This window comes from Desulfuromonas sp. CSMB_57, assembly GCF_020194955.2.
In the GTDB taxonomy this organism is placed as follows: domain Bacteria; phylum Desulfobacterota; class Desulfuromonadia; order Desulfuromonadales; family Syntrophotaleaceae; genus JAFCIY02.
In genome coordinates, this window is record NZ_JAFCIY020000002.1 from 1 (window position 1) to 54,408 (window position 54,408).

51 protein-coding genes and 2 tRNA genes are annotated in these 54,408 nt (G+C 56.8%); 42 read left to right on the forward strand and 11 right to left on the reverse strand.

Annotation, left to right across the window (positions count from 1 at the left end):
* Window positions 1-275 precede the first annotated feature (275 nt).
* The 4 genes from JQN68_RS01405 to JQN68_RS01420 all read left to right on the forward strand — a co-directional run bounded on the left by JQN68_RS01405 (window position 276) and on the right by JQN68_RS01420 (window position 5,335).
* A complete protein-coding gene (locus JQN68_RS01405) occupies window positions 276-1,478 on the forward strand; it encodes an ABC-three component system protein (protein WP_225073713.1) in 1,203 nt (400 codons plus the stop codon).
* Window positions 1,475-1,963 (forward strand): three component ABC system middle component, encoded by a 489-nt coding sequence (locus JQN68_RS01410; RefSeq protein WP_225073712.1) that lies wholly within the window; start codon window positions 1,475-1,477, stop codon window positions 1,961-1,963. Before JQN68_RS01405 ends, JQN68_RS01410 begins: the two co-directional genes overlap by 4 nt.
* A complete protein-coding gene (locus JQN68_RS01415) occupies window positions 1,960-3,909 on the forward strand; it encodes a DUF3732 domain-containing protein (protein WP_225073711.1) in 1,950 nt (649 codons plus the stop codon). The genes JQN68_RS01410 and JQN68_RS01415 overlap by 4 nt, the downstream gene beginning before the upstream one ends.
* 172 nt (window positions 3,910-4,081) lie before the next feature.
* Window positions 4,082-5,335: an ISL3 family transposase gene (locus JQN68_RS01420; protein WP_225073710.1), complete on the forward strand. Its 1,254-nt coding sequence runs from the start codon at window positions 4,082-4,084 to the stop codon at window positions 5,333-5,335.
* 105 nt (window positions 5,336-5,440) lie between these two features.
* Here the strand turns inward: JQN68_RS01420 and JQN68_RS01425 are convergent, their stop codons facing one another.
* A complete protein-coding gene (locus tag JQN68_RS01425) occupies window positions 5,441-6,511 on the reverse strand; it encodes a glycosyltransferase family 9 protein (protein ID WP_349632290.1) in 1,071 nt (356 codons plus the stop codon).
* Here JQN68_RS01425 and JQN68_RS01430 point away from each other — a divergent pair.
* The 10 genes from JQN68_RS01430 to JQN68_RS01475 all read left to right on the forward strand — a co-directional run bounded on the left by JQN68_RS01430 (window position 6,459) and on the right by JQN68_RS01475 (window position 17,720).
* Window positions 6,459-7,214 (forward strand): 3-deoxy-D-manno-octulosonic acid kinase, encoded by a 756-nt coding sequence (locus JQN68_RS01430; RefSeq protein ID WP_249620970.1) that lies wholly within the window; start codon window positions 6,459-6,461, stop codon window positions 7,212-7,214. The genes JQN68_RS01425 and JQN68_RS01430 overlap by 53 nt on opposite strands.
* A 153-nt stretch (window positions 7,215-7,367) precedes the next feature.
* On the forward strand, window positions 7,368-8,462 hold the full coding sequence (locus JQN68_RS01435; protein ID WP_249620971.1) for a glycosyltransferase family 4 protein: 1,095 nt from the start codon (window positions 7,368-7,370) through the stop codon (window positions 8,460-8,462).
* A gap of 194 nt (window positions 8,463-8,656) precedes the next feature.
* Window positions 8,657-9,733 (forward strand): lipopolysaccharide heptosyltransferase I, encoded by a 1,077-nt coding sequence (waaC, locus tag JQN68_RS01440; protein WP_249620972.1) that lies wholly within the window; start codon window positions 8,657-8,659, stop codon window positions 9,731-9,733.
* Window positions 9,720-10,292: a D-sedoheptulose 7-phosphate isomerase gene (locus JQN68_RS01445; RefSeq protein ID WP_283775328.1), complete on the forward strand. Its 573-nt coding sequence runs from the start codon at window positions 9,720-9,722 to the stop codon at window positions 10,290-10,292. The genes waaC and JQN68_RS01445 overlap by 14 nt, the downstream gene beginning before the upstream one ends.
* A gap of 40 nt (window positions 10,293-10,332) precedes the next feature.
* Complete coding sequence (rfaP, locus tag JQN68_RS01450) at window positions 10,333-11,160, forward strand: lipopolysaccharide core heptose(I) kinase RfaP (protein WP_225072301.1); 828 nt, start codon at window positions 10,333-10,335, stop codon at window positions 11,158-11,160.
* 885 nt (window positions 11,161-12,045) lie between these two features.
* Window positions 12,046-13,143, forward strand: a complete 1,098-nt coding sequence (locus JQN68_RS01455) for a glycosyltransferase family 4 protein (protein ID WP_225072302.1) — start codon at window positions 12,046-12,048, stop codon at window positions 13,141-13,143.
* Window positions 13,144-13,212: 69 nt separating this feature from the next.
* Window positions 13,213-14,181 (forward strand): polysaccharide pyruvyl transferase family protein, encoded by a 969-nt coding sequence (locus tag JQN68_RS01460; protein ID WP_225072303.1) that lies wholly within the window; start codon window positions 13,213-13,215, stop codon window positions 14,179-14,181.
* A gap of 11 nt (window positions 14,182-14,192) precedes the next feature.
* Complete coding sequence (locus tag JQN68_RS01465) at window positions 14,193-15,191, forward strand: glycosyltransferase family 2 protein (protein WP_225072304.1); 999 nt, start codon at window positions 14,193-14,195, stop codon at window positions 15,189-15,191.
* Between the two features lie 105 nt (window positions 15,192-15,296).
* Window positions 15,297-16,514, forward strand: coding sequence for a Mur ligase family protein (locus JQN68_RS01470; RefSeq protein WP_225072305.1), 1,218 nt, complete (start codon window positions 15,297-15,299; stop codon window positions 16,512-16,514).
* 48 nt (window positions 16,515-16,562) lie between these two features.
* Window positions 16,563-17,720, forward strand: coding sequence for a hypothetical protein (locus JQN68_RS01475; RefSeq protein ID WP_225072306.1), 1,158 nt, complete (start codon window positions 16,563-16,565; stop codon window positions 17,718-17,720).
* A 50-nt stretch (window positions 17,721-17,770) separates the two neighbouring features.
* On the opposite strand, the gene JQN68_RS01480 is transcribed toward JQN68_RS01475, so the two are convergent.
* Together JQN68_RS01480 and JQN68_RS01485 are read right to left on the reverse strand one after the other, a co-directional pair.
* The gene (locus tag JQN68_RS01480) at window positions 17,771-18,739 is read right to left on the reverse strand and encodes a glycosyltransferase family 2 protein (protein WP_225072307.1); all 969 of its coding nucleotides are present in this window, start codon (window positions 18,737-18,739) and stop codon (window positions 17,771-17,773) included.
* 80 nt (window positions 18,740-18,819) lie between these two features.
* The gene (locus JQN68_RS01485; protein ID WP_225072308.1) at window positions 18,820-19,869 is read right to left on the reverse strand and encodes a glycosyltransferase family 9 protein; all 1,050 of its coding nucleotides are present in this window, start codon (window positions 19,867-19,869) and stop codon (window positions 18,820-18,822) included.
* Between the two features lie 321 nt (window positions 19,870-20,190).
* On the opposite strand from JQN68_RS01485, the gene rfaE1 reads away from it, so the two are divergent.
* The 7 genes from rfaE1 to JQN68_RS01520 all read left to right on the forward strand — a co-directional run bounded on the left by rfaE1 (window position 20,191) and on the right by JQN68_RS01520 (window position 27,311).
* On the forward strand, window positions 20,191-21,663 hold the full coding sequence (gene rfaE1, locus JQN68_RS01490) for a D-glycero-beta-D-manno-heptose-7-phosphate kinase (RefSeq protein WP_225072309.1): 1,473 nt from the start codon (window positions 20,191-20,193) through the stop codon (window positions 21,661-21,663).
* The gene (gene gmhB, locus JQN68_RS01495) at window positions 21,650-22,225 is read left to right on the forward strand and encodes a D-glycero-beta-D-manno-heptose 1,7-bisphosphate 7-phosphatase (RefSeq protein WP_225072310.1); all 576 of its coding nucleotides are present in this window, start codon (window positions 21,650-21,652) and stop codon (window positions 22,223-22,225) included. Before rfaE1 ends, gmhB begins: the two co-directional genes overlap by 14 nt.
* A gap of 253 nt (window positions 22,226-22,478) precedes the next feature.
* On the forward strand, window positions 22,479-23,357 hold the full coding sequence (locus tag JQN68_RS01500; RefSeq protein WP_225072311.1) for a YicC/YloC family endoribonuclease: 879 nt from the start codon (window positions 22,479-22,481) through the stop codon (window positions 23,355-23,357).
* 233 nt (window positions 23,358-23,590) lie between these two features.
* The gene (gmk, locus tag JQN68_RS01505) at window positions 23,591-24,241 is read left to right on the forward strand and encodes a guanylate kinase (RefSeq protein ID WP_225072312.1); all 651 of its coding nucleotides are present in this window, start codon (window positions 23,591-23,593) and stop codon (window positions 24,239-24,241) included.
* A 160-nt stretch (window positions 24,242-24,401) separates the two neighbouring features.
* Window positions 24,402-24,608 (forward strand): DNA-directed RNA polymerase subunit omega, encoded by a 207-nt coding sequence (gene rpoZ / locus JQN68_RS01510; RefSeq protein WP_225072313.1) that lies wholly within the window; start codon window positions 24,402-24,404, stop codon window positions 24,606-24,608.
* 137 nt (window positions 24,609-24,745) lie between these two features.
* A complete protein-coding gene (locus tag JQN68_RS01515; RefSeq protein ID WP_225072314.1) occupies window positions 24,746-26,902 on the forward strand; it encodes a RelA/SpoT family protein in 2,157 nt (718 codons plus the stop codon).
* Between the two features lie 25 nt (window positions 26,903-26,927).
* Window positions 26,928-27,311: a RidA family protein gene (locus JQN68_RS01520; protein WP_225072315.1), complete on the forward strand. Its 384-nt coding sequence runs from the start codon at window positions 26,928-26,930 to the stop codon at window positions 27,309-27,311.
* A gap of 75 nt (window positions 27,312-27,386) precedes the next feature.
* Here the strand turns inward: JQN68_RS01520 and rpmB are convergent, their stop codons facing one another.
* The 4 genes from rpmB to purM form a co-directional block, all read right to left on the reverse strand.
* Window positions 27,387-27,578, reverse strand: coding sequence for a 50S ribosomal protein L28 (gene rpmB, locus JQN68_RS01525; protein ID WP_225072316.1), 192 nt, complete (start codon window positions 27,576-27,578; stop codon window positions 27,387-27,389).
* A 117-nt stretch (window positions 27,579-27,695) separates the two neighbouring features.
* Window positions 27,696-28,148: a 2-thiouracil desulfurase family protein gene (locus tag JQN68_RS01530; protein ID WP_249620973.1), complete on the reverse strand. Its 453-nt coding sequence runs from the start codon at window positions 28,146-28,148 to the stop codon at window positions 27,696-27,698.
* A 15-nt stretch (window positions 28,149-28,163) separates the two neighbouring features.
* The gene (gene purN, locus JQN68_RS01535) at window positions 28,164-28,841 is read right to left on the reverse strand and encodes a phosphoribosylglycinamide formyltransferase (RefSeq protein WP_283775329.1); all 678 of its coding nucleotides are present in this window, start codon (window positions 28,839-28,841) and stop codon (window positions 28,164-28,166) included.
* 112 nt (window positions 28,842-28,953) lie between these two features.
* Entirely contained in the window at window positions 28,954-29,988 is a 1,035-nt protein-coding gene (purM, locus tag JQN68_RS01540) for a phosphoribosylformylglycinamidine cyclo-ligase (RefSeq protein ID WP_225072342.1), read from the reverse strand.
* Between the two features lie 245 nt (window positions 29,989-30,233).
* Between purM and rimI the strand changes: the two genes are divergently transcribed.
* The 14 genes from rimI (at window position 30,234) to JQN68_RS01610 (ending at window position 45,710) form a co-directional block, all read left to right on the forward strand.
* Window positions 30,234-30,710, forward strand: a complete 477-nt coding sequence (gene rimI / locus JQN68_RS01545) for a ribosomal protein S18-alanine N-acetyltransferase (protein WP_249620974.1) — start codon at window positions 30,234-30,236, stop codon at window positions 30,708-30,710.
* Between the two features lie 39 nt (window positions 30,711-30,749).
* Complete coding sequence (locus tag JQN68_RS01550) at window positions 30,750-31,610, forward strand: dihydroorotate dehydrogenase electron transfer subunit (RefSeq protein WP_225072319.1); 861 nt, start codon at window positions 30,750-30,752, stop codon at window positions 31,608-31,610.
* Window positions 31,607-32,554 (forward strand): dihydroorotate dehydrogenase, encoded by a 948-nt coding sequence (locus tag JQN68_RS01555; RefSeq protein WP_225072320.1) that lies wholly within the window; start codon window positions 31,607-31,609, stop codon window positions 32,552-32,554. Before JQN68_RS01550 ends, JQN68_RS01555 begins: the two co-directional genes overlap by 4 nt.
* A gap of 179 nt (window positions 32,555-32,733) precedes the next feature.
* Entirely contained in the window at window positions 32,734-35,379 is a 2,646-nt protein-coding gene (locus JQN68_RS01560) for a CBS domain-containing protein (protein WP_225072321.1), read from the forward strand.
* A gap of 81 nt (window positions 35,380-35,460) precedes the next feature.
* Complete coding sequence (locus tag JQN68_RS01565; protein WP_225072322.1) at window positions 35,461-36,144, forward strand: site-2 protease family protein; 684 nt, start codon at window positions 35,461-35,463, stop codon at window positions 36,142-36,144.
* A gap of 2 nt (window positions 36,145-36,146) precedes the next feature.
* A complete protein-coding gene (locus tag JQN68_RS01570; protein ID WP_249620975.1) occupies window positions 36,147-36,911 on the forward strand; it encodes a segregation and condensation protein A in 765 nt (254 codons plus the stop codon).
* A complete protein-coding gene (gene scpB / locus JQN68_RS01575) occupies window positions 36,898-37,506 on the forward strand; it encodes an SMC-Scp complex subunit ScpB (protein WP_225072324.1) in 609 nt (202 codons plus the stop codon). Before JQN68_RS01570 ends, scpB begins: the two co-directional genes overlap by 14 nt.
* Window positions 37,503-38,213, forward strand: coding sequence for a pseudouridine synthase (locus JQN68_RS01580; RefSeq protein ID WP_225072325.1), 711 nt, complete (start codon window positions 37,503-37,505; stop codon window positions 38,211-38,213). The genes scpB and JQN68_RS01580 overlap by 4 nt, the downstream gene beginning before the upstream one ends.
* Before the next feature lie 296 nt (window positions 38,214-38,509).
* Window positions 38,510-40,693 carry a tetratricopeptide repeat protein gene (locus JQN68_RS01585; protein WP_249620976.1) on the forward strand — a complete coding sequence of 728 codons (2,184 nt, stop codon included), beginning with the start codon at window positions 38,510-38,512 and terminating at the stop codon, window positions 40,691-40,693.
* A 27-nt stretch (window positions 40,694-40,720) separates the two neighbouring features.
* A complete protein-coding gene (locus JQN68_RS01590; protein ID WP_225072327.1) occupies window positions 40,721-41,626 on the forward strand; it encodes an ExeA family protein in 906 nt (301 codons plus the stop codon).
* A 57-nt stretch (window positions 41,627-41,683) separates the two neighbouring features.
* The gene (gene mutL / locus JQN68_RS01595) at window positions 41,684-43,510 is read left to right on the forward strand and encodes a DNA mismatch repair endonuclease MutL (protein WP_225072328.1); all 1,827 of its coding nucleotides are present in this window, start codon (window positions 41,684-41,686) and stop codon (window positions 43,508-43,510) included.
* Window positions 43,510-44,457 carry a tRNA (adenosine(37)-N6)-dimethylallyltransferase MiaA gene (gene miaA / locus JQN68_RS01600; RefSeq protein ID WP_225072329.1) on the forward strand — a complete coding sequence of 316 codons (948 nt, stop codon included), beginning with the start codon at window positions 43,510-43,512 and terminating at the stop codon, window positions 44,455-44,457. Before mutL ends, miaA begins: the two co-directional genes overlap by 1 nt.
* Window positions 44,458-44,469: 12 nt before the next feature.
* Window positions 44,470-44,703 carry an RNA chaperone Hfq gene (hfq, locus tag JQN68_RS01605; protein WP_225072330.1) on the forward strand — a complete coding sequence of 78 codons (234 nt, stop codon included), beginning with the start codon at window positions 44,470-44,472 and terminating at the stop codon, window positions 44,701-44,703.
* 215 nt (window positions 44,704-44,918) lie between these two features.
* Window positions 44,919-45,710, forward strand: coding sequence for a tetratricopeptide repeat protein (locus tag JQN68_RS01610; RefSeq protein WP_225072331.1), 792 nt, complete (start codon window positions 44,919-44,921; stop codon window positions 45,708-45,710).
* A 66-nt stretch (window positions 45,711-45,776) separates the two neighbouring features.
* Here JQN68_RS01610 and JQN68_RS01615 read toward each other — a convergent pair whose 3' ends face one another.
* Window positions 45,777-46,067, reverse strand: a complete 291-nt coding sequence (locus JQN68_RS01615; RefSeq protein WP_225072332.1) for a PxxKW family cysteine-rich protein — start codon at window positions 46,065-46,067, stop codon at window positions 45,777-45,779.
* 133 nt (window positions 46,068-46,200) lie between these two features.
* Between JQN68_RS01615 and JQN68_RS01620 the strand changes: the two genes are divergently transcribed.
* The 4 genes from JQN68_RS01620 to JQN68_RS01635 all read left to right on the forward strand — a co-directional run bounded on the left by JQN68_RS01620 (window position 46,201) and on the right by JQN68_RS01635 (window position 49,202).
* Window positions 46,201-46,515, forward strand: coding sequence for a CxxCxxCC domain-containing protein (locus JQN68_RS01620; protein WP_225072333.1), 315 nt, complete (start codon window positions 46,201-46,203; stop codon window positions 46,513-46,515).
* A gap of 174 nt (window positions 46,516-46,689) precedes the next feature.
* Entirely contained in the window at window positions 46,690-48,111 is a 1,422-nt protein-coding gene (locus tag JQN68_RS01625; RefSeq protein ID WP_225072334.1) for a phosphoglucomutase/phosphomannomutase family protein, read from the forward strand.
* Between the two features lie 18 nt (window positions 48,112-48,129).
* Window positions 48,130-48,633, forward strand: a complete 504-nt coding sequence (locus tag JQN68_RS01630; RefSeq protein ID WP_225072335.1) for an EVE domain-containing protein — start codon at window positions 48,130-48,132, stop codon at window positions 48,631-48,633.
* Window positions 48,633-49,202, forward strand: coding sequence for a ferritin-like domain-containing protein (locus JQN68_RS01635; RefSeq protein ID WP_225072336.1), 570 nt, complete (start codon window positions 48,633-48,635; stop codon window positions 49,200-49,202). Before JQN68_RS01630 ends, JQN68_RS01635 begins: the two co-directional genes overlap by 1 nt.
* A gap of 7 nt (window positions 49,203-49,209) precedes the next feature.
* Here JQN68_RS01635 and JQN68_RS01640 read toward each other — a convergent pair whose 3' ends face one another.
* The 3 genes from JQN68_RS01640 to JQN68_RS01650 all read right to left on the reverse strand — a co-directional run bounded on the left by JQN68_RS01640 (window position 49,210) and on the right by JQN68_RS01650 (window position 50,730).
* The gene (locus JQN68_RS01640) at window positions 49,210-50,388 is read right to left on the reverse strand and encodes an MFS transporter (protein ID WP_225072337.1); all 1,179 of its coding nucleotides are present in this window, start codon (window positions 50,386-50,388) and stop codon (window positions 49,210-49,212) included.
* Between the two features lie 164 nt (window positions 50,389-50,552).
* A tRNA-Arg gene (locus tag JQN68_RS01645) sits at window positions 50,553-50,629 on the reverse strand.
* Window positions 50,630-50,653: 24 nt separating this feature from the next.
* Window positions 50,654-50,730, reverse strand: a tRNA-Pro gene (locus JQN68_RS01650).
* 152 nt (window positions 50,731-50,882) lie between these two features.
* On the opposite strand from JQN68_RS01650, the gene ade reads away from it, so the two are divergent.
* From ade to JQN68_RS01665, 3 genes are all read left to right on the forward strand, one after another.
* A complete protein-coding gene (ade, locus tag JQN68_RS01655) occupies window positions 50,883-52,655 on the forward strand; it encodes an adenine deaminase (RefSeq protein WP_225072338.1) in 1,773 nt (590 codons plus the stop codon).
* Entirely contained in the window at window positions 52,655-53,197 is a 543-nt protein-coding gene (gene hpt, locus JQN68_RS01660) for a hypoxanthine phosphoribosyltransferase (protein ID WP_225072339.1), read from the forward strand. Before ade ends, hpt begins: the two co-directional genes overlap by 1 nt.
* 633 nt (window positions 53,198-53,830) lie before the next feature.
* The gene (locus JQN68_RS01665; RefSeq protein ID WP_225072340.1) at window positions 53,831-54,346 is read left to right on the forward strand and encodes an NADH-quinone oxidoreductase subunit NuoE family protein; all 516 of its coding nucleotides are present in this window, start codon (window positions 53,831-53,833) and stop codon (window positions 54,344-54,346) included.
* Window positions 54,347-54,408: the final 62 nt, after the last annotated feature.

Sequence of the window (54,408 nt, forward strand, 5' to 3'; positions counted from 1 at the left end):
TGCCCTCGGGCTTCCTTCGGACCCCTCCTCACGGAGACGCCCTTGCCGTCGGCTAGTACTTTCGTGACCCCGTCTCCAGACGGGTTTGGATTCACCGTACAGGGGACTTGCACCCCATAAGTTCACGCCCATGCCGGGCGTACACCAGTCAATCCAGCGGACGGGGGAACTGCCATGGTTCACGAAAAATATCTACTAGACTCACGGTCGCTACGCCGCCGCTGATTTTTTCGTTGGGGGAGGAAAAATGAGAAGAACATTTCTGGTGATATTACATGTCTGCCATAACTGACAACTTTTCCGCTTGCGAACAGGCTCTCGGCTATCTCTACCAAGTCCGATATGCTCTATTGCAGATGATAAGGCTACCGGAAGAGACCGCTTGTTTCATTGAACGAGATGATGACCTTGACTTTACCGACCCTGAGGAAGGCCAGATTCTCGCCTCTCTCAAGCATAAGGCCCCTGGCGACCGCCTGACAGACCTGAGCCCGGACTTCTGGAAATCGGTGCGGATCTGGCTCACCCGGTTCAAAGCCGAAAAGCAAGCCGCCGATACACTCACCTTTTTCCTGTTCACTACCGGAACCGTCGCTGAAGGCTCGTTTCTAGAAAACTTCCTCCCCGGCAAAAGTAAACCCGACGACCTTGCCGCCACGGCAGATGCCATCTTGGGGATGACGACATCCAAGACCATCCTGAAGACCAAAGACCTGTTCAGTACACTCGACGCTGATGAAAAGGATGACTTCCTGGCGCGCATAACCATTTTTGATAACCAGGTCCGTATCGAAAACATTCCCGCTGCCGTCATGGACCGCATGCGTACGGTCCCCTCTGCATTCCGCCCCCCTGTCTACGAGCGCCTCGAAGGCTGGTGGGTAAACGTCGCCATCGAACTCATGACCGGCGGGCGAAGCGAACCAGCCCAAGGGCGGGAAGTTTCGGAGATGCTTGCGGCCATTGCGGATCAATTCAAGTCGGATAATCTTCCCATCGACTTTTTCGGCAAAGAGCCCCTGGAAGAGGTGAACCCCGACGCGGACGACCGTATGTTCGTTACCCAGTTACGAGCCCTCGGCCTGAAAACGGATCGGATTCGCCGGGCCATCCTCGACTATTACCGGGCCTTCGAGCAACGCGCTTCCTGGGCCAGGGAGCAGTTGACCCTTAACGGAGAAGTTGAGCAATATGACGACCGGCTCGTGGATGAATGGGACCGTTACCGGGCGATCCTCTGCGAAAGCCTCGACGATGACTGTTCCGAAGAAGCCTTGACCGCCACAGGACGCAATCTGCTGCACTGGGTGGAAACGAACGACAGCCCACGGTTTCGCATCAGGCGGGAGGTCACCGAGGCCTACGTGCTGATCGGTAGCTACCACATGCTGGCCAACGAAGCGCCGACACCACGTGTGCATTGGCACCCCCGGTTCATGCAGCGGCTGCAGGAAATCGTTGGAGCGGGGCAGTCATGAAGGCATGGGCAGAGAGACCGCGAGAGATCAGAAACCTGTTTAACCCAGCATTCTGCGGGGTCGTGCTGCTGCGCAGCCTGATGAGTTTTGAGGTCGCCCAACAGGAGGGAATGCCATTTTCCCTCTCCTTGCTGGTACTGCCGCTCAGTCTCCACAAGGTCAGCCGTGAGGCGATTATCAGCGGGACTCGCAGCTACCTTACCAGAGTTGTGGACGAGAACCCGGAAATTCTGGTCGGTCTGCCGGAGCGGGCCAGGAGCCTGCTGCCATATACCTTCGAAGCATGCGGGCTACTCATGCAACAGGGAGCAATCAGTATCAGCGCCGATGGCAGGATAACTGCGACGCGCGGTTGCCTTCGCAAGCAACTCTTCGGCACTGCCGAATCACAAGCGTGCCAGCAGGCAGCGCAGATTCTCGGCAGGAAGTTCGCCGCCATCGGCGACCGCGTGACAATCTACACTACGTTTGGAGTCCGTCCATGAAAATAGTCGCCATCATTGTCTACAGCCACTCCGGCAGCAAGCGAGTCCTTCTCTTCAATCCCGACGGCCTGAACATCATCACCGGCCGGTCATCAACCGGGAAATCGGCCCTGTCGGAGATCGTGGAATACTGCATGGGGCGGAGCACTTTCAATGTGCCGGAAGGGGTCATTCGGGACAAAGTCTCCTGGTACGGTGTGATTTACCAGTTTGCCGGCGAGCAAGTGCTTGTTGCCAAGCCATCGCCCGGCTCGGGTCACTCCAGTTGTTCCAAGGCCATGATCAGACGGGGGGCTGCATTGGCAGCGCCGGAGTTTTCCGAACTTGCCGCAAACTCTGACGACGATACGGTCGTCTCCCTGCTCAGCAATCTCCTCGGCATTCCTGAAAATCAGACCGATGTCCCCTTGCACCAAAGCAGAGCCAGTTACAGCGCCACCATCAAGCATACCTATTTTTACCTCTTCCAGAAGATCGGCATCATCTCCAGCAAGGAACAGCTCTTTTACCGGCAGAACGAAGATCATATGCAGCAGACGATCAAGGACACGCTCCCGATCCTGCTGGGTGTCGCTCCACAGGACCGGCTCGAAATCGAGTCGAAATTACGGGAGGCCCGCCGGGAACTGCGCATTCTGGAGAAAGCGATTGTCGAGGCCATGCAGTCCCGCCGGCAACTGAATACAAATGGGGTTGGCCTGCTGTCCGAAGCCAGACAGTTGGGCATAGTCAAACCGGACCGCGCCCCGGAAACCACGGAGGAGATACTCGATCTTCTAAGTGATGCCGTTAAGTGGAAACCGGCCACCGTGCCGGATGAGGATAGCGGCAGAATATCTGCTCTCGAAAACGAACTGTTTACACTCCGGGCTGAACGGAAGACCCTCAAGCAGCGGCTGGAGGCGGCACGGCTCTTTGCGGACAAGGGGGACGGTTTCAGCCGTGAGGCCGGCGAACAACAAGACCGCCTGGCATCCATCAACGCCCTGCCGCGTAATCCCCAAACCGGAGCATGGCAGTGGCCGTTTGCCGAAGAAAACCTGGGGATGGATTCGCCCATTGCAGCGGCGCTCCTGGCCGAGCTCCACTCACTCAACACCGAAATGGCACGAGTGACGGGAGAGCGGCCCCAGTTGCAGTCCTTCATAGCCGAACTTGACGGGGAGATTGCCGAGACCAACCGATTGATCAGGGACAAGGAACAGGAGCTTGCGTCGGCCATTGCCACCAATGAGGCCATTGCGCGACTAGGCAGCCTGAATAACGCCGCCGCGAAAGTCGTCGGCAGGATCAGCTATTTTCTCGATACCTTCAGCCCGGAAGCTGATGTTGCTGAATCGGAGAAGAGAAAGAGAGCGCTGCAACGCCGCATCGAAGAGTTGGAAAAGCAGTCGGGCGCCGATGACAGCAAGGAACGGCTTGCCTCAATTCTGAACATTATCTCCAGCAAAATCAGCAGCTATGCGAAGGAATTGCGGGCCGAGTTTTCCGAGTATAACTTCCGTCTCGACCTGGCCAATCTTACCGTGGTGGTGGATCGTCCGGACCGGCCCATCCCCATGCACCGGACCGGCGGCGGGGCCAATCATCTGGCCTATCACCTCGGGACACTGCTTTCCCTCCACCAGTTTGCCGCCGCTAATGGGCGGCCCATACCCCAATTCTTATTCCTGGATCAGCCGACACAGGTCTATTTCCCCTCGGAAACTGCCTACAAAGAAGCAGATGGTTCCTTTGAGCGAACAGAAGCCGACTCGGATGTTGAACGGGTTCGGACTTTGTTTGCGCTATTACACCGCTTTGTGACAGAGCTCTGTCCGGGGTTCCAGATCATCGTCACTGAGCATGCGAACCTTCGCGAGGAGTGGTTCCAGCAGGCGTTGGCAGAACAGCCATGGACAAAACCACCGGCCTTGATTCCGGAGGGTTGGCCGACTAGTCTTTAATCCATGAGAATCGAAATATTTTATGGCTCTTCAGCAGAATCTGTGGGTAGATCTCACCCCCCCCTTGTGAGCTGAGGGGTCATCGCGGTACCGAAAAAAAGAGCATCCCGTCTTCATGTCTGGCATTATGGGTTCCGACCAAGAAATCCATAACCGGACAGAGGAGAACGGGATGCTGCTTAAGTCTATCCTCAATCGGGTCCAGTTGCACAGAGGTTTTGTCTACGGGGCGGTCCGTTGGAGCGAAAGTCGGGGCCGCCGGGTCCTTGAGATTGAAATCCGGGCTCGGAAAGGAAGTCGGCCCACCTGTTCTGGTTGCGGCCGACGTGCTTCCGGGTATGACGTTCTTTCCAAGCGCCGCTTCGAGTTCGTTCCCCTGTGGGGCATCGCCGTATTCTTCCTCTACGCCATGCGCCGGGTTGCTTGCCCGCGCTGCGGCGTGAAGGTGGAAAGGGTGCCGTGGGCCGAGGGGAAGAACCATCTTACAACCACCTATGCGTGGTTCCTGGCCCGCTGGGCCAAGCGACTGTCTTGGAAGGAGGTCGGCGCCGTTTTCCAAACCTCTTGGGATAACGTCTTTCGCTCGGTGAAGATGGCGGTCGCCTGGGGACTGTCCCACCGCAACTTGGAGAACGTGACCGCCATCGGCATCGACGAGATCGCATGGAAGCGAGGACACAAGTATCTGACGCTGGTTTACCAGATCGATGCCGGTTGCCGGCGGCTGCTGTGGGTCGGCCAAGAGCGCACCCAGAAAACCTTGCGGCAGTTCTTCAAGGACTTCGGGCAAGAGCGTACCGCCCGGCTCACGTTTATCTGCAGCGACATGTGGAAGCCATACCTGCGCATTGTCGCTGAGGTGGCCGGTCAGGCGTTGCATGTGCTGGATCGCTTCCATATCATGACTCACGTTTCCAAGGCCATTGACCAGGTGCGGGCGAAAGAAGCCAAGGAACTCAAAGCCCATGGGCAACAGCCCGTCCTGACTGGTAGTCGCTGGTGTTTGCTCAAGCGTCCCGAGAATCTGAGCGAGACGCAGACGGTCAAGCTCAAGGAACTGCTGAAGCTGAACCTCAAGACCGTGCGGGCCTATCTGCTCAAAGAGGATCTCGGACGCTTCTGGCACTATAAGACTCCCGGGTGGGCCGGTCGGTTCCTGGATGATTGGTGCAAACGGACCATGCGTTCCCGACTGACTCCGATGAAGAAGGTTGCCCGCATGCTGCGCTCTCACCGGGGGTTGTTGCTCAACTGGTTTCGGGCCAAAGGCCGGGTTGCCTTGGGCGCCGTGGAGGGATTGAACAACAAGGCGAAAGTGACATCGAGAAAAGCATACGGTTATCGCAGCTTCGATGTTCTGAAAGTCGCCCTATATCATACACTTGGTGATCTTCCAGAACCGAAGGTCACCCACAGATTCTGCTGAAGAGCCACTTTTTGATTCCTTTATAGGTTCGGGCCGGTTCAAACCGACTGTTATTGGAGAAAGCGGACCGTTTCCCCCCCTTCTCAAGGATGAGCCTTAGGGAACTTATTTTTCCAGTATTTCGGCAAGCCTCTTTTCCACATCCGCAACGCGAATCAGGTTCATCGCATCCGGGTTTCGGACCCGTTTTCCCCAGCGAACCGCATCGCTTTCCTTCGCGAATTCCATCCTGACCGCTTCGGGGTATTTATTGACAGTGAACTGCCGGAAAAGGTAAGGTCCGGTACGTTCGGGATTTGAACTGGCATACAGCCCGATGACCGGAGTGCCGACGGCATTGGCCATGTGCGCCGGGCCCGTATCCGGGGCGACCACCACCTCGGCACGTTCCAGCACGGCCAGCAATTCCTTCAGGGTCGTACGGCCCACGGTATTGATGGGCTTGTTGGCCGCCTTGGCGGCAATGGCTTCGGCATATTCCCTTTCCGCCGCCGAAGGACCCCCGGTCAGAACGGTCAGCAGGCCGTATTGTCGTGCCGCATGATCGATGATTTGGGCATAGGACTGGATGTCCCAATTGCGCCAATTCCGGGATCGAACACTGGAGCATGGATTGATGGCCAGTACGCGACGGTCTTCCGGAATGTTTTTTGCCACGAAGTCTCTTGCCTGTTGTGGAATGGGGATGTTCCATGCCATAACAGTCTCTTGAAGACCCAGGGCGCGCGGAAATTCCAGAAAGCTGTCAAGCACATGTTGCCGTGTCCGGGCTGCAATCGAGCAATTGGTAAATAGCCATTGCAGGTTTTTGGCGCGGGCCCGATCAAAACCCAGGCGAACCGGCGCCTTGACGGCAAGGCTGGCCAGGCTGGCGCGCAGAGAAACCTGCATGTGCAACAGAACGTCGAATTGCCTGTTTCTCAATGAGGCAAAAAGGCTTCTGTAAGCAGACCAGCCAAGCTTTTTATCGAAAACAATGAATTCAACTCCCGGCAGATCGCCGATCAGACCCACTTCAGCCTTGCCGATTATCCAGGTGATGGCGGCCTGCGGCCAGTGATGCTGGAGGGTTCGTACCGTCGGCAGAACGTGGGTGACGTCCCCTATGGCAGAAAGTCGCAATATGCAGATGCTCTTGGGTGGAGCAGATAACGGTAGCAATATCGTTCCTCGCATCGAAAGATTGGACGGCGGCTACATCCTATATGATTCCAGCTTGCTTGCAAAGCCTTTCAGCGGACTCTTCAACGCGGCAACCCTGGCGGAGCGGGCCCTGTTGATGGAACCCACGGTGGGACGGGGCGGGGGGTATTTCCTCCGTTTCGGCAGCCAGGAATGGGTGTGGCGTCATTATCGGCGCGGCGGCGTCATGGCCAGGGTTTTTGAGGATGAATTCGCAGGCTGGCGTCTGGAGCATACCCGTTCATGGAAGGAGTGGCGCCTCCTGGCGGATTTATATGGTCGGAGCTTCCCGGTACCGCGCCCGGTCGCCGCGTTCGTCTCCAGAAAATTCGGATATTATCGGTGCGATCTCATCACCCAACGCATTGCCCCGGCCCAGAACCTTTCCGCACTGCTGGAAAAGAGCCCGCTTTCGACCGAGGTCTGGGCGGCTATAGGTGCCTGCGTGCGGCGCTTCCATGATGCCGGCATCTATCACGCGGATTTAAATGCCAACAATGTCCTGTTGGATGATGAGATGCGAGTTTACTTGATTGATTTTGACCGTAGCGGCCCGCGTAGGGGTGGTATATGGCAGAGAAAAAATATCGATCGGTTTCAGCGCTCCCTGCGGAAAATCGCCAAATTTACTCCTTCGTTCTATTTTGATGATGATGCCTTTCACTATTTCCTTGCTGGGTATGGAGCTGATTTTTAGAGAGGCCATAGTATTGATATCATTCGTTTTTTCTTTGATAGCTATTTAAAATCCATCCTTCGATGATAAAAGATTCCCGGTGGATTTCTGCAGGTCATATGTTTTAGAAATAAGCTTTTCGGTTGTGAACTCATCCGTTAAGGAGGATTTTGATTGAATATCTCATGTCTTGCTGTAGCCAGTTATAGTGATTTGCCCGAGACCAACCTTTTTATTGGCTTGCATCGCGCGGGCATTCGCTTGGTGGTAATGTGTCCGGCTGATGCGCCCAATCGCCATCTGCTGTTGGAGGCGGGAGTCCCGGTAGTGGATCTTTCCTTGAAGGGACGTTATGATCGCGCAGGCGTCGCTGCTATTGCCAAGCAAATTCATCAGCACAAACCGGATATCCTGCATGCATTCAACAATAAGACGGTTTCCAATAGCTTGCTGGCAAGTAAAGGGGTTCCGCTTAAGTTCATCGCCTATCGTGGCATAGTGGGGAATGTAAGTTACTGGGATCCGGCCTCGTGGACCACTTATTTACACCCCCGGGTAAATGTCATCGTGTGTGTCGCCGATGCCATTCGCCGTTATTTTCATGCCATGCGCTTTCTCGGATTGCCTTTTCCCGTGCGCAAGGCCCGCACCATCTACAAAGGGCATGATCCTTCCTGGTATACTGCCCAGGCTTCGGAGTTAGGCCAATTCGGCGTCCCGGAGAAGGCGTTTGTCATCGGTTGTACGGTCAACGACCGTCCCCGTAAGGGCTTGGAATATCTGGTTAAGGCCACTTATTTCCTGCCTTTGGACGCGCCCATTTATTGGTTGTTGATCGGAAAAATCGGCAACCCGAAGCTATCGAAAGTGATTGCCGGAAGCCCCAATGCAGACAAGATAAAGTTGCTGGGTTTCAGACGGGATGCGCCGGCTTTGATTAAGTCTTGCGATATTTGTATTCTTCCCTCGATAAAACGGGAAGGTTTGCCTAGAGCTATCATCGAGGGTATGATCCAAGGCGTCCCGGCCGTGGTTACCAATTCCGGGGGGAGTCCCGAATTGGTAGAGCAAGGCGTTTCCGGTCTGATAATACCGCCGAAATCTCCTGAAGCTATTGCCGAAGCGGTGATGACATTATATGAGAACCCTCACAAGGTCGCTGAAATGAAGTGCGCAGCCAAACAGCGCATCGTGCAGCATTTTAACGTGACTGATACAATCAGCCAGCATTTGGCCTTATATCAGGAACTGGTTGCAGGAAAGGGCTGATAATCCTTTTGCCGGATTTGAAATTCAATCATCCGATCGAAGAATGCCCTCCAAAGTGAAACCGATTACCGCAGGGCGGTATAAAAAAACAATGGAAATTTGGAAAGTTCACGACTTGGCCAGGTTATGCTGCTCTTTCGCAACGGCCCATTCAAGGAGTTCTTGGCGGCATTCATGCAACCGCCGGAGTTTTTATGCGAATTCTAATCGTCAAAATCAGCGCCTTGGGAGATGTCGTCCATTCTCTGCCGGTCTTGGCCTATATCAAGAAACTCCATCCGGAAGCTGAAATTGATTGGTTGGTAGAGGAGGGCCTGGCACCACTCCTCGAAGGGCATCCTTTATTGCATCGGGTGCATCGTCTGGGCTTCAAACGCTGGCGCCGTCAGGGGTTTATTGTTTTGCTGCGTGGTCTGCTGGAGATGGCACGTACCCTGCGGCGACAGCCCTACGATGTGGTACTCGACCTGCAGGGTAACTGCAAAAGTGGCTTGTTCACCCTGCTGTCCAAGGCACGGTTGCGGTACGGTTTTGCTCGCCACGGGGTGCGGGAGTGGCCCAATCTTCTGGCCACCAACCGGAAGGTGGTTTTGGGCGAAGCCGATCACCATATCAGCGACCGCTCCCTGGCCGTGGCGCGGGAAGCATTTCCCAGCGGTGGCAAAGCTCCTTTGGCCGGGCCGCTCCATGTCGATGAGGGTGCTGCCGCCCAAGTAGATCGGCAGCTGCATCAGGCCGGTTTTGATGGACAGCCGTTGCTTGTGTTACAGTACGGAACTACCTGGCGAACCAAGTTGTGGTCGCTGGACTACTGGCGGGAGTTGGTGCGCCGCCTGACTCTGGAAAACGGTTTTCGGCCGGTCCTCATCTGGGGCAACGATGAGGAACGGCAGGCGGCGGAATTGATTGCCGCGGCAAGCAACGGCCGTGCCGTCATCTGGCCGCGGGCTTCTCTTCAGGAGCTGGTGGCCCTGTTGCAGCGGGCCGCCCTGGTTGTGGGCGGCGATACCGGCCCAATCCATATTGCCGCGGCTCTGCAAAGACCCACCGTTTCCATTTTTCGCGCTACCGATGCCACGCGCAACGGACCGCGAGGCAAGGAACATATACGTCTGCAGGCGCCCATGCCTTGTGGACCCTGCCTGAAAAAGACTTGTCCGCAGGATGCGGAATGTGCCAGAAGCATCAGTGTAAGCCAAGTTCATGAAGCAGTATCGAAACTTTTGGCCTTTGGGTCCGGTTGCGGGAGAACGACAGATGAAGATAGATGATATACGTGCCAATTTTTTCGAACTGCAGGAAGCCTTTGCACAGTTGGCGGACCAGGTTGGCGACCAAATGCTCCAATGTGGGCAAGAAATTGTTCGGTCATTGCGGCAAGGAAAAAAGGTATTGGTTTTTGGCAATGGCGGGTCCGCCGCCGACGCCCAACATTTTGCTGCCGAGTTGGTGGGGCGTTTTTTAAAGGAACGACGGGGGTTGCCGGCAATTGCGTTGACTACTGACTCATCTATCCTTACCGCAGTGGGAAACGATTACGGATTCGACGAAATATTCAGCCGGCAGGTTGAGGCACTAGGCTGCCCTGGTGATGTGGTTATCGGTATCTCTACCAGTGGCAATTCAAAAAATGTCTATAATGCCTTGCGCGTCGGAAAAGAAAGAGGTTGTCTGGCCATCGGACTGTTAGGCAGAAATGGTGGCATGATTGCAGATATTGCGGATATTAATCTCATTGTTCCTGCATCGGCAACCCCGGTCATCCAAACGGCACATGGCGCCATCATTCATTTTTTATGTGGCTTGATTGAAAACGAGCTATTTGAATAACTACATGTTCCATTGAGTAGGCGGATGATCCGAGGCCCTGATGCATGAATTACATCTCGAGCCGCCTTTCGAGGCACTCTGGAAAGAGAGGGATCCCTTTATTGAGGTTGAAAAACTCCAGGGCGTCGTGTTTCGCGAGTTGGAGGCGCGTCGCACTTTGCGCACCGAAATTGAGGGTCGCGGCTATTTTGTAAAAATTCACCGTGGCGTAGGGTGGAGGGAGATTTGGAAAAATCTTGTCTACTTGCGCCTTCCAGTAATCAGCGCCCGGAATGAGTGGGAGGTCATTCAAAGGTTGCACAAACTTGGGATACCAACCATGCGGCCGGTCGCCTACGGTATTCAAGGTCGGAATCCGGCTAGCGTGCGATCCTTCATTATTACGGAGGACCTCGGTCACACAATCAGCCTGGAGGATTTTACCCGCAACTGGGTTGCCGAGCCCCCCCCGGTTTCTCTGAAACGGGCGTTGCTCGAGAGAGTTGCCGACATCGCCGGCAAAATGCACCAGGGCGGGATTAATCATCGTGATTTTTATCTCTGTCACCTTCTATTGCATACCGACCAACCCTTTCAGAATGACCAACTGAAAATTTCCCTGATCGATCTGCACCGAGCCCAATTGCGTTCACGAGTGCCACGGCGCTGGCGGAATAAAGACTTGGCCGGGCTGTATTTTTCTGCTCTGGATGCCGGATTGACCAAACGCGATCGCTTACGCTTTCTGAAGTGGTATTTTGGCGTCCCCCTACGGATGATCATGGCACAAGAGGCCGGGACTCTCTTGGCGCTTGAGAAAAAAGCAGCTCGTCTTAGGTCGCGTTTTCAGCGTAAATATGCTCCTTCTCTTAAGGATAACGACCTTTGATGATGATGCAGTTTTCGCCTTGGACCCCTCATGAAAAACTGTGATCCGTCATGGATTTGATTGTTGACAGCTCTTGGCGCCGCGTTTTAGGGGTGACTCCGACAGCCGGGCCATGGCTCTCCGATTTCCTGAAGGATCCGGAACTGGCCATTTCCCGAGGAGGGCCGCTAAAGCCATGCGACACCACCACAGCGGTAAAATTGGACCCTCATGGCCTTCAGGTGGTGAACAAGCGATATAATATTCAAAATCGGAGTAACCGCTTGAGCCGTTGTTGGAGGCCCCGTCGGGCCTGGAGGTGTTGGAAAGCGGCAAAGCACCTCAAAGAACTTGGCATAGCAACTCCGATGCCATTGGCTATGGGTGAAGAGCGTTGCGCCCCCTTGCGGAGTGGGGCATGACTGATGACGGAATATGTGGGTGGTGGACATCTTCACAAGCATTTTCCCCCATGGGGCCCACCGCACACGGTTCAGCGAGCGTTTCGCAATCAAAAACCTTTTTCGACGATTGGTTCAGGGCAAAATCAGTCACGGCGATATGAAAGGCACCAATCTGATTTGGTCCAACGAATCGGATCCGGCTAATAGATCTCGATGCCATGACGAAACACAGTGTGGATAGCGAAATTTCGGCTCTTCTGGAATAAAGATCGAAAACGGTTCCTGCGTAATTGGCTAAAGAAATCCGAACTTTACAAGTGGTTAGATGAATCCTTGCAGCACTGAATGAGTTTTCCAAGTAAAATCTTGTCTAGCGAACATTTAGAGTAACTATTTCAAAATGATTTTCATGGAGAGTTGGCAGTATAGCGACATCTAATCAATGAGATACGTATTTTGTATATTCAAATATTTTCCCTATGGGGGACTGCAACGTGATTTCTTGAAAATTGCACTGGAGTGTCAGCGACGTGGGCATCAAATAGCTGTATATACCCTGCAATGGCAGGCGGAAGTTCCGCAAGGTTTTGAAATAGAGATTATTCCTTCTCATGCCTTAACCAATGCCGGACGTTGCTTGCAGTTCGCAATGGCTGTAAAAAAGCGGTTGCAAGAATCACCGGCGGATTGTGTGATTGGTTTCAATAAAATCCCTGGCTTGGATATTTATTTTTGCGGAGATTCCTGCTTCGTAGCCCGGGAAAAATATAAAAAAAATTTCCTTTCTCGATTTGGATTTAGATATCTCATCTATTCTGCCTTGGAAAGGGCGGTTTTTGAAAAAGCCTCAAAAACTAAAATATTGACTCTGACCGCGTCGGAAAAGAAAAAATACCAATATTATTATCAAACTTCGGAAGAGCGGTTTCATCAGGTGCCCCCCGGAATCACCTGTGATCCAATGGACATGGAGAGAGTTCAAAAATCACGGGATGCCTTTCGTCACGAAATGAACATTCCGGAAGGAACATGTTTACTTTTAATGGTTGGGTCGGGATTTCAGACCAAAGGCCTTGACCGCAGTTTGTTGGCGTTCGCTTCGCTGCCTAATGAGTTGCGTAAGAAGTGTTTGCTATGGGTGGTTGGTGAGGGGACCGAAAAACCATTCGTACGGATGGCGCAGGAACTCGGTGTTGATGGCCAGGTGATGTTTTGGGGGCCGAGATCTGATGTGTTCAGGTTCATGTCGGGGGCCGATATTCTATTGCATCCTTCCTACCATGAATTGGCAGGAATGGTATTGCTGGAAGCCATGGCGGTTGGATTGCCGATTCTGGTATCCGATGTATGCGGATATGCGTTTCATGTTGCCAAGGCAAAGGCCGGCCTATTAATTTCGTCACCGTTTAAACAAAAAGAAATGAATGAAATATTAGAAAACATGTTGCGGATGTATAAAAATTCCAGTTGGAAGGTAAATGGAATGTCATATGTCGGCGAAAATGATTTTACCTCCCTGCCCGAAAAGGCGGCGGATATCATAGATTCATTTTCCAAGTATCATCGTAGATACGCTGATTGTAAAAAATTCTCTCACTAAATTAGAAAAAACTCAGTCTATGGTAAAATTAAAAGAGAATTGCTTTCTATTTAAATAAGAACAAGACTCATGGACAATTCAGGCAGGCTACTAAATATAAAAAATATAATAAAAAATAGTCTAAGTTCAGTGATATGCAATGATTATGTATTTCTTGACTTGCCTTATTATTCAAATATTGGTGACTCGCTAATTTGGAAGGGGACTGAATCGTTCTTGGCAACCCTTCCATATACATGCATATATAGAGCATCTATTGAAACGTATATACCACCTGATATCGATAAAGATGTGATTATTTTATTGCATGGTGGTGGCAATTTTGGAGATCTATGGCGTAGGCACACCGAATTTGTTTTAAAGATTGTTGAAAGATTTTATGATAATAGAATAGTTATCCTTCCTCAAACAGTTCACTATCAAGATCAAACTGTAATGATGGAAGACGCCTTGAAGTTAAGCATGCATCCCAGATTGAGCATTTGTGCAAGGGATTCCGTGACTAAAAAGCTTCTGGAAAAATACTTTAGTAATCAAATTTTACTTGTTCCAGACATGGCATTTTTTATTTTTCCGAAAAAAAATTCAGTTTGTAAAAACAAAAATTTCGATAAGACCTTATTATTGTTCAGGAGAGATAAGGAACTGCGGATTTTTAATGCTTTTGAAACGTTAAGAAAGCAAAACAATAATGACGAAAAAGATTGGCCTGGAATGGAAAAAAAGCTTTTTTGTACAAAAATTCTTTCCAGGCTAATTAAAATTAGAAATAAGATTAAAAATAAAGTAGTCGTATTATATTTATCAAAGTTTATTGACTGGTATGCTCTAAAAATTCATATGCCGAGACTTTATAAAATTGGATTGAAGTTTATAAATAGCTACGAAAAAATATATTCAACACGACTCCATGGCGCAATCATGGGAATTTTATTGAAAAAACATGTTGTAATTTTTGACAATTCATATGGAAAAAATAAATCTTTTTATAATACTTGGCTTAATGGTTTTGAGTCTACCTATTTGGTAGAAAAATGAGATGTTAAAGCATGAAAGTTTCCGTTGTTGTTCCTGTTTATAGGGTTGAACCGTATATAAGGCGCTGTTTTGCATCGATATTAGTGCAAACATATACAAAATTGGAGTGCATTTTTATCGATGATGGGTCTCCGGATAATTGTTACTCAATTCTGAAAAATTTAATTGCAGATTATTGTGGTCCCATAGAATTAAAGTTGATAAAACATGAAAAGAATATGGGGTTGTCGGTTGCGCGAAATACAGGGACGTTAGCCGCATCCGGAGATTATATTTTTTACCTAGATAGCGATGATGAAATTTCCGTAAATTGCATCCATGATTTAGTCGAATTGGCGCTTAAATATCCCGGTGTTGAAATTGTACAGGGAAATACCAAAACGGTTCCGTTGCAAAGCAATGATTGGCGGAATATAAGGCTTAAACAATTTCCTGAATATGTAGATGATTTAAAATGGATAGAAAAACATTGTTTTTCAAACCCAAAAATTCCAGTAAATTCATGGAACAAATTGATTTGTAAGAGATTTATTCTGAATAACAATCTATATTTTTATGAAAATATCGTGCATGAAGATGAACTTTGGATGTTTTATGTATCAAGAAATCTTACCCGTATCTGTTTTACTGGAAAGGTTACATATATACATTATATAAATGCACATTCGATAATGCAAAGTTCGAATAATTATAAAAAAATTTATTCATTTTTCAAGATTATCGAACACTTGATGGGTGCAGGAACGGAGCAATTATCGGGCCTGGAACGGCAGTATATCCTAAAGTCGTTAAGAAGTAATATGATTAAGGTGAATGTTGCAAACAATGAAAAAGAACTTTTATCACTCTATAGAAATTTAGCTAAAAAAATTTTAGTTTTTTCATTGAGGAACTTCTTGATATTTGATTCTCTAGCAGTAGGTATTTTTCTTCTGCCAAGGTTCTTTTATTGTAGCTATTTTGGAAAAAAATTATCAAAAAATATCATTAAGGTCGTGCCTTTTTTTTAGTTATGAACTTATTTTTAAAGTTCACGGCATTTTTCTAAACCTTTTTTGTGTATCCGGTTTTTGGTATGTTTTTCAAAATTAATTGGCAAATAAGGGATTTTTTTGATGGGACTGAAAAAAATCATCAGGTTTTGTCTTAAGTTATGGAAGAGTCTATGGACCGCATTTCGTCGTTTTTGGTTTCTTTTTGGTGCGGATATTATTTCTGTTACAGGTAGTTGTGGCAAGACGAGTACGACCTTTTTTTTATCAAAGATTCTCTGTGACCAGGCGCCTTGCTATGTGGGTATAAGAGAGAACAGTGCAAAGACTATTAAGAATAAACTTCGTAAAATTCGCACTCCCTATCGTTTCTATCTTCAAGAGTCCGGCATAGCCTATCCTGGTGATATGAAAAAGATTGTTTCTAATTTGCGTCCAAATGTTGGTGTCGTTACGACAATTGGAAGAGATCATCACACAAGCTTTAGAACGCTGGAAGGTACCGCGGCTGAAAAGGGTATTTTGATTGAATCTTTGCCGAGGTCTGGGGTCGCTGTGCTGAATGCGGACGATCCTTATGTGATGGGAATGAGGGGAAACACCAGGGCAAAGGTGCTGACCTATGGTTTGTCTGATGGCGCTGATGTTCAGGGAAGTGAAATTCATTCTGCATGGCCGAACCGTCTTTCTCTCTCTGTAAGGTATAAAGGAGAAATCGTTCGAATCGAAACGGGTCTGTTTGGTGATCTACTGGTCATTTCACTTTTGGCGGCGATTGCGGGAGGCCTGGCTCTCGGCGTTTCTCTTGAGCAATGTGCCATTTCTCTGCAGGGCGTTGAGTCATTTCCGGCGCGCCTTTCCATACATCGCAGTATGCAGGGGGGCTGGATTATTAAGGATACGGTCAAGGCGCCTTTTTGGAGCGTGGAACAGGTACTTCTTTTATTCAAGGACGCCGTCGCACCACGAAAAACGATCTTTTTGGGTTCATTTTCCGATACGCCGGGTTCGGATTCCAATAAGTATCGTCGGATGGCCAGGGTGGCCTTGGACGTCGCGGATCGAGTTGTCTTTGTGGGCGGAAAAGCTGGTTATGTCAAAAAAATGCAGGATCCTTCGCTGGATGGGCGACTTTTTGTTTTTGAATCTCATCGGGAGGCCTGTTGGTTTTTAGCTTCCGACATGATTGAAAATGAACTTGTTTTATTAAAATCTAATGTTAATTCTCATCTCGAAAGGCTAGTTTGCGGACAATATTCAGGGTTCAATTGCTGGAAGGATTCCTGTGAAAAACAAATTGACTGCGAAGAGTGCTCTGAAAGTGGGTTGACACATGGTTAATACTTATTTTTTATTTTCCTATTCAACTTATTATACGTATTGAATATTATGAAAAAAAAATCCTTTCTATTTGGTAGGATCGTTAAAAATATTCGCCTAGCTAAAATTAGGTTGCTTAAAACTCCAATTTTCATTGAATCTGGAAAAATCACAGAAAATTCGGTTTCTTTTTTAATTGAAAGGGATGGACTAAAAGAAAAATTATATTTGAAATCAAATCATGTGCGTTTTCAAAATAGCCCTGATGTACCATTATTGATAGTATTGCTTCAGGCAATGAAGAGGAAAAGGAACATTTTTATCAGGGAAACCATCTCTAATGGTTTGATTGTTAATTTAATCCGTTATATGGATATATTCTGCACTTGGCATTCTTCTTATCGACCCATTAAAATCCATGTCAATAACCCCCCTGGTCAATTTGAAAAAAACTCTTTCGAAAAATCACGGCGAGTAGGGGCGTTTTTTAGCGGCGGGGTCGATTCCTTTTATACCTTTTTTAAGCACAAAGATGAAATCACCGATTTGATTTTTGTGCATGGCTTTGATGTCCCATTGAGTTCGGTGGAACTGCGTCAGCAAATTCGCGAAATGGGTTCAAAAGTGGCCGCCGAATGGGGAAAAAGGTTTGTTGAAATTGAAACCAATGCCCGTGATATTCTTAAAGGGTGGGGACATTGGGGTTTTCATGCGCATGGCCTTGCGTTGGGCACGGTTGCCAGATCCCTTTCCGGTAGTTTTCAAAAAATTTTTATTGCCAGCAGTACTTCCATAGATCAATTAAGGCCGTGGGGCTCACATCCGGAATTGGATAATCTGTTGGGGGATAGGACAATAGAGATCATCCATGATGGAGTGCAAAAACACAGAAACGAAAAAATTGAATATAGTGTCTCTTATCCTTTTTTCCTGGAAAATCTGCGGGTTTGCTATATAAATCCGGGTGAAGCCTATAATTGTTGCGAATGTGAAAAATGCTTGAGGACCATGACTACTCTTTATGCGTTGGGGTGTCTCGGTAAAGCCATACGTTTTCCCAAGCCGTTAAATGCCCGGATGATAAGTAGGTTGGAATTGTCCGATGCTGGTCAAATTTCCTTTGTTAACTATGCAATAGCTAATTTACAACTTTTGAGGGAACATGGGATGGAAAATTCCGAAGTCTACAACGCTTGGCATGACCTTCTGGCTAGATACGGACATTAAGAATTCCGGTAAAAATAGATATAATATTGATTATCTTCTTTTTTTCATTTTCAACTTTTCCTTGGTACGCCTTTTTTTCTAGAAAGTCGCTTATTTTTGTTAAGGTCATATTCTTTATAAAGGAAATGTTTTCCAAATATCCCAGTTAGTTGTCCAAATTTGGAATATATTTTATATTTTAATAGAAAGTATGCATCAATTGACCAAGCTCTGACAAAAAGCATGGATGCCAGGCACCAAAATATTTGAATTGACTTTGAAAATCCCCAAAATAATTTCCGCGCTACTGAATATTTTCGGACGAAAATTCGACTATAGCCTTGTCCCTTGCGAAAGGACCGTAGGAGAATCCATTTTTCTGTAAGGCGGTTTTGTGGGATTTTTTCATAGACTATGGCCTCATCGCATGCGATGAGTTTTTTGCCGGAACAATATAGGCGGTAAAAAAATTCGGTATCGCTGCCCCCTGTCAAAGCAAATGTCGGATCGAATTCTTCCCGAGGTTCATCTAAAGCTCGCGTGCGAATCATCACATTGTTTGTGGCCCCGGTTTTGAGCAATGTTCCTGTGCCGAACCTCTTCGTTTTAAAGCAAGGATTGGTTCTAGCCCAAGTTGGCGCATTGTCAGGCAAAAGACTGACAACAGGACCGAAAACCACGTCCGCCTGGTGTTCTATCATTGCCTTATACATTGTTGCCAGCCAATTTTCAGCCACTGTCTCGTCGTCGTCAATGAAGGCAAAATAGTTCGCGCTGACCTTCCGGATAGCCCTGTTGCGGACAAATGAAATGCCCTTTTCCGGCTCCATGTCATAATCAATCTGAAAAGACGACAATCTTTGGTGGGCCTCCACTATGGGGTACGCGCTTTTGTCGGTGTCGTTATCGACAATTATTATGCGAATTATAAAATTTTCAATGGAAACTTGATTTTCCAGAGATTGAAGAAGCTCTTTGAGCATTTCCGGTCTTTGACACGTGCCAATGCAGATGTCGATGGGTGTTTTTTCTAGTGACATTTAAAACCTGTAAATTCCCGTTTCAGGGTTCTTGTTTCATTAAATGGATGGTGCCAATGTCGTGGCGGACCAGATATGTGTCAGGCGAGCATATCGTGCATTTTCTTGATGACCATATCCGGGGTGATAAGGTCCATGCACTCAAGGTTGCGGACACAAAACCCTTTGGCGCAATCCGAACACCGGTCTTTACCCCGCAAAACCACCGCCTTTTCTGACAGAGGCCCCCATATGGTCACATCCGTCGGCCCATAAAGGGCCAGAACCGGAATGCCTGTAATGGCCGCGAGATGCATGGGGCCGCTATCGTTTCCGACGAATAGTGTCGCTCGCTGAAATAGTTCCACCAGCTCCTGGAGCGAAAGCTGTTCTGTGAGATCGAGGGCTTGCAATTTCATGCAGGAGCGGATTTCGTCAACTTTCTTGCGTTCTTTTTTAGTGCCCAACAGCACCGCCTGGTAGCCGTTGGCAATCACCCAGTCCGCAACTTCGGCGAAGCCCCTTGAAGACCAGATTTTGTACTCCTTGCTGCCACCGGGATGGATGCACACCACCGGCCTGCCGTTCAGTCCCTTGTCGGTCCAGAATTGGTGTGCCTCTTGAGTTGAGCGCGGCGGACAAGCTAAAGGCACGATTCGAGGCGAAACAGCCATTCCCAATTTTTTCGCGATGTCCGATACCACGCTAAAGTAGGCATGCAATTGATGACGCTGTCGGGAAGCGGGAGTTTTCCAATTGTAGGCGAAGGGCCGCTTGGCGGCTTCGCTCCCGATTCGGGTTCTTGCACCGGAGAGCATGGTCATGACCCCGGAAACACGGCCATTTTTCAAATCGACCACCCATTCCGGTTTGGTAGCCCTGATATTCCGGATGAATTGTGCGAACAGCAGCAGTTTTCGATCCAACCGGGCGTTGATGAGGTCTTTGCGCGGATAGGTGATTACTTGGTCGGGAGGAACGACCGTTTCTGCAATGGATCGATAGGGAGCGTCGACGGCCAGGTAGTGGCGGCTCTCTGGAAAAAGTTCCTGTAATGCCCGGATCGCGGGAATTGAGATGAGCAAATTGCCGAGATGTTCTTCCGGGTGAAGGATCAGGATCGAAGAGGCCGAGGGCCATGCTTGAACCATTACTATACCCTTTTGCGAGTTGCAGACTTTTTGGGTCAACTGTCAGGCCTTTTGTCCAGATAGCCGAGCCAGGCAATACCATAATGGCCGCCTTGCTCCCCAAGGCACGGATAGGATGGCAGCAGGATCTCCGAATTGCTTCTTCAAATTGGTCCTGTCATTGCGGTCGCCTTGGTAAGATATTGCATATCTTTGGCGGATATGGTATGCGCAGTGGCGCAGCGATTCTTGTTGGTTTCGGCGCGAGCCAAAAATCACCAACCTAAAAAGACGGCTTCTTATTAAGCCGATTGATTTTAGCTTTTGAAAGTGAAGATGTCCATGGATCAGATACAGATGGAAAATTTTCTCGACCGCCTGCCGGAACTTCGGGTGCTGGTAATCGGCGACCTGATGCTGGATGAATATGTCTGGGGGCGCACCGAGCGCATTTCTCCCGAGGCCCCGGTACAGGTGGTGGACGTGGTGCGCGAGGATATCCGCCTCGGCGGGGCCGGCAACGTCATCAACAACCTGGTGACCCTGGGTTGCGAGGTGCATGTCGCCAGCGTCCTGGGGGATGGTCAGGACGGCCTCTGGCTGCGGCAGTGTCTGGAGGAGAAGGGGGTGGGGACGGCCGGTCTGCTGTTCGATGCCCTGCGCACCACCAGTCGTAAGACCCGCATTCTGGCGGCGCACCAGCAGATGCTGCGCATCGACCGGGAAAGCCGAGAGCCCATCAGCGCCGCGCAGGAAGAGCAGTTGGCCGACTTTGTGCGGCGCCATGCCGGGGAGTTTCAGGCCATCCTGGTATCCGACTATCTCAAGGGCGTGCTCACCGAAGGTCTGCTGCAGGCGGTCATCGCCATCGGCAAGGAGCGCGGCCTGCCGGTGGTCATCGATCCCAAGGGGCGGGATTACCGCAAGTACCGCGGCGCGACCCTGCTGACACCCAATCGCAAGGAAACGGAAACCGCTTCGGGGGTATCCATCGTCGATGAGGAATCCCTGCATCGGGCCGCGCGGACCCTCATGGAGCAGGTCGAGTTGGAAACCCTGATGGTGACGCGCAGCGAGGAGGGGATTTCCATTTTTTCCCGGGACGGCGGCGACGTGCATCTGCCTACGGAGGCGCGGGAGGTCTTCGACGTGACCGGCGCCGGCGATACGGTCCTGTCCCTCATCGGTGCCGGTCTGGGCGCCGGCCTGGCCATCGAGGACGCGGCCCGATTGGCCAATCTGGCGGCGGGCATCGTGGTCGGCAAGGTCGGCACTTCGACGGTGACCGTCGAGGAGTTGCGCCAAGCCATCGCCCTGCGCGGCCAGGAGGTGGACGCCAAAATCAAGGGGCGCGAAGAACTGAAACACCTGCTGGAGGTGGAACGCCGGCGCGGCAAGACCATCGTCTTCACCAACGGCTGTTTCGATTTGCTGCACGTCGGGCATGTCAAATATCTGCAGCAGGCCCGACGCCTGGGGGATATGCTGGTGCTGGGGCTCAATTCCGATGCCTCCATCCGGCGTCTGAAAGGTCCCAACCGGCCGCTGATCAGCGAGCATGAGCGGGCCCATATTCTGGCCGCCCTGAGTTGCATCGATTACCTGGTGGTCTTTGACGAGGATACGCCCCTCGAACTCCTCGGTCTGCTCAGGCCCGACATTCTCGCCAAGGGCGCCGATTACACCCCGGATACGGTGGTCGGTCGCGATCTGGTGGAAAGCTACGGCGGGCGCGTCGAGTTGGTGCCCCTGGTGGACGGGCGTTCCACCACAAACATCATCGAGCGCATCCTGGACCGCTATGAAAAGGGCTGAGGGGCTCCGCCGGGCGGTGTTCCTCGATCGGGACGGCACCATCAACGTCGAGCGCGACTACCTGCACCGCATCGAGGATTTCGCTTTCATTCCGGGGGTGCCCGACGCCATCCGGCGTCTCAACGAGGCCGGCTTCCTGGTGCTGGTGGTGACCAATCAGTCCGGCGTGGCACGCGGATTTTTCACCATGGCGGATGTCGACGCACTGCATCGGCACATGGCAGCCGGGCTCAACGCAGCCGGCGCGCACATCGACGGCTATTATGTCTGCCCCCATCACCCCACAGTCGGCCAAGACCCATTGCAAAATGAGTGTTCCTGTCGCAAAGGCGAGCCCGGCCTGCTCCTGCAAGGGGCGGCCGAGCATTGCATCGATCTGTCTCGTTCCTTCATGGTGGGGGACAAGGCCGCCGATCTGACGGCGGGACAGCGGGCCGGATGCACCCCGTTGCTGGTGCTGACCGGCTACGGCCGGGAAACGGCCGCCAATCCGGAGTTTCTGAACGTGCCCCGCTTCCCCAGCCTGGTCGAGGCGGTGGAGTTTATTCTAGAATCAGGCTGAAGACTGAAGACTGAAGGCTTGAAAAGCAGGCTGAAGACTGAAGGCTTGAAAAGCAGACTGAAGCCTGAAAGATTGAAAAGCAAACTGAAGACTGAAGACTGAAGTCTGAAGGTAAGGCATGATCGCGATTTACTGTAATGAAAGGTGACTGAAACCGGATTGCTGGACGGATGCTTTCGGCCAATGATTTTGCTTCAGCCTTCAGCCTTCAGCCTTCAGCCTTCAGCCTGAATACCCCCGAAAGGCATAAACCATGATTAAAAGCATGACCGGCTATGGCAAAGGCCAAGCCCGGGTTGACGATGTGACCCTGACCATCGAGATCAAATCGGTCAATCATCGCTATGGCGATATCGGCGTGAAAACGCCGCGCTGCCTGCTGGCGCAGGAAACGGAGATCCGCCGGCGGATCGGCGAGCGGTTGAAGCGCGGCAAGATCGACCTGTACATCAATCTGGAATTGGCTTCCGGATCGGCGCGGATGCCGGTGCTGAACCGCGAATTGGCTGCCGCCTATCTGGAGCAGTTTCGGGCGCTGCAGTCCCAATTCGGCCTGGAGGGGGGGGTCACGCCGGCGCTGTTGGCCGGGCAGAAGGATGTGCTCACCCTTAGCGAGGGCGAACCGGACGAAGCGGCGTTGTTGGCCAGCCTCGATGCGGCCCTGGATCAGGCCCTGGATGCCATGGAGCGCATGCGCATGGCCGAAGGGGCGGCCACGCAGAGGGATCTGGAAGAACGGTTCATCGCTCTGGACGCGCTCCTCGAAGGTGCCCGACAGCGTGCGCCGCTGATTCCCGCCGAATGGCAGGGGCGTCTCCAGGAACGCCTCAGCCGCCTGCAGAACGGTTTCGAATTCGATGTCCAGCGGGTGGCCCAGGAAATCGCCATTTTCGCCGATCGCTGCGACATCAGCGAAGAATTGACCCGCTTCCAGAGCCATCTGGAGCAGTTCCGGGGCCTGTTCGAGGCGGAGGAACCCATCGGCCGCCAAATGGATTTCCTGGTCCAGGAGATGAATCGGGAAGCCAACACCATGGGTTCCAAGTCCAATGATCTGGAACTCACCCGGACGGTGGTCGCCATCAAGGCCGAATTGGAAAAGGTGCGCGAGCAGGTGCAGAATATAGAATGAGGCGGCCTAAAGACTGAAGTCCGAAGGCTGAAGGCTGGTAAGCAGGCTGAAGGACAAAGCCTGAAGTCTGAAGTAAAGGCACAAGCTCGAGACTATTCTTGCCATGGTTGCTCAGTGCAAAAACCTTTTAGTGGCACCAATTCTGGCGCTTTCTTCAGTCTTCAGACTTCAGTCTTCAGTCTTCAGACTTCAGCCTGCTTATTAGCCTTCAGCCTGAATTAAAGGAATTCCCCATGGAACAACCCAAATGGCCGCAGCGGCCCCTCGAACGGGAAGGCATCCTGTTCGTCATTTCCGCGCCGTCCGGTGCGGGAAAAACCACCCTTTGCAAGGAAGTCGTTGACATTTTTCCAGGCCTGCGGCAGTCTATCTCCTTTACCACCCGGCCTCGAAGAGCCGGGGAGCAGGATGGCATCGATTATCATTTCGTCTCCGCGGAGACCTTTGCCGCCATGGTGGCCCAAGGCGCCTTTGCCGAGTGGGCGGAAGTGCACGGCAACCGTTACGGCACCGCTCTGGCGACCCTGGAAGATTGCCGCCGCACCGGCACCGACGTGCTGCTGGACATCGATTGCCAGGGGGCGGCCCAACTCAAGCAGAACTGGCCCGGCGGTGTTTTCATTTTCATCGTTCCGCCCAGTTTCGAGGAGTTGGAACGCCGCCTGAGGGGCCGCGATACCGATAGCCATGAAGTCATCGCCCGCCGCCTGCTGAATGCCCGGCAGGAACTCCGGGAGATGGCATGGTATGATTACCTGGTGGTCAATGACGACCTGGAACGGGCCCGCGAGGAATTGAAAGCGGTTTTCGTGGCCGAAAGCTGCCGCGTAACGCGGCGCCTGGCCGCAGCTCAAAAGCGCTTCGCCGAACCCGATCCCAGGTAGGCAAACAACGCGTATGAAGATTGTTTCTTGTCCCGGCAAGCCGGGAGAGATCCTGTAACCCCAATAATCGGACTGCTGACTGAAACAAGCAGGCTCGAGGAATATTTTTCTTCAGCCTTCGGACTTCAGCCTTCAGCCTTACCCCCCAAAGGACAAACACATGGCTCGCATTACCGTCGAAGATTGTCTCAAACAGGTTCCCAACCGCTTCCTGCTGGTCATGGTGGCGGCGAAACGTACCAAGCAGCTGTACAAGGGCGCGCAGTCCCTCATCGAAAACAAATCCAACAACAAGCGGATCGTCCTGGCACTCCGCGAAGTCGCGGCCGGCAAGGTCGATTTTGAAATTCCCACCCGTAAAGGCTGAACCTTTTCTCCAGAAATCCGGCTGGTGACCGCTCCCATTGCCCATCCGCGATGGCCCCGGCGCTGCCTGCAACGGCGTCATCGGGATGGCAACCGCCGCCCACGGCGGTCAACGGTTGCCAAACCGGAGAGTTCGACATGGTCCGCTTAGACGACATCCTGGAACAAGTCCGCAGTTACGCGCCCGAGGCCGACAGCAGTCTGCTGCACAAGGCGGTCGTGTTCAGCGGCAAGGTCCACCGTGGCCAATTGCGTCCCGGCGGCGAGCCCTACCTCAACCATTCCCTGGAAATCGGCTTTATCCTGGCCCGTCTCAAGCTTGACGTGGCCACCATTGTTACCGGCATGCTGCACGATATTCTGCAGGAAGGCCTGGCCGAGGTCCGGGAAATCCGCGAATTTTTCGGGGACAGCGTCGGTGAGCTGGTGGAGGGCGTCACCAAGCTGGGGCGCCTCACATTTACCACCAGCGAGGAACAGCAGGCCGAGAACTTTCGCAAGATGCTGCTGGCCATGGCCCGGGATATCCGGGTCATTCTGGTCAAGCTGGCGGAACGCCTCCACGAAATGCGCACCCTGGAGCGCCGCAGCGAAGCCGAACAGTGCCGCATCGCCCAGGAAACCCTCGACATCTATGCGCCCCTGGCCAACCGCCTGGGTATCAGCTGGATTAAATGCGAGTTGGAGGACCTGGCCCTGAAGCATGTTCTGCCCCAGGTCTATAAAGACTTGCGGCAGAAGCTGGATCAGACCCAGCAGGATCGTGCCGGTTACGTGGAGGAGGTCAAAAAGCAGCTGCGCACCAAGCTGGAGGCCAACGGGCTGCAGGGCGAGGTCTCCGGGCGACCCAAGCACCTGTATTCCATTTATCGCAAGATGGAACGGCAGGGCATCGAGTTCGAACAGGTCTACGACCGGGTGGCGTTCCGCATCATCGTCAGGACGGTTCCGGAATGTTATGCCGTACTGGGCATCATCCATGCTTCCTGGAAGCCCATTGCCGGCCGCTTCAAAGACTATATCGCCATGCCCAAGCCGAACATGTACCAATCCCTGCATACCACGGTGATTGGTCCCCTAGGTGAGCGCATGGAAGTCCAGATCCGCACCGAAGAGATGCATCGGGTGGCCGAGGAAGGGATTGCCGCCCACTGGAAGTATAAGGAGGGCCGCACCGCCGACGAAGCGACCACGGATGAGGATCAATTCGGCTGGCTGCGGCAAGTCCTGGAAACCCATCAGGACATGACCGACTCGCATGAACTGGTGGGTGCCGTCAAGATCGACCTGTTTTCCGAAGAGGTCTACGTGTTTACCCCGAAAGGGGAGGTCAAGGCTTTCCCACGCGGCGCCACCCCCATCGACTTTGCCTACAGTGTGCATACCGAAGTGGGGCATCGCTGCGTCGGGGCGCGCATCAACGGCAAGCTGGTGCCCCTGCGCACGCCTCTGAAAAACGGCGACGTGGTGGAAGTGGTGACCTCGGCCGGCCAGCGTCCCAGCAAGGATTGGCTGAAGTTCGTCGCGACCTCCCGGGCGGCCAGCAAGATCCGTCAGTGGATCAAGACCGAACAGCGCGAAAAGAGCATTGAGCTGGGCAAGGAACTGCTGGAAAAGCGGCTGCGCAAATATGGCATGAGCCTGAAGAAGGCTCTGGCCTCCCGGGAACTGGCGCAGGCCATGCAGGATTTGGGGTACCAGGCCTCCAGCGAACTGCTGGCGGCGGTGGGTTACGGCAAGCTGCCGCCCGGCCAACTGGTCAGCCGGGTGGTGCCGCCGGAGCTGCTCAAACCTGAGGCGGAATCCCGCGCCGCGCGACTCGAGCCGGGCGCCGGACCGGCCGTCAAGAAGCCGGCCAGCGCCATCCGCCTGCAGGGTATCGACGATATCATGGTGCGCTTTGCCAAGTGCTGCAGCCCCCTGCCGGGGGATCCGGTTACCGGTTTCATCACCCGCGGCCGGGGCATCACCGTGCATGCCGCCGACTGTCCCAGTGTGCTGCAGAGCGATCCGGCGCGCCGGGTGGAGGTGGAATGGGATCTGAAGAAGAAGGTGCCCCATACTGCCCACATCCGCATCCACAGCGTCGATCAGAAGGGGGTGCTGGCCGCCGTCACCAACGCCGTCAGCGCCTGCGAAGCCAACATCGTCAGTGCCAACGTGCAGACCTCTCCGGACCAGAAGGGGGTTATCGTCTTCGCCGTCAGCGTCGAGGACGTGCAGCATCTGAACCGGGTCATCAACGCCCTGCTCAAGGTGAAGGGCGTGCAGCGGGTCGAGCGACTGCGTCACTGACGGCATTCACCGCCAAGGAGGAACCATGTCCATCGAACATATTGCCACCGCTGCGGCTCCGGCGGCCATCGGACCTTACAGCCAGGCGGTACGTGCCGGCGGATTTTTGTTCATATCCGGCCAACTTGGAATTGTGCCCGAGACCGGCCTGATGGCGGGGGCGGACGTCGCCGAACAATCCCGGCAGGCCCTGACCAATTTGGGCGCGATTTTGACCGCGGCGGGACTGGACTGGGGGGCTGTCGTGAAGACCACGGTCTATCTCGCCGATATGCAGGACTTTGCTCTGGTCAACGAAATCTACGCTGAATTTTTCGGCGGAGCATTGCCGGCCCGGGCCGCGGTGCAGGTTGCCGCGCTACCGAAAAGCGCCCGGATGGAAATCGACGCCATCGCGTTTTGCGGTTAGCCCCCAGAGGGTCTGGCGCGAAAAAAAAAAGGGGAACCGTTCGGTTCCCCTTTGGACCTTCTGTGCGCAGTCGAATCAGACGGCCTTGGTAACGGCCCCGGCCCGCAGACAGCGGGTGCAAACCTTGACGGACTGTACCTTGCCTTTGAAGAGGGCGCGGACTTTCTGCAGGTTCGGGTACCAGACCTTGCGGGTCTTATTATGGGCATGGCTGACATTGTTGCCAGTCGTCGGGCGTTTTCCGCAAACATCGCATACTCGGGACATTGTGTAAACCTCCTGGAAATTTAGAGCGGCTATATATACCATGACCGGTTGATGTTGACAACCCCTTTTTCCTCACAGCATAAGGGCCTGGGAGCCCCGCGCCCCCGTGCTGAACCGTTACAACAGATCCCCTTCTGAGATGAACTGCAGGCCATGCCGCAGCAGCAGGGCGGTGGTTACGCCTTGGCCCGCCACCTGCTCGGCTCCCAGATAGATGCGGTGTACACCGCAAGAGGGGCTGCCGTCCTTGAACAGAGCCCGCCGACAGCCGGCGAGTTGCGCAAGCTTAAGGGATTCGGCGGCTCCGCGGATGAAGGCTTCACCAACGTCCGTGCCGTTTTCCTGCACCAGCAGGCCGTTGCCGTCCAGCACGTCGCTGCCGCCGCCGCTGGCGAAAAAACTCTTGGGACGAGGGGTCGGCAGGCCGGCCAACTGCTCGGGGCAGATGGGTATGGGCTGCAGGTTCTCGCGGCGCAGGTATTCCAAAACCTTGTCGTTGCGTTTGCTTTGCCCGTCATAGCGGGTCGACAGGCCAAGCAGGCAGGCGCTTACCAGGATTGGTTCCGGCATGGCATTGCCCGTCATTCAGACTGCGTCCTCAGAAGCCGGGGGCGGATTGAGCAGGGCCTGCTCCCGCGGGGACAGGGGCGGCACGATGCGCACCTTGCGGCCCTCGATGTGCAGCCGTCCCTCGGCGAAAAGTTGGATGGCCCGCGGATAGATGCGATGCTCCTGGGCCAGGATGCGTGCGGCCAGGGTTTCCTCCGTATCATCGTCCAGCACCGGCACGGCGGCCTGGATGACGATGGGACCGGTATCCACGCCGTTATCGACGAAATGTACCGTGCAGCCGGCCAGTTTCACACCATACTGGAATGCCTGCCGTTGGGCGTGGACCCCGGGAAAGGCCGGCAGCAGGGCGGGATGGATGTTCAGGATGCGCTGCGGGAAAGCGTTGAGGAACACCGGGGTCAGGATGCGCATGAAACCCGCCAAGGCCACCAATTGCACGCCGGCGTCCCGCAGGGCGGCTACCGCAGCGCGGTCGAAGCCCTCCCGGTCGGTATATTGGCGATGATCCAGGCACAGCGTCGGCAGTCCCGCTTTGCGACCGCGTTCCAAGGCACCGGCGTCCGACTTGTTGCTCAGCACCAAACCGATTTCGGCGTTGATGACGCCTTGGCGGCAGGTGTCGATGATTGCTTGCAGGTTGGTGCCGCCGCCGGAGGCCAGGACTCCCAGGCGTAATTTCTTGTTCAACATTGCCCCCTCAATACCATCATCCATATATGAAAAAAGACCATTGCTGGTCTTTTTCATTCTTGCTGTTCGATTGGCCGTTTGGCATTGTCCGCAGGTCGAGCCGGGTGGCGCCTCAGACCAGCATGACCGTCGGTTCGCCGTCCTGGGCCGAACGGGTGATTTCGCCAATGACGAAAGCGGTTTCCTTCAGGCCCGACAGGCGGACCAGGATCTCCTCGGTTTCCGCTTCGGGGACCGCCAGCACCATGCCGATGCCGTAATTGAGGGTACGGAACATTTCCGTTTCATCAATCTGGCCCGCCTGGCGCAGCAGTTCGAAAATCGCCGGCTTCGGCCAACTGTTTTTTTCGATGACCGCCTGGCAGTTGTTGGGCAGCATGCGGGGCACGTTTTCCAGCAGACCGCCGCCGGTAATATGTGCCATGCCCTTGATCTGGAAATCCCGCAGCAGGTTGAGAATGGTTTTGACGTAAATGCGGGTCGGGGTCAGCAGTTCTTCGCCGAGGGGTCGGTTGAGTTCCTCGAGTTGACTGTCGACGGTCAGGTTCATGTGATCGAAAAAGACCTTGCGGGCCAGGGAGTAGCCGTTGGAATGCAACCCGCTGGAAGTCAGCCCGATAAGCCGATCGCCGACGGTGATGCTGGAGCCGTCGATGATGGCGTTGTTGTCCACGATGCCGACGGTGAAGCCCGCCAGGTCGTATTCCCCTTCGCTGTAGAATCCGGGCATTTCAGCCGTTTCGCCGCCGATGAGGGCGCAGCCCGCCTGAATACAGCCTTCGGCGATGCCCTTGACGATATGCTGGGCCTTTTCCGGGGACAGCTTGCCGGTGGCCAGATAGTCGAGAAAAAACAGGGGCTCGGCGCCCTGCACAATGATGTCGTTGACGCACATGGCGACCAGGTCGATGCCCACCGTATCGTGCTTGTCCATCATGAAGGCAATCTTCAGCTTGGTGCCGACGCCGTCGGTGGACGCAACCAGGGTCGGCTTCTGATATTTTTCGGCGTGCAGGGAGAAGAGGCCGCCGAAACCGCCGATCTCGGTAATCACCTCAGGCCGGTGGGTCGCCTTGACCAAAGGTTTTATCATCTGTACGAAACGGTTGCCGGCATCGATATCCACGCCGGCATTTTTATAGGTCATCTTGGTTGGGTCACTCAACGGTAGGTACTCCTTGTTCAGCTGAAAGTATGCCGCACATTATTAAATCAACCTTCAGTCGGTTGTCAACGGCAAAGTCCCGGTTTTTCCGGGGTCCGGTATTGGATCTTTACAGTATCCGGCGGGTGCATTATGATGCGCTCAGCGTCCAACGCGGACGCTGCGGCAGCCGCGGCGGCAACACCGCGGTTTTTTTATCCCGGGCAGTTTGTTTTTGAGGACACCCCATGGCAGCACCGGTGCACATCCGTCCCATGGTGGATGCCGATCTGGAGCAGGTCACCGCTCTGGAGGTGGCCTGCCATCCGGCTCCCTGGTCGCGCCGGCAATTTGAAGAGGAACTGGCCAATCCCCTGGCCGCCATCGACGTGTTGCTGTTGGGCGAGGGGATGGGCGGTTATCTCTGCTCCTGGCTGATCTGCGACGAATTGCATATTCTCAATGTGACCACCCATCCCGCTTGCCGGCGGCAGCAGGTGGCGACCCGTCTGCTTCGCCATGTACTGGAACGCGCCCGACAAGGCGGCGGGCACCGGGCCTTCCTGGAAGTTCGGGTCGGCAACCACGGCGCCATCCGCCTTTATGAAGGGTTCGGCTTTCAAGTCATTTCGCGACGGGCCGGCTATTATGCCGACGGCGAGGATGCCCTGGTCATGGCAGGGTGCCTGTCCCGCCTCGGGCGAACGGCCGATTCCGGCAGTTGAAGGGGGCCGGACCATATCTTGATGGAACAGGATTTGCTGATGACCAATCTGAAGACCACGATTTTGTCCAACCAGGAAGTCGCGCCCGGTTATTTCCGCATGCGTATCCTGGCGCCGGGTTTCGTCACGTCGGCCCGGCCCGGTCAATTCCTCATGCTGCGGGTGCTCGACGGCATGGAGCCTCTGTTGCGGCGGCCCTTCGGCATCTTCCGCACCGGCTGGCTGCCGGCCGATTGCCAAGGCCTGCCACCCAAGGAATATGTCGAAATTCTCTACAAGGTGGTCGGCAGCGGCACGACCTTGATGAAAGACCTGCATCAGGGCGACGGGGTCGAAATCCTCGGGCCCCTTGGCAAAGGGTTTGAACTGTTGGACGCCCCGGAGCAGATCCTGGTCGGCGGCGGCATCGGCCTGGTGCCCCTGTTCATGCTGGCCGCCCAACTGGTCAAAAGAGGCCGGGTGCGTCTGCTCATGGGGGGGCGCTGCCGGGACGACATTCTGGCGGTGACGGAATTCGAACGCCTCGGCGTCGAAACCTATGTCTCCACGGACGACGGCTCCCTGGGCGAGGCCGGCCTGGTGACCGAAGTTTTGGTGCGGCAACTGGAGCGCCTGCCACAGGCGGCGGTTTATGCCTGCGGTCCGACGGCCATGCTGCGTGCGGTACACGGGATCTGCGCAGCGCGCGACGTGCCCCTGCAGGTATCCCTGGAAGCTTACATGGCCTGCGGGGTCGGCGCCTGTCTCGGCTGTGTCGTTGCCGGAGCCGAGCACACGGAACAGAATCCCCAATATCTCTGTACCTGCAAGGAGGGTCCGGTATTTCGGGCCGGGCAACTGCTTTGGCACAAGTTGGAAGAACCCCGGGATGTCTGTGGTTGCAACGAGGAGGAACCATGAATAGGGCACAGCAAACCCGTGCGGCGGGCCCTTCTCTGGCGGTGGAGATTGCCGGATTGCACCTGAAGAACCCGGTCATGCCGGCGTCCGGTACGTTCGGTTACGGCGAGGAATACGCGCCATTTTTCAACCTTGATGAGCTTGGTGCCATTATCACCAAGGGCCTGTCCCTGCGCCCCAAGGCCGGCAATCCCACGCCGCGCATCGCCGAAACGACCAGCGGCATGCTCAATGCCATCGGTTTGCAGAATGTCGGCATCGATGCCTTCATGCGGGACAAGATGCCCTTTCTGCGCCAGTTTCATACCCCGGTGATTGTCAACTTCTTCGGCAACACCCTGGACGAATATGGCGAAATGGCGCGGCGCCTGGCGGACCTGCCGGAGGTGGCCGCCGCCGAGTTGAATATCTCCTGCCCCAACGTCAAGGCCGGCGGCATCGTATTCGGCACCGATCCCGGCGCCGCCGCCGAGGTGGTGGCCCTGGTCCGCAGGCACCTTCGGCAACCGCTGATCGTCAAGCTGACTCCCAACGTCACCGACATTACGGTCATGGCGCGTGCGGTGGAAGAAGCCGGGGCCGATGCCATCAGTTGCATCAACACCCTGACCGGCATGGCGGTGGACATCCGCACCCGACGGCCCCGCCTGGCCAATCTCACCGGCGGTCTGTCCGGACCGGCCATCCGGCCCCTGGCAGTGCGCATGGTTTACCAGGTGGTGCGGACCGTAAAGGTGCCGGTCATCGGCGTCGGCGGCATCATGCGGGCCGAGGATGCCCTGGAGTTTCTCATTGCCGGAGCCCGCGCCGTTCAGGTCGGAACCGCCAATTTCGTCGACCCCGGCGCCATGCCGGCCATCATCGCCGGTCTGGAAAAATACTGCCGGGAGCAGGGCGTTACCGATATCAACCAGGTGATAGGCAGTTTGAAGACTGAAGGCTAAAGGCTGAAGGCTGAAGTCCGAAGGCTGAAGCAAAGGTACAAAACAAACCTGAGGTTCGATTATACTTTATTCAGCCCTGCGTAGGATTTTCGCAGGAAAAGATTTTACTTCGGACTTCAGTCTTCGGCCTTCAGCCTTATTCTCAGCCTTCAGCCTTCAGCCTTCAGCCTGGATTGAACATGGACGTCATCACCACTCACATCAATGCCGATTTCGACTGCCTTGGGGCGATGATCGCGGCGCGCCGGTTGTATCCCGATGCCGTCATGGTGTTTCCGGGCGCTCAGGAGCGCAGCCTGCGGGAATTTTTTCTGCAGAGCGCTTTCTACGCCTACGAGTTCAAGCGTCTGCGTGAAATCGATCTGGAAGCGATTCGCCGGCTGATCCTGGTCGATGTCTGTCAGGCGGATCGCATCGGACCCTTCGGCGAGGTGGCCTTGCGTCCCGACGTCGAACTGCACATTTTCGATCACCATCCCAACAAGCCCGGCGCCCTGCACGGGACCGTCGAGGTGGTGCGCCCGGTGGGCGCCACGGTGACCCTGTTCGTCCAACTGTTCCGGGAACGGAACATCGTGCCGACCCCCGACGAAGCGACCATGATGCTGCTGGGTCTTTACGAGGATACGGGCAAGCTCCTTTCCGGTTCGACCACGGTGCACGACTTCGAGGCGGCGGCCTTTCTGGTCGAACAGGGGGGAAACCTCAATACGGTGGCGGATTTTCTGGTCCAGGAGCTCACCTCCGATCAGGTGGGTCTGCTGCATGAACTGCTCAAGTCCCTGACGGCCCTGAATGTCAACGGCATCGATGTCCATATCGCCCACGCCTCCATCGACTATTTCGTCGGCGATCTGGCGATTCTGGCGCATAAGATCAAAGACATGGAAGGATTGGATGCCCTGATCGTGGCGGTGCGCATGGCCGACCGCATTTTCATGGTGGGCCGTTCCCGTTTGCCGGAAGTTCATGTCGGCGAGATCCTGGGCGAGTTCGGCGGCGGCGGTCACGGCTTTGCCGCCTCGGCCTCGGTACGCAGGATGACCCTGGTTCAGGTGCTGGACGAGTTGCCGGTGGTGCTGCGGCGGCTGGTCAACCCGCACTGGGAAGCCCGGCACCTGATGTTCTCGCCGGTCAAGACCGTGCCGCGGTCGGCGACCATCGAGGAGGTTCGGGCCATTCTGACCCGCTACAACATCAACGCCGTGCCGGTTATGGATGGCGACCGGGTGGTGGGCGTCATCACCCGTCAGGTGGCGGAAAAGGCCGCCCACCACCGTCTGAGCGGCATGTTGGTGGAAGAATACATGAGCACCGACTTTGCCGCCGTGAGACCCCAGACCTCTCTGGCCGAAGTACAGGATCTCATCGTTGAACGGCATCAGCGGTTTGTTCCGGTGCTGGAAGACGGGCGGCTGGTCGGCGCCCTGACCCGCACCGACCTGCTGCGCTACATGGTGTACGGTGCCGCGGCCCGGCGCGCCGAAATGTCCGGCAACGGCCTGGCGCTGCGCAAGCGCGACGTGCTGCACCTGCTGAAGAACCAGTTGCCGTTGGAATTACAGCAGATTCTGGGGCGGCTCGGGGCGATCGCCGATGAATTGCAGGTCCATATTTTTCTGGTCGGCGGTTTCGTGCGCGATCTGCTCCTGCGCCAGGAAAATCTGGACCTCGATCTGGTGGTCGAAGGGGACGGCATCGCTTTTGCCGAGAGATATGCAGCCAGCTCCGAATGCCGGGTTCGAGCCCACCGGAAGTTCGGCACCGCCGTGATGATCTTTCCCGACGGCCTGAAGATCGACGTGGCCTCGGCCCGTACCGAGTACTATTTGCAGCCCGGGGCCCTGCCCATGGTGGAACATGCCAGCATCAAGCTGGATCTGTATCGGCGGGACTTCACCATCAACACCTTGGCCGTGGCTCTCAACGGGAAGCACTTCGGCGAACTGCTGGATTATTTCGGCGGCCTGCGCGATCTGCAGGAACGGGCCATCCGGGTGCTGCACAACCTCAGCTTTGTCGAGGATCCGACCCGCATGTTTCGGGCCGTGCGCTTCGAGCAGCGGCTGGGTTTTCAGATCGGCGGCCATTCGGAACATCTGCTGCGCAGCGCGGTGCGCATGGGGTTTCTGGAAAAGATCAGCGGGCCGCGCATCTTCAACGAGCTGATGCTGATTTTCAGGGAGAACGATCCCCTGCCGGCGGTACGGCGTCTCGATGAACTGGGATTGCTCAAGGCCATTCACCCCGGGCTGGCGTTGAGTGCCGAAACCCGGGAATTGCTCGAAGCGGGCAAACGGGCCGTGGACTGGTACGAGTTGCTGTATACCGGAGAGGGCTGCCAGCGCGGGCAGGTGCTGCTGCTATGTCTGCTGGGGGAGATGACGCCGGAGGAGGTCTCGGTGGTTGTAGACCGGTTGGTGGTGCCGGACCGCTATCGGACCCTGCTCCTGGAACAACGCCGGGCGGTTCAGGACCACCTGCAGGGCCTGGAATGGCGCCAGGCGAAAAATCGACCGCCGGGAGCGGTGCAACTCTACGAATGGTTTCACGACCTGCCCATCGAATTGCTGCTCTATGCCATGGCCATTACCGACAATGAGGCCTGCCGGCGCCTGATCAGCCACTTCATCACCCGGTTGCGGGATACCGCCTGCCTGCTCGGCGGCCGGGACCTGCAGGACCTCGGGGTTCGGCCCGGCCCCGTTTATAAGGAGATTTTCCGGGCTTTGCTGCATGCCCGCCTGGAGGGCCGGGTGGTGACCCGCGAGGATGAAGTGGCGTTGGTGCGCAAGCGTTTTCTGCCTTCCGCGGCTAAGGCGTGACAGCCAGGTAGGTTTTGACATTCCCGCCACCCCTCTGTTACAAGGTGGGAGAGAGACCCGGAGGGGGCTCCTGGAGATGCGATGGAACAAACTCTGCTCAAGCTTTCGATCATGCTGGTGCCGGGATTGCTGGCCGTGGTCCTGCACGAGGTGGCCCACGGCTGGACGGCCGACCGTTTCGGCGATCCCACTGCCCGGTTGCTGGGGAGATTGACCTTGAATCCCCTCAAGCATATCGATCCCATCGGTTTGCTGATGTTGTTGCTGGTCGGTTTCGGCTGGGCCAGGCCGGTGCCGGTCAGCGTCGGCAACCTGCGGCATCCGCGCCGGGACATGGCCTGGGTGGCTTTCAGCGGCCCGGCCACCAATCTGCTGCTGGCCGTGCTGGCCGCCGGTCTGCTGCGCGGCCTGGGACTTTGGGCCGTGGCGTTGCCGGCCGGCGGACTGCTGGCGCCGGTGCTGGAACCCTTGACCCTGATGGTGGCTTTCGCCCTTTACATTAATTTGATTCTGGCGCTGGTCAACCTGCTGCCGCTGCCGCCGCTGGACGGCGGCCGGGTGCTGGCCGGCCTGCTGCCGGAGCGGGCCGCCGCGCTGCTGGCCCGCGTCGAGCCCTTCGGTTTCATGCTGGTGATCCTGGTACTATTCTTCACCCCCATCTGGCGGCAGGTGCTGCTGCCCGTGGCGGGCATGCTGACCGCCTGGTTGGCCGGTCCGCAATGGCCCGTGGTGGAAAGAACCTTCAGCCTGCTGCTGCGGCCCTGACCATGGCCTACCACATCGATCTGGAAAACTTCAAGGGTCCCCTCGATTTGCTGCTGCATCTCATCAAGCAGCATGAGATGGACATCTACGATATTCCCATCGCCGAAATCACGGCCCAGTATCTCGCCGCCCTGGATACCATGAAAAGCCTCAACCTGGAAATCGCCGGCGAATTTCTGGTAATGGCATCGACCCTGCTGCATATCAAATCCAGGCTGCTGCTGCCGTCGCGCGAAGCAGCGGACAACGATGAGGAGGAAGTCGACCCGCGCGAGGAACTGGTGCATCGCCTCCTGGAGTACCAGAAATACAAGGAAGCGGCGCAAAGTCTGGAACGGCTGCCCCTGCTGGGCCGCGATGTCTTTGTGCGTCAGATTGCCGATGAGGCCATGGCCGGTAATGACGACGGCGAATTGCAACCGGTGCCCCTGTTCGAACTGGTCGAAGCCTTGCGGCGCCTGTTGCAGGAACCGCCCCCGCCGCCGGTGCATGAAGTGGCTCGAGAACGGCTGTCCGTTGCCGAGCGGGCCCGCCAGGTTCTCGAACTGCTGAGTCGGCGACCGCAGCTGCCGTTTCTCGATGTCGTGGGCCTGGGTTGTGATCGGGAACTGCTGATCGTCACCTTTCTGGCGGTATTGGAACTGGCCAAGTTGGGACTGGTGCGAATACTGCAGGGTCAGCATCACGCCGCCATCTGGCTGCACGCCGTGGAACAACGGCCGGCGGCCGCGGCGATTCCCGTGGATGAAGCTTTTGGATACTGCTGAACTCAAGACCCTCATCGAAGCTTTGTTGTTCGCCGCCCCGGGCCCGGTGCGGGCCGGGCAATTGGCGGCCGCCCTTCATCCGGATCTGCCGCCGGCGCGGGTCAGCGCCGTGGTGGAACTGCTGGCCGAAGAGTATCGCCAGACGCGGCGGGGTTTTGTGCTGCAGGAACTGGCCGAAGGTTACCAATTGCGCACCCGGCCCGAGCATGCCGAATACATCCGCCGCCTGCATCACAGTCGGCCGGTGCGGTTGTCCCGCGCTGCTTTGGAGACCTTGGCGATCATTGCCTATCGGCAGCCGGTTACCCGCGCCGATGTGGATTATCTGCGTGGTGTCGATTCCGGCGCGGTCATGAAGACCCTGCTCGATCGGCATCTGGTACGCATGGTCGGCCGCAAGGATCTTCCCGGACGGCCGGTGTTATATGGAACCGGTCCGGAGTTTCTGGAATTTTTCGGTTTGCGGAGCCTGGCCGAGTTGCCGTCCCTGCCGGAGTTCAACGAATTGCCCCCGGATTTGCTGGAGGCGGTGGAGTCCTTGTCGACGGCAGCCGGCGAGGCCTTTGCAGATCAGGACGGGAAGAGTCAGGGATGAAGCAACGGGTACAGAAATTGATCGCCCTGGCGGGGTTGGCTTCCCGCCGGGAAGCCGAAAAATGGATTGAGCAGGGCCGGGTCACGGTCAACGGCCGGATTGTCCAGTTGGGCGAACAGGCCGATCCGGACCGCGATCATGTTGCGGTCGACGGCCGCCCGCTTAGGCTTGAAGAAACCCCGGTCTACGTGCTTTTGAACAAGCCGGCAGGTTACGTCACCACCCTGCGCGATCCTCGAGGGCGCCCCGTGGTCACGGAACTGCTGCGCGACGTGCCGGCCCGCTTGTTCCCCGTCGGTCGCCTGGATCTGACCACCGAGGGCTTGCTGCTGCTCACCAACGACGGAAAACTGGCCTGGCGATTGACCCATCCCCGGCATGAGGTGACCAAAACCTACCTGGTGCGGGTACGCGGCCGCCTGACCAGGGAGGCGCAGCGGACCCTGGAAACGGGTGTCATGCTTGAAGATGGCATCACCGCACCGGCCCGTGTCGCGGGCGTGCGCGGTTCGGACAGCCACACCTGGCTGGAGTTGACCATTCACGAGGGGCGCAATCGCCAGGTGCGGCGCATGTGCGAGGCGGTTGGCTACCCGGTCAGCCGGTTGAAACGCATCCGGTTGGCCTTTCTCGAATTGGGTACCCTGGCGCCGGGGCAGTATCGTCATCTGACCCGCGAAGAGGTGGCGCGTCTGAAGCGTCTCTGATGGTTGCCGGCTGTGAATGAAGCGTGTTTTTGGCCGCCGCGGGTTGGGGAAGCGTCGCTGAGAGGCTCGGGTGGTCAAAATTATGACAGATTTTCCAGGTGGGCGGCGGGATGCGGAAGAAGTCTTCATGAAATCACCGGACGGCGGGGTTTTTCTTTGCAGAACGGGTATTTCGGCAGATTGTATACCGTCGTTTGCTTGACAGTCGAGCAGGCTCTGGTTTAACATTCGTAGCGCATTTAACTCTTTCAGGCGATGGGTGGCCCGCTTTGCTGCAAAAAAAAGAAAAATTTCTGTTGTCGGCCCAGAAAAATCTGCAAAAAGGCCAGGTGGCGAAAGCCATCAAGGACTATCAGAAGGTTCTGGAGTTCGATCCCAAGGATATTCGCAGTCGGCAGCGCCTGGCCGAGTTGTACACTCGGGCCGGCATGTCGGACGAGGCTTATGCGGCCTTTGACCTGGTGGCGCAACATTACACCGGGAACGGCTTTTTCCTCAAGGCCATCGCCGTTTACAAGCAGATGCAAAAGATCGCCCCGGGGCAGCTGGTGGTTTACCGGCATCTGGCCACCCTCAACGAAAAGCAGGGTTTGCTGGGCAATGCCCTGACCGAGTACCGGCGGCTGGCCGACCTCCTCGAGCAGGAGGGGAAGGTTCCGGAATTCCTCGATGTTCTGGAGCGAATGAAAGCCCTGGACGGGCAGAACAGCAACCTGCGCCTGCGCATCTGCGAGGGCTGTCTGCGCCAGGGACTGCAGGAGCGCGGCCGGCAGGAGATCCTGGATGCCTTGGCGGTCATGGAACGCAACCGGGACTTGCCGGCGGCGCATAAGATCCAGTCGCTCCTGGAAGCGCATCACCTGTCCGATACCGCCCTGCTTTTGGCCCTGGCCAAAACGCTGCTGGCGGCTGACGGTGAGGCGCAGGCCAAGGCCGTATTGTCCGGCCTGGCGGCCGCCGATCCCGGCCAGCCGCAGGTGCTGGTCCTGTTGGCCCAAGCCCACGGAGCGCGACAGGATTATGCCGCGGAAAAGGATTGCTTCCGGCGGTTGCTGGCTCAAGAGGAGGAAAATCCGGAGTGGCAGTTGGGGTTTGCCCGGGCCGGGTTGCAGGCTGGAACCTTCGACGAGATTCTGGGTTGCCTGGAAACCTGGCGCGACAGCTTGCTCCGGGCCGGCAAAGGCGCGGACCTGAAGTCTCTCTATGAAACCCTGCATAAAGCCCTGCCCGGCAATCAGCAGGTTCAGGCCGGTCTCCGGGAGATTTACGAGCACACCGGGGAAGGCGCCAAATTGTTTGAGCTCATATCCGACGGCGACGCCGGGCCGGCCGATACGGTGGGGGCCCTGGCCGAGGAGTCGGGAACCGAAGAGTTCAACCATCTGGTTGATTTTGGTGCGGAGTCGGGCCCTGCGGTGCGTCCTGAGGCGGCGGCAGACCCTGCCGAGACCTGGCTGGGCGCGACGGAATTCGACGAATTTCCGGGTGCAGGGATGCACGACGAGGATTTCCCCAAATCCGCGGATGGGATGGAGTGGGGAAGTGCCGCGACGGCAGGTCCGGCTGCGAATGATTTCGAAATGGAAATCGAATTGGACCTGGACGGGGACCTGCCTCCCGCCACTCCGGAGCGGGATGCGGCAGCAGCTCCCTACCGGGACGAACTGGCCGATTTGGAGCGGGAACTCGGCGCCGTGCTGGAGAACGATCTGCTGGATCTCGACGAGGACAGCCGGGGGGGCGCCGACCTCAGCGGCGAACTGGAGGAAGCCGAATTCTATCTGCAGCAGGGTTTCCTGGACGACGCGGAGCGCAAGTGCGGCGAAATTCTGAATCGGCAGCCCGATTTTCAGGACGCCCTCGATCTGTTGGCCGGGGTCCGGAAGCGCAAGCAGCAGGCGGCTCCCGCCAGAGCGACCGGTACCCGGTCGGCCCAACCTGCTCCGGTCGGCGTTGACCTGGGCGGCCTGGGAGATAAGGAGCGCTCGCGGCTGGACGGCAGTCTGTCGGCTTTCAAAAAAGGGCTGGCCGATGCCGTGGCGCCGGACGATATCGAAAGCCATTTCAATCTGGGTATTGCCTACAAGGAGATGGGACTGCTGGACGAAGCCATCGAGGAATTCGATAAATCCATGGCTCATCCCAGCCGGCACATCGACGCGTTAACGTTAAAATCCCTGTGCCTGGCCGCCCGGGGCAACTTTGCCGGTGCCGCGGACCTGTTTCGGCAGGGCCTCGATCACGATCGTCTCAAGGATCAGGAGCGGCTTAACCTGTATTTCGAACTGGGATTGCTCTACGTGGCCTGGAGCCGGCCCCTGGATGCCTTGGAAAGCTTCCAGCGCGTTGCCGATGTCGATCCGTTTTTCCGTGAAGCCTCCGAACAGGTTCGCCAGTTGCGTCGGCAGCTGGGACTGGATGGGGATGAGCCCGGCGGCTCCGGTCAGGGCCCGGGCCAGAGTCGGGTGACCTTTCTGTAATGGAATGTTTTTCGGGGAGCGCAATCCATGAGCTATATTGAGCATTTTCAGTTGGAGCGGGAACCCTTTTCCAATGCGCCGGACGCGCGCTTCTATTACAACAGCGAGCAGCACCAGCAAGCCTTGCTGCGCACCATGTACGCCGTTGATTCCAGCAAGGGGCTGGCGGTGGTGGTGGGGGGCGTCGGCACGGGCAAAACCACCCTGGCGCGGCGCATGCTCGATTGCCTGACTGAGGATCGTTACCAGTCTTCCTTGCTGGTCATGGTTCATTCCGGGGTGACGCCGGAATGGATTCTGACCCGCATCTCCCTGCAACTCGGGGTCGATAATCCGGCTCCGGATCGCCTCACCCTGCTCAAGCAACTGTTCGATCGGCTGTTGGAAATCGACGAATCGGGACGCAAGGCGGTGGTGCTCATCGATGAAGCCCAGATGCTGCAGACCCGGGCGTTGATGGAGGAGTTCCGGGGTCTGCTGAACCTGGAGATTCCCGGCAAGAAACTGCTGAACATGGTATTTTTCGGTCTGCCCGAGGTCGAGGACTGCCTGCGCCTGGACGAGCCCCTGGCGCAGCGGGTGGCGGTCAAATACCGGCTGCGTTCCCTGACCTGCGACATTACCGAATCCTATATCCAGCACCGCCTGCAGATTGCCGGCGCCACCTATCCCATTATTCCCATCGATATCATCCCCGATATTCATACCTTTTCGGGCGGTGTGCCCCGCTTGATCAATACCATCTGCGATAACTGCCTGTTCGAAGCCTTTTTGCGCAAGCACGACCGGGTCGACAAGCAGATCGTCCACAGCGTGGCCGGCGACCTGGGGCTTTTGCCGCATCCGGCGAGCAGCCATTTCGTGTCCGAACGTGCCGAGGAAGACTTTGACGATATCGATGAAATGCTCGATTCCCTCGAAAATCGTTTGTAACCGACCGCTTTCGCTAACTCCCCCGAGGCCCTTCGTCGCCGCCCATACAGGTTCGTTGTGAATCAGAAGATACAGATATTGCCGGAAACCCTGTGCAACCAGATTGCCGCCGGCGAGGTCGTTGAGCGACCGGCATCGGTTCTCAAGGAACTGGTTGAAAACGCGCTGGATGCCGGCGCCGATCGGATCCTGGTCGAGATCGAGCAGGGCGGCAAGCGGTTGCTGCGCATTACCGACAACGGTCACGGCATGAACCGCGACGATGCCTTTCTCTGCCTGGAACGCCACGCCACCAGCAAGATCCGTAGCGAACAGGATCTGTTCCGCTTGCAGACCCTGGGGTTTCGCGGCGAGGCGCTGCCCTCCATCGCCGCCGTCTCCCGCATGGCGTTGCGGACCCGTGGGACGGACAGTCTGGAGGGTTGGGAGATCGTCACCGAGGGGGGGCGCGTGCTGCGTGCCGGCGCCGTCGGCATGCCCGTCGGAACGGTCATCGAAGTCCGCAACCTGTTTTTCAACGTTCCGGCGCGACGCAAGTTCCTGCGCCGGGATGAAACCGAGCTGGGCCACCTCAGCGAGGCCCTGACCCGACTGGCCCTGGCCAGTCCCGGGGTACATGTCCGCCTGACCCACAACGCCCGACTGCTGTGGGAGGTCAACCGCCAGAACGGTCTTGCGGAGCGCATCGGCGAATTGCTCGGTCGGGATATTCTGCGAGGACTGGTGCCCCTGCGGGAATTCCCTGAAGCCCCCTGGCGTCTGCATGGGCTGCTGTCGCGACCGGAGCTGCATCGGAGCACCAACAGCGGCATGTTCAGCTACATCAACGGCCGTTTCATCCGCGACCGCGTGGTGCAGCACGCCGTGGCGGAAGGCTATCGTCACCTGTTGCCCAAGGGGCGCTACCCCCTGGCGGTTTTGTTCCTGGAGCTCCCGGCCGACCTGGTTGATGTCAATGTGCATCCCACCAAACAGGAGGTCCGCTTCCGGGAGCAAAGCCAGGTGCACGACCTGATCGTGGCCGCGGTACGCGAGACCTTGGCGCGGCCGGCGGCGGCAGCGACCCGGCAACCGGCCTTAGCCCCTCAGGAAGTTGCCACCCGCCAGGCCCAGGCCGTTCCCACAGGGGAAGTCCCCTCGAAAATTCGCGATCCGCATGCCGCCTACCTGACCAAAGCGGGCCCGCAGCCGGCGCCTGACCCTGTCCACAAAGTCCACGAAGTCCACCAGGCCACACCGCCTGAGCAGGTCGCGACCCTGTTTGCGCCTCCCGCCGCCGAGAATCCGACGCCCGAGCCCAACGGCTATGGGAGCATGACCATCCTGGGGCAGTTTCGGGGCAGCTACCTGGTCTGCCAGGCCGGAGATGACCTGGTGTTGGTCGATCAGCATGCCGCCCATGAGCGCATCGGCTTCGAGAAGCTCTGCGCTCAGTACCGGCTGGGAACCCTGGAGCGGCAGTTGCTGCTGTTTCCCCTGGTGCTGGAATTTGATTTTCGGCACGCGCAGTTGATCTCCGAGTACCGCGATCTGCTGGGCCGCCTGGCCTTTGAACTGGAGCCTTTTGGCGGCCGTTCCTTTGCCCTCAAGAGTGTTCCGGCACTGTTGCAGAATGTGGCTGCGGAGCCGCTGCTGCGGGATCTGATGGACGATTTGGCCGAATTCGGCGTGACCCGCCAAGTTGACCGACAGGTGGAAAAATTGTTGTTGAAAATGGCCTGCCATGGCATGGTGCGCGCCAATCAAAGTCTGACTCCGGCAGAGATGCGGGCCTTGCTGGACCAATTGGACCAAGTGCCGTATAACCGGCAATGTCCCCATGGGCGGCCTATCACCGTGTGCTGGCAACTGGCCGAGGTGGAGCGGCTTTTCCAGCGCGGGTGATGGATCTGATACCGGACCGGAAGAGACAGCCGCCGCTGGTGGTGCTGTGCGGACCCACGGCCAGCGGCAAGACGGCCCTGGCCATGGACCTTGCCGAACGCTTGCCGGTGGAAATCATTTCCGCCGACTCCCGCCAAGTCTATCTCGGCATGGATATCGGCACCGCCAAACCCTCTCCGGAGGAACGGGCGCGGGTGCCGCATCACCTCATCGACGTGGTCACGCCCGATGAGGCATTCAGTGCGGCGGATTTCTGCCGCTTGGGCAGGGCGGCCCTGACCGGCATGGCCGGTGCCGGACGTTTGCCCCTGGTGGTCGGCGGCACCGGCCTCTATATTCAGTCCCTGGTGGATGGATTGGCCGATGTTCCCGGCCGGGACGACGTTTTTCGGCGCGAAATGCTGGCCTTGGAGGAGCGGGAGGGGGAAGGGGCCCTGCATCGCCGTCTGGCGGCCGTCGATCCGGCACTGGCCGCCCGCTTGGCGCCCCGCGATCGGGTGCGCATTCTGCGCGGCCTCGAAGTTCAGCACCTCAGCGGTCGTCGCCTGTCCGACTTGCAGGCCCAACATGCCCGCGCCCGCACATCTCTACGGGCCCTTTTTATCGGCGTGCGCCGGTCGCGCAACGAGCTCTACGAGCGCATCGATGCGCGCACCTGCCGGATGTTCGAGGCGGGGCTGGTGGAGGAAGTGCAGGCTCTGCTGGCCGCCGGTTATGCGCCGGGCAGCAAGGCCCTGCAGACCATCGGCTATCGAGAATGCATCCACTATCTGCAGGGACATGCCTCCCTGCAGGAGGCTCGAGATGCGGTGCAGATGGCGACCCGGCGCTATGCCAAGCGGCAGATGACCTGGTTCGGCAAAGTTAAATCAATAATTTGGCTTGATTCCTTGGGAGAGTTTGCTAAGGTAATGACATTAATTGAGCAGTTTTTCAATGTCTCGTAAACAGGAGAGGCCATGTCCAAAACCCCGTTCAACATCCAGGATCAGTACCTTAACCAGGCCCGTAAAGAGCGCGTGCGGGTGAACATCATCATGATGTCGGGCGATAAACTTGAGGGCTACATCAAATCCTTCGACAGTTTTTGCGTCCTCATCGAAAGCCGGGGGGACCTGCTGCTTTACAAGCACGCCATCTCTTCCATAACCTCGGCGGACGGATCCTTCCGTCTGCATGGTGGCCGCGACTGACGATTTGTCCGAACCGGTCTGTGAAGGCGTGTATGAGTGACTGAGGGAGGCTGCGCGCACCGTTCCCGCAGCAAGTCGACCGACAAAAGTCATGTACGGCTGTTTCAAGACCCCTGCCAGGGTTTTCAGAGACCCTGGCAGGGGTTTGTTTTCTGGGCCGGGTGCAGCAGGATTACCTTAAATAAGCCTGACAGGCAAAGGACTTAGGGGGGCATATGGGAGGCGAAGACTTGCGGAATTGGCTGCACAAGGCAGAACTGGCGGCCGAAGCCGGGGACTGGACGGCCGCCGTCCATTACTACCGGGCCGCCCTGCAGGCCGGGGCCGCAGATGCCGATGTTCACTTCGGCCTGGGTGAAGCCCTGGCCGAAAGCGGTCGCTTGGCCGAGGCGGAGGTTGCCTTGAGGCAGGCCTTGGACCTGGATCCGCAGCATGCGGATAGTCTGTTCGCTTTGGGCGATCTGTTGTTCGAAGCCCGCCGCGGCAAGGAAGCGCTGGCCGTCTATAACCGCTTGCTGGAGGCCCCGGAAGAAGCCCATGAGGCGTGGCTGCGCATGGGGTTGGTGCGTTTTAGCGACGGCGAACTGACCGAAGCCATCGCATGCTATGAACGGGCCCTGGCCCTGGATGCGCATTCGGCCTTTGCCCTGAATTGCCTGGGCGAGGCCTTGGTGGCGGTCGACCGGCTGTCGGAGGCCTTGCAGGTGTTTCAAAAAGCCCTGCGTGAGGATGACCAGGAACCGCAGATTCATCTCAATCTGGCGGAGCTTTATGATGCCCTGGGCGAAACGTCGGCGGCCGAGGAGGCCTGTCGCGAGGCGCTGCGCCTGGACCGGGATTTCGCCGAGGCGCATCTGTTGTTGGGCAATCTGCTGCTGGACCAGGAACAGCCCCAGGCGGCCCTGGGCCATTATCAGGCGTTTCTGAAGCTGGAGCAGAGCGAAGAAGCCCGCCAACTGCGCGAAGAAGTCGCGGCGGTAGTAGCCGGGCTCAAGGAAGAAGGCTGAGGCGGGTAAAAAACAACGGGGCAGACCCGAAGGTCTGCCCCGACAATGCAGGACGGTCGATAAGGGTTACTTCTTCTTGCCGCCGGATGCCTTTTTCGAAGCCTTGAGAGGGTTGACCTTCTGCTCGGCGCTCTTGATATCGATCTTCTTGTGGGTCGCCAGGTTGCACAGGCCCTGAGCCCATTTGCGCTGCGGAGCGGGGTAGGCGGAGCAGACCTGACCGATGGCACTCTCCACCACCCGGTCGCAGCCCTGACATTCTTCAATGACGAGCTGGCAGGAGTTGCCTTCGAAGATGCAGCCGCGCTTGGTCCAGAAAGTACACTCGGTGCCGGGTTGTACAGTTTCACACTTCATGAGCTGTATGTCCTCCTTGTAGGTGCGGTATTTTTGGGGGGTTCAAAAGACCGTCATTATTTAACAACCCGTCAAATTTTGTCAATCGATAATTTCAGGGTCGGTTCGAAGAACGGCGGAGAACAGGGCGAAGATGCATGCTGTGAAAGGCCGGTCCATTGCGGGCAGTGCGGATTGGGAAGGACGTTGTCGGCGTTGCGGGCGTTGCTGTTTCGAAAAACTGGAGTTTGAAGGTCGCATCTATTACACCGATGTTCCCTGCGAATTTCTGGATCCGCGGACCCGGCAATGCATGGTGTATGAACGGCGGCATGCGTTGCGTCCGGATTGCGCACCCTTGACGGAGGCGGTGCTGGCTTTGGGAGTTTTGCCTGGGGATTGCCCCTATGTGCAGCATCTGGAGAATTACCTGGCCCCCGAACTGTGGCCGGAGGCGGAGGAGGAGTGAGGTTGTCCTTTTTTGGATCGACGGAAGAACCGGGGCATGCTGTAACGCGCCACGGTTTTCATGCTATTCTTGAGGGGTGATGAGTCGGGTAAAAACTTTGAATCGGCCAGAATTGGAGCAGTTATCCAAAGGGAAAATGGTGTTTAAATTCAGTTTTTAGTGGAGGAAATGTTAATGTCTCGTATCAAGTTTGGCACCTCCGGTTGGCGAGGGATTTTTTGCGAGGATTTCACCCTGGACAATGTTCGTGTGGTCACCCAGGCCATTGCCGATCACCTGCGCGCCCGGGGACAGCATCACCAAGGTGTGGTCATCGGTCACGACAGTCGTTTCATGGGAGAGCGTTTCGCACGTGAAACCGCGTGTGTGCTGGCCGGCGATGGTATTCCTGCTTTTCTTTGCAACCGGGATACACCGACCCCGGTCATTGCTCTGGAGGTGTTGCGGCGCGGCGCGGCCGGGGCCATCAATTTCACCGCCAGTCACAATCCCCATGACTATAACGGCATGAAATTTTCCTCCCATTGGGGCGGACCGGCGCTGCCGGAAGACACCAACGACATTGAAGAGCGGGCCAACGCGTTGCTCGGAGAAATCTGCTTCAAGGAAATGCCCTTGGACGAGGCCCTGCAGAACGGTATTGTTCAGGAAATCGATCCACGGCCGGGTTACTTTGCCGAACTGGAAAAAATGGTCAATCTCGTTGCCATCGCTGAATCGGGCCTGACCATTGCCGTCAATCCCCTTTACGGGACCGGCCGCGGCTACCTGGACGAACTGCTGCGCAAGGCCGGTGCTCGGGTGGTCTGCATGCACGATCACCGGGATCCTTATTTCGGCGGTTTTCCGCCCGAGCCGGCCGCCGCGTACATCGATGATTTCATTCAATTGGTGCGCAATGATGCGACAATCGGTCTGGGCCTGGCCACGGACGGTGACGGCGACCGCTTCGGCATTGTTGATGACGACGGCACCTTCATCGAGCCCAATTACATTCTCGCCCTGCTTTATGATTATCTGATTACCACCCGCCGGCTCAGGGGCGATGCCGCCCGTTCGGTGGCCACCTCCCATTTTCTCGATGCCGTGGCCGATTTCCATGGGCTGCGGGTCATCGAGACGCCGGTCGGCTTCAAATACATCGGCGAGCTGATTCGCGATGGGAAAATTTTGCTGGGCGGTGAGGAAAGCGCCGGTCTGACCATTACCGGCCATGTGCCGGAGAAGGACGGCATCCTGGCCTGTCTGCTGGTGGCGGAAATGGTGGCCATAACCGGCAAACCCCTCCGGGTGCTGCTGCAGGACCTTTATCGCCGAGTGGGAAGCTACTATTGCCGCCGCCGCAATGTGCGCCTCACCGAATCCCTGGAGCAGGCCTTTGCCAAGAAGATGGAGACGCCACCAAAGGCCATCGGGGCCTTTGCCGTGCGGCGCATCTCCACGGTCGACGGCTGGAAATTTTTCTTTGATGACGGCGGCTGGCTGCTCCTGCGGAAATCCGGTACCGAGCCCGTGGTACGCATCTACGGCGAAGGCCGCAGCGAGGATCAACTGGCAAGGCTGATGGCTGCGGCCAACGACTTTCTCCTGTCCTGACACAGTTTGGAGGTCGGGATGGGGCGTCGTTATTGGCTGATGAAGTCGGAGCCGGGCTGTTTTTCCCTGGATGATCTGCGAACCAGTCCGCAGGGGATCAGTGCTTGGGACGGAGTTCGCAACTATCAGGCGCGCAACCTGTTGCGCGATGACATTCAGGTTGGCGACGGGGTGCTGTTTTACCACAGCAACATCTCCCGGCCGGCCATCGTCGGCCTGGCCCGGGTGGTGCGTTCCGGGTATCCCGACCACACTGCCCTGGATCCGCGTTCGCGGCATTTCGATCCCCGGGCGACACCGGATTCACCCATCTGGTACATGGTGGACGTGGCCTACGTGACGGCATTGCCGCATCCCCTCACGCGCGAGGATCTGGGCCGCCATCCGGTCCTTGGTACCATGGACGTGTTGCGGCGCGGCAACCGTCTCTCCGTGCAGCCGGTCACCCCGGAACAATGGCGGACAGTGCTGACGGTGGCGGGACTGATGGACCCGTTGGAACATTTCGCCGGCGCAGGATAATGCCGGGGCCGGACCCCGCGCCCCTTCACCTTCGAACGGAAAGGAGCTCTCTGATGAGCGTCTACGCCTTTGCCATGCAGATGGAAACGGATGCCGAGCAACTGTATCAGCGACTGGCCGAAAGCAACACGGTGCCGGGCATCCGGCGGATTTTTGCCGAACTGGCGGCCGACGAACACCAGCATCTGCTGCTTTTCCAGCGCTTGCAGGCGGCCGATTCCTCCCAATCGTCACCGCCCTCCACGGCCCTGGAGAATGCCAAAAACATCTTTGCCGAGGTGCTGGCCGCGGGCGGAGCCCAGGAGGTTCTGCAGGACGATCTGGAGAGCTACCGCTATGCCATGGAAATCGAAGCCAAGGGGGTGCGCTTTTACGAGGATGCCATCAAACGGGAGCAGGATGCCGGAGTAAAGGCCATGTTGCGGCAGGTGGCGGACGAGGAACGCAAGCATTTCAATATCGTGGAAAACATCTATCGTTTCGCCAATGCCCCCAATGAATTTCTGGCCTGGGGAGAATTCAGCAACATCGATGAGTTCCACGCTTTCGGTCGCGATGTGGATCTGTAACGGGACACTAGGTGAGGGCCGGCGCCTTCACCCTCAAATCGAGGATGGCTACGGCAATCAGCAGAATCAGCAGCATCAGCAGCGTTGCGCCGGCAAACAGCCACTGGATGCCGAAACGGTCGAGGAGCAAGCCGTTGACATAGGTGCCCAGGGCGCCGCCGCCGAAGAGGTTGAAAGACACCAGGGACATGACCGTGCCGCGCATGTGCGGCATGAGGCTCTGAGCCGTCGTGACCAGGGTGGAGTGAATGGAAATAAAGGCGAACCCGAAGCCGAGCAGGGCCGCGGCAATGGCTGCGGGAGAGTGCAGCAACGGAAAAACGGCCAGGGAGAAGGCGCCGAGCAGGGCGGCACCGGGTACGTAGCGCTGGTTGAAGTAGTACCTCAGGCGGGTTGCGTAACGACCGCCGACAACCGTGCCAAAACCAAAAAAGGATAACAGCAGTCCGACTTGCAGGATACTGTACCCGGTAATGTTCTGGACGTATTTCCCGGAATAGGTAAAGGTTCCGAAGACGCTGAAGCCGATGAGGAAAATGGTTCCGGTGGTTTTTATCAGAGCCCGGTTTCCGAAGGCTTCCCGGTAGATGGCTTTCAAATCCAGGCGAGGGATGACGCCGGGGGCCTTGTTGAGATGCTTGAGCATGAAACAAGCCACGATCAATTCCAGAAAGCCGTAGACAAAATAGACTACCCGCCAGGATCCCACATGGGCGATGGCGCCGCCGATGGCCGTGGCGGTGGCGCCGCCCAGAAACATCATGCCGAAAAATCTGGCCAGGTATTGGTGCTGGGACGACTTGTCGGAGCTTTCGCCGATATAGGCGAGGGATACGGGGAATATCCCCGATCCGAAGGCCCCATTGCAGGCCCGCAGGATGACCAGGGTGGCGAGGTTGTGGGAAAAGGCGCTCAAAACGCTGAAAATAGCCGTGCCGAATGCGGCAATATTGACAATGCGGGTTTTGCCGTAACGATCCGCCAGGGGGCCGACAAAAACCGTAAATAAGCCGAAGCACAGCATATAGGAGGTCACCGACAAGGCGGTCGCGGAAATGCTGATGCCCAGATCGCGCGACATGTCGAGGAGCAGCGGGGCCACGGCGTAGTTGTCCCCGTTGGCTAAAAAACCCATGATTCCCAGAATCAGGATGACGCGAGCCATGTTCGGCTCTGTGTCGCGCATGAAAGACCTCCCGTTGCTGGCGGTTGCCCGGAACAAGGCAGGGGAACCGCTGCGGTGACTGTCCTTTCCATGCCATGAACTTGGCGGTTGTTCCGAAGACAGCGGATAAAAAAGAAAAAGCCCTGTCCGGTGGTCGGCCCAGGGCGTTTTCCCACATACTAAGTTGGCGCGCCAGGAAGGACTCGAACCCTCGACCGACGGCTTAGAAGGCCGTTGCTCTATCCACCTGAGCTACTGGCGCCCGGATTGACGCAGGGCTTTAAACTGGTCGGGGCGAGAGGATTCGAACCTCCGACCCCCTGTGCCCAAGACAGGTGCGCTACCAGGCTGCGCTACGCCCCGACAAGAGACCACCTTCTAGCATGTGGCGGGATATTTTGCAACCGGAAAAGGGAAGTTGGGAACCTGTGCCAGGGAGCGGGAGGCCATCGGGACCGAGGGTGGTATAGTAGTTCTGTAACCCCTTCGGAGTGAGCGAGCTGACAGGAGGCGCCATGGTTGTTTCGGAGCTTCTTCCCAAGGGTCCCCGGGATCCCTCCCCGGCCCGTTTGCTGGCGGTGGCACGCGGTGCCGAGGAAGCCGATGTGGTATTGACCAACCTGCGTTTGGTCAATGTGCTGACCGGCGAAATTCGTGCCGCCGAGGTCGCACTTGCCGGTTCCCGAATTGCCGCCCTCGGCCACGGATTGCGCGGGCGGCGCGTCTGCGATCTGGGCGGCCGACTGCTGTGTCCCGGACTCATCGATGCCCATGTACATCTGGAAAGCAGTCTGGTCAGGCCCGCCGAATACGCTCGCGCCGTGGTGCCCCGGGGGGTGACCACGGTGATTGCCAATCCTCATGAAATTGCCAATGTGCTCGGCGCCCCCGGTCTCCGTTTGATGCTGGAAGAGGGTCGCGGGGTGCCTCTGCAGATTCTGCTCACCGTGCCGTCGAGCGTACCGGCCACGTCGCTGGCCACCTCCGGGGCCTGTCTGACCCATCTCGACCTGGAGGAATTGGCCAGGGAACCGGGGGTCGTCGGCTTGGGCGAGGTCATGAATGTGCCGGGCGTGGTGGCCGGCGACCCCGATTTGCTCAAGGAATTGCACCTGTTTCAACATCTGCCCCGGGACGGCCATTGTCCCGGTCTGTCCGGACCGTCCCTCAATGCCTACATTGCCGCGGGAATTTCCTCCGATCACGAATCCGTCAGCCGGGCCGAAGCCGCGGATAAACTGCACCATGGACTGCGGCTGTTCCTGCGCGAGGGCAGCGCCGCCAGAAACTTGCGGGATCTGCTGCCGGCGATGACTCCCTGGAACGAGCGCTGGCTGTCCCTGTGCACGGACGATCGCGAACCGGACGAACTGTTGCAGGAAGGAGGCCTGGACCATGTCCTGCGCCTGGCCATGGCCTCGGGAGTGAACCCGGTGGCGGCGTTGCGGTTGGCGACCCTCAATCCGGCGGAACATTATCGCCTGGATGATCGGGGGTTGATTGCACCGGGACGGCGCGCCGACCTGGTGGTGGTTGATGACCTGCGCCGCTTCGAGGCGCATCAGGTCTGGCAGGACGGGGTTCCGGTGGCGGAAGAGGGTGCCCTGGTCTCGGCTTCGGCCCCTTCGGCGGCGAAGGGTGGCGGCTGGCCGAACACCATGAATGTCGATGTGGCGCGTCTCGATTTCTCCATTGCCGCGCGGCCCGGAGCGGCTCATGTCATCGGGGTGCGCGATGGTCAGTTGCTTACCGACAAACTCCTGCTGCCTCCCACCTGCCAGGGGGGACGGGTGCTCGCCGATGCCTCCCGGGATCTGGCCAAGCTGGCGGTGGTCGAGCGCCACCGGGGATCCGGTCGTTGCGGGCTTGGCCTGGTGCAGGGCTTCGGGCTGCAGCGCGGTGCCCTGGCCGGCAGCGTCGCCCACGATCATCACAACCTGCTGGTTCTGGGCATGGATGACCGGTCCATGGCTACGGCGGTGGAGGCGGTAGTGACTGCCGGCGGCGGGCTGGCCGTGGCCTGCGGACGGGACTTGTTGGCGTTGCTGTCCCTGCCCCTGGCCGGTCTCATGGCGGTGGCGGGCATCGAGCAGGTGGCCGCGGAAAGTCGCCAATTGATTGCAGCGGCGCGTACTCTTGGATGTCCTCTGCAGCGGCCCTTCATGACCCTCAGCTTTCTGGGTTTGGAGGTGATTCCGGCGCTCAAGTTGACCGACCTCGGTTTGGTCGACGTGGCTGCCGGGAGGCTGCTGCCCCTGTTCCTCGATCCACCGGGAGGGAAGCTCTGATGGACGCCGCACTGGAGGTATTGCTGAGCGAAGCGGCCATTGCCGTCCGGGTGCGGGAGCTGGCCGGGCAGATCTCCGAAGACTATCGGCAGGCGGGTTCTCTGTTGCTGGTGGGGGTGCTGCGCGGCTGTTACATGTTTCTCGCCGATCTGTCGCGGCGGTTGACCATTCCCTGTCGCATCGATTTTATCGCCGTGTCGTCCTACGGTCAGAGTACCACCAGCGGTGCGGTGCGCCTGATCATGGATCTGCGCTCCGATATCGCGGCTCAGCATGTGCTGATTGTCGAGGATATCATCGACACCGGGCGGACCCTTGAGTATCTGACCCGCCTGCTGGGCGCCCGCCGTCCGGCATCCCTGAAAACCTGTTCCCTGCTGATCAAGGAACAGAGTATCCGCCGGGGAATCCGGGTCGACTATCTCGGCTTTACCATTCCGGATGACTGGCTCGTCGGTTACGGCCTGGATTACGCGGACCGGTTTCGGGCCTTGCCCTACATCGCCACTCTGTCTCCTGCCGCCAGAAGGACCCTTGGCTGACACGTGGTTTTGTGCCAACGGCCGTTTTCGGACTGATGGACTAAAGGACCACGATTATTTCCCTTGAGCCGTTTACGGATAAAATAGGGTTTTTTTTCGAACTGCCCCCGTTGAAAAAACTTGAAAAGCCGAAGTAAAAATGGTATCGAATAGCTGGCCGTTTTCAGCCGGTTCACTCGGCGGACGGTAGCGGAAGCATACAGGACGAGCTAGAACGCTGTAACACCGACCGGTAGGCGGCCTTGCAGGATGAACCGCCTGCCGAGGTGCCACCGGTTTTTGTTAGGCGGATGGCTCTGTGTGCCTGCCGTTGCGGACGCCGCGGAACCCGCGGATACGGTCTGCAAAGACGTTTGCATTGTTATTGGAGGAGGAGAAAAGGCCGATCTCCCCGGTCCGGCCTTTTTTCCGCAACACCCCCCACAGCGTAGGACCGTAACTGAAAATTTCGGAAGAGCAGTGCGACTGCTGAGGGTCGTGCTGTAGCTTGATGTCGTGCCAACCGGAACCCCAGGTGCGTCCGGGCGCGGCGGCAGAATTGTGCCCGATTCCCTTGCGAGCATAAATTCTGCACGTGTGCGCAAATTCTGCCCGTACGTCCGGCGGTTCCAAACCTTTTATTGGGGAGGAAGTATGTCGAGTTGTGCTCAGAAGACCCAGCAACAAACCATGGGCAAGTACACGTTGCCCGCCAACCTGTACTGCGAACTGGACGAATTCATCGACAGTTTGCCCACCAAGGAAGGACACCTGGTAACGGTCCTTCACAAAGCCCAGAGTATTTTCGGTTATCTGCCGGAAGAGGTGCAGGAATACGTGGCCGAGGCGATGAACGTGCCGGTGGTGCACGTGTTCGGCGTGGTCAGCTTCTACACCTTCTTCACCATGGTCCCCAAGGGCAAGCACCCCATTTCGGTCTGCATGGGTACCGCCTGCTTCGTCAAGGGTGCGGACAAGGTGCTGGACGCCATTCTGCTGCAGTTGGGCGGCGTGGAAGTCGGCGAGGTCACCGCGGACGGCAAGTTCTCCGTCGACCGCGTGCGCTGCATCGGTGCCTGCGCCCTGGCCCCGGCGGTGGTCATCGGTGAAAAGGTCTATGCCCATGTCAGCACCGACCAGGTCAAGGGCATGCTTGCGGATTTCGAATAATAACGGGGAGATAAAGCAATGACCAAGATTTCGAGCATGGCGGAACTGCAGAAGAAACGCCA

Coding starts and splice junctions, on each gene's coding strand:
- JQN68_RS01500 (WP_225072311.1), top strand. CDS start 22,479: ATGATTAAAAGCATGACCGGCTATGGCAAAGGCCAAGCCCGGGTTGAC.
- JQN68_RS01550 (WP_225072319.1), top strand. CDS start 30,750: ATGACCAATCTGAAGACCACGATTTTGTCCAACCAGGAAGTCGCGCCC.
- JQN68_RS01430 (WP_249620970.1), top strand. CDS start 6,459: ATGCAGATGCTCTTGGGTGGAGCAGATAACGGTAGCAATATCGTTCCT.
- JQN68_RS01630 (WP_225072335.1), top strand. CDS start 48,130: ATGGGGCGTCGTTATTGGCTGATGAAGTCGGAGCCGGGCTGTTTTTCC.
- rfaP (WP_225072301.1), top strand. CDS start 10,333: ATGCATGAATTACATCTCGAGCCGCCTTTCGAGGCACTCTGGAAAGAG.
- JQN68_RS01425 (WP_349632290.1), bottom strand. CDS start 6,511: ATGCGAGGAACGATATTGCTACCGTTATCTGCTCCACCCAAGAGCATC.
- JQN68_RS01615 (WP_225072332.1), bottom strand. CDS start 46,067: ATGAAGTGTGAAACTGTACAACCCGGCACCGAGTGTACTTTCTGGACC.
- JQN68_RS01625 (WP_225072334.1), top strand. CDS start 46,690: ATGTCTCGTATCAAGTTTGGCACCTCCGGTTGGCGAGGGATTTTTTGC.
- JQN68_RS01665 (WP_225072340.1), top strand. CDS start 53,831: ATGTCGAGTTGTGCTCAGAAGACCCAGCAACAAACCATGGGCAAGTAC.
- hfq (WP_225072330.1), top strand. CDS start 44,470: ATGTCCAAAACCCCGTTCAACATCCAGGATCAGTACCTTAACCAGGCC.
- rfaE1 (WP_225072309.1), top strand. CDS start 20,191: ATGGATCAGATACAGATGGAAAATTTTCTCGACCGCCTGCCGGAACTT.
- JQN68_RS01445 (WP_283775328.1), top strand. CDS start 9,720: ATGAAGATAGATGATATACGTGCCAATTTTTTCGAACTGCAGGAAGCC.
- ade (WP_225072338.1), top strand. CDS start 50,883: ATGGTTGTTTCGGAGCTTCTTCCCAAGGGTCCCCGGGATCCCTCCCCG.
- JQN68_RS01480 (WP_225072307.1), bottom strand. CDS start 18,739: ATGTCACTAGAAAAAACACCCATCGACATCTGCATTGGCACGTGTCAA.
- rimI (WP_249620974.1), top strand. CDS start 30,234: ATGGCAGCACCGGTGCACATCCGTCCCATGGTGGATGCCGATCTGGAG.
- gmhB (WP_225072310.1), top strand. CDS start 21,650: ATGAAAAGGGCTGAGGGGCTCCGCCGGGCGGTGTTCCTCGATCGGGAC.
- purN (WP_283775329.1), bottom strand. CDS start 28,841: ATGTTGAACAAGAAATTACGCCTGGGAGTCCTGGCCTCCGGCGGCGGC.
- JQN68_RS01465 (WP_225072304.1), top strand. CDS start 14,193: ATGAAAGTTTCCGTTGTTGTTCCTGTTTATAGGGTTGAACCGTATATA.
- rpmB (WP_225072316.1), bottom strand. CDS start 27,578: ATGTCCCGAGTATGCGATGTTTGCGGAAAACGCCCGACGACTGGCAAC.
- JQN68_RS01555 (WP_225072320.1), top strand. CDS start 31,607: ATGAATAGGGCACAGCAAACCCGTGCGGCGGGCCCTTCTCTGGCGGTG.
- waaC (WP_249620972.1), top strand. CDS start 8,657: ATGCGAATTCTAATCGTCAAAATCAGCGCCTTGGGAGATGTCGTCCAT.
- JQN68_RS01470 (WP_225072305.1), top strand. CDS start 15,297: ATGGGACTGAAAAAAATCATCAGGTTTTGTCTTAAGTTATGGAAGAGT.
- JQN68_RS01560 (WP_225072321.1), top strand. CDS start 32,734: ATGGACGTCATCACCACTCACATCAATGCCGATTTCGACTGCCTTGGG.
- JQN68_RS01475 (WP_225072306.1), top strand. CDS start 16,563: ATGAAAAAAAAATCCTTTCTATTTGGTAGGATCGTTAAAAATATTCGC.
- rpoZ (WP_225072313.1), top strand. CDS start 24,402: ATGGCTCGCATTACCGTCGAAGATTGTCTCAAACAGGTTCCCAACCGC.
- JQN68_RS01410 (WP_225073712.1), top strand. CDS start 1,475: ATGAAGGCATGGGCAGAGAGACCGCGAGAGATCAGAAACCTGTTTAAC.
- purM (WP_225072342.1), bottom strand. CDS start 29,988: ATGACCTATAAAAATGCCGGCGTGGATATCGATGCCGGCAACCGTTTC.
- JQN68_RS01620 (WP_225072333.1), top strand. CDS start 46,201: ATGCATGCTGTGAAAGGCCGGTCCATTGCGGGCAGTGCGGATTGGGAA.
- JQN68_RS01565 (WP_225072322.1), top strand. CDS start 35,461: ATGGAACAAACTCTGCTCAAGCTTTCGATCATGCTGGTGCCGGGATTG.
- JQN68_RS01640 (WP_225072337.1), bottom strand. CDS start 50,388: ATGCGCGACACAGAGCCGAACATGGCTCGCGTCATCCTGATTCTGGGA.
- JQN68_RS01420 (WP_225073710.1), top strand. CDS start 4,082: ATGCTGCTTAAGTCTATCCTCAATCGGGTCCAGTTGCACAGAGGTTTT.
- JQN68_RS01460 (WP_225072303.1), top strand. CDS start 13,213: ATGGACAATTCAGGCAGGCTACTAAATATAAAAAATATAATAAAAAAT.
- JQN68_RS01570 (WP_249620975.1), top strand. CDS start 36,147: ATGGCCTACCACATCGATCTGGAAAACTTCAAGGGTCCCCTCGATTTG.
- JQN68_RS01635 (WP_225072336.1), top strand. CDS start 48,633: ATGCCGGGGCCGGACCCCGCGCCCCTTCACCTTCGAACGGAAAGGAGC.
- JQN68_RS01415 (WP_225073711.1), top strand. CDS start 1,960: ATGAAAATAGTCGCCATCATTGTCTACAGCCACTCCGGCAGCAAGCGA.
- JQN68_RS01405 (WP_225073713.1), top strand. CDS start 276: ATGTCTGCCATAACTGACAACTTTTCCGCTTGCGAACAGGCTCTCGGC.
- JQN68_RS01515 (WP_225072314.1), top strand. CDS start 24,746: ATGGTCCGCTTAGACGACATCCTGGAACAAGTCCGCAGTTACGCGCCC.
- hpt (WP_225072339.1), top strand. CDS start 52,655: ATGGACGCCGCACTGGAGGTATTGCTGAGCGAAGCGGCCATTGCCGTC.
- JQN68_RS01580 (WP_225072325.1), top strand. CDS start 37,503: ATGAAGCAACGGGTACAGAAATTGATCGCCCTGGCGGGGTTGGCTTCC.
- miaA (WP_225072329.1), top strand. CDS start 43,510: ATGGATCTGATACCGGACCGGAAGAGACAGCCGCCGCTGGTGGTGCTG.
- JQN68_RS01590 (WP_225072327.1), top strand. CDS start 40,721: ATGAGCTATATTGAGCATTTTCAGTTGGAGCGGGAACCCTTTTCCAAT.
- JQN68_RS01520 (WP_225072315.1), top strand. CDS start 26,928: ATGTCCATCGAACATATTGCCACCGCTGCGGCTCCGGCGGCCATCGGA.
- JQN68_RS01485 (WP_225072308.1), bottom strand. CDS start 19,869: ATGGTTCAAGCATGGCCCTCGGCCTCTTCGATCCTGATCCTTCACCCG.
- JQN68_RS01610 (WP_225072331.1), top strand. CDS start 44,919: ATGGGAGGCGAAGACTTGCGGAATTGGCTGCACAAGGCAGAACTGGCG.
- JQN68_RS01530 (WP_249620973.1), bottom strand. CDS start 28,148: ATGCCGGAACCAATCCTGGTAAGCGCCTGCCTGCTTGGCCTGTCGACC.
- gmk (WP_225072312.1), top strand. CDS start 23,591: ATGGAACAACCCAAATGGCCGCAGCGGCCCCTCGAACGGGAAGGCATC.